We start from the raw sequence: 57,671 nt of genomic DNA, 5'->3' as shown, positions 1-57,671 counted from the left end.
GGCTTTGAAACCTACAGAGCGCTTCCATAATTCGTAGATTTCAAAATAGTAGTGAAAGTGCTGCCAGAGGAAACTATAACTTTTTAGCGGATGCGTTAAACCGTATTTTGGTTTTTCTTCCTCTTGCTGAAAAGTGCCAAAAAGACGGTCCCAAAAGGTAAACATATCGCCATAGTTTTTATCTAAATATTTCTGGTCAGAAGCATGGTGAACCCCATGAACAGATGGTGTTACAAAAACATATTCCAGCCATTTTATGCGTGCGATAAGTTGTGTGTGGGTAAAAAAAGAATACGCTCCGTGAACAATGAGCATTGTAATTACCATCGATGGATGAAAACCAACCAAGGGAAGTATACACCAAAAACCGGTTCTTACTATGGCCTGAAAAGTAGTAATTCTGGCCGCAGCCGTAAAATTAAATTCTTCGCTGTGGTGATGCACAATATGTGCTGCCCAGAAAAAATTGACTTCATGACCTAATCTGTGGTACCAATACCAAACAAAATCGGTCGCGAGAATCAAGGCAAACCAAACAAAAACATTGCTTGGGATATCAAAAATTCTATAATTGTCATATATCAAATAATACAATTGATAAAAACTTGCCGCTATAAATAAATTGATCAGTCGCTCTGCAATACCAATGCTAATATTAGACACTGAACTTTCGTAGTTAAAAATTTCCGGTCTCTTTTTGCGCTGCGCTAATTTATATTCTAAAAACAAGAACAGAAAAAAAGCGGGCATTGCAAAAGCTAGAAAATTAATATGTTTCATTTTAAAAATTCCTTTTTTGATTTATAAAAAACTCAAAATACATTTACTATAAACTTAAAACAAAGATATTTTCACCGATTAATACCTTCTCTTTTGAAAATAATATTAATCAATGAAAACAGTCTTTATATTCTAAAACCTAATTTTTAATTCTGCTTAAACTTTGGCTCAGCCAACGCAACTTCTTTTACAGATTGTGTATCGGCTACTTTTTGCAAAGCAATAACATAGGCAGCAATACGTGGCGTTACGTTATGTTTGGCTGCGATTCTAAAAACGGTTTCGAAACCTTTTTCTAAAATATCTTCTAAACGTGTATTGATCTGGTGAATTCTCCAGGATTCTAAAAGCGAATTCTGAAGCCATTCGAAATAAGAAACGGTTACTCCTCCAGCATTGGCTAAAATATCAGGAACAACTAATACATTATTATTGTGCAATATTGCATCCGCATCAGACGAAACTGGTCCGTTTGCACCTTCTACGATAATTTTAGCGCGGATATCATTGGCATTTTTTTGCGTGATAACATCTTCTTTGGCAGCAGGAATCAACACATCTACATCCAGCAATAAAAGCTCTTCATGTTTGATGGAAACTGAATTTGGATATCCTTTAATGCTTTTATTATTCAGGTTATAATACAGGATTAACTCGGGAATATTCAATCCTTCAGGATTATAAAAAGCTTCAGAAACATCACTAACAGCCACTACTTTTAGTCCTTTTTCAAACAAAAATAAAGCCGAATGCAATCCTACATTACCAAATCCCTGAATGGCAACAGTAGATCTTGCAGGTCTTAGTTTTAATTTTTGCAGGGCTAATAATGTAATAATACTTACGCCTCTTCCGGTTGCTTCTACCCTGCCTAAAGATCCTCCTGAATGCAAATGTTTTCCCGTTACAACGGCGTGAATTGTTTTGCCGTGAACTAATGAAAACTCATCCATCAACCAGCCCATCTCGTCAGGACCTGTTCCCATGTCCGGAGCAGGAACATCTTTTTCAGGTCCAAAAATATCTGATAAAGCTTTGGTATACGCTCTTGTAATTTTTTCTAATTCTGTTTTAGAAAGCGTTCTTGGATCACAAATGATTCCACCTTTTGCTCCTCCAAAGGGAATTCCTGTTACAGCAGATTTCCAAGTCATCCAGGCCGCAAGTGCTTTTACTTCATCAAGGTTTACGGCATTATCATATCGAATTCCACCTTTTGATGGCCCTAAAGCCGTATTGTGAATCACGCGATATCCTTCAAAATTTTGTTCATTTCCATTATCTAATGTGATAGAAAAATTAACTACAATTTGTTTTTCAGGTCGTTGCAGTTTCTGCCTGATCGATTCGTCTAAATTTAGAATATCGGCAGCGATATTAAAGCGATCAATCATAGATTGAAAGGGATTCTGTTTTATTAATTCTGTACTCATGATATATATTTTTTTTAATTTGGGTTTATTGTGTTTAGAAACTGATCCATTAAAAAGACTTCTGATGGCTACAAAAGAGCTTTTATTATTTTTGATAATTGCTACAGCTCCAACATGGAATTTTCATCAGACAGCACTCCATCATACTACTTGTATTTCTATTTGATCTCATTTTATTCATTTTTTAATAGTTCTAAAAAAAGCCTTTCATGGTGCATGAAAGGCTAAAAAAAAAATAACTAACAAGTTTTTCTCTATTAACGCCATTTCATCGCATCGCTGGACATGCAGCACATCGTCAAGCTGCACATAAGCGGGATGATATATAGACTAAAGTTTTTCATTGTTACTGCAAATCTATAAAATATATTTACAAATTCTATAGAATTAGTAGAGTTTATTTTAATAATTATTAAAATCAGCCTAAAAGAAGCTGTAAACTAACAAATTAAGAATTGAAAATAAATTATTTAAATTGCGAAATAACGATAAAAACAATCGAAATCAAGGCCAAAAAGATGCCTATAAAATTAATTTTAGATAATTTTTCCTTGAAAAAAAGCAGACCAACAAGACTTCCTAAAACAATAACTCCCATGTTCATTCCGGCAAAAACTGTCGAAGGATTTTCGGCGAAAGCCTTATGAGCTTTTAAATAAAATAAAATATTTCCGAAATTAAAGATTCCTACCAAAGCGCCAAAAAGAATATTTTTAGGTTCTAATTTTACCTTTTTAATCCCTATTTCATAAATAGAAATTAATACGGCTACTGATAAAGCAATGCAAAAAACAACAAATAAAGAGGTTGGATAAGGCAAAGTGGTATAAAGCGCTACTTGTTTGAAAAGAATATCTATTACTCCAAATCCCAGTAAAACTGCAGCCGGGAAAAACCATTTATTTTCTGTGTTTACAGATTGTTTCCTTAGAATAAACAAAAGAGCCATAAAACCTATAATGATTCCAATGACTTTATAAGAATTAAATTCTTCCTTAAAAATAAGCCAGGCTGCCAATATGGGTATAAATAGAGACAAACGTTGCGCGGCATCCGTTTTTACAATCCCCATATGTTTTATAGAAGCCACCAGAGAAAGAAGCACAAAAGGCAATAAAACCCCAATAGCAATGTAAATATTCCAGGGCGCGCTGGTATCGACTTGGGCCAAATTTGGACTAAAAGTAAAGTAACACAGCGCTAAAGCAGTCGCATAATTGAAAGTCACAATTTGAGTTGGATTGCCCTTGTATTTTCGGGTTATTTTGAAAATTACGCCCACAATAACGCTACACAGAATACTTAAAACAAGAAATAACATAGAATTATATTTTGAGCACAAAAATAGTACTTATACTCCTTTGGTTTTATTTTTTATTTCTTTTATTCCAGCCTTTTTTATTTCTAACTGCGTAATTTTTCTTTTTTTATTTGTAATAAATTCAACTGTGGTATTGTTATTATCTGAGCGGAAAAATTTGTTTGCAGATTCCGGCAGCAATTCGATATTATAATCATTGTAATACAACTTATTATCTTTCTTTAGAATCTTAATATCTCCATAATCACCAATGTACTGATCGTAAAGGTTAGGATCTATTACAGTTTGGATATGTTTGTACGGATTTTCTACTTCTTTGCCAAAACATATTCCGGCAAGGCCATAAGCAATGTAATATGACTTTGATTGGTTGTTAGACAAAACAGTAATAAAAACTTTATCTTCTGTATATTTATTAAACGAAGTCATGGCTCCAAAAAAACCTCCATCATGCGCAATTAACTGGTGATTTTGATTGTAAAAAGGATTAATCACAACTCCAAAACCAAAATTCTGTTCATTATACGATGTGAACATTTTCTTTTTTGATTCTTCAGATAATAACGTTTGGCTATCAAAAAGTGCTTTATTCCATAAATATAAATCTTCAACAGTCGAATAAACACCATCATGCCCCAAGTTAAAATTCCAGTTGATGTACGGATTTTTTACTAATTTATTATCTTTAAAATAATATCTCTGTGTCATTTTATCGACTATTTCATCACTAGTCGAAACTCCTGAATTGTACATTTTTGCCTTATCCAATACATTTTGCTTTAAATATGCTGCATAAGACTGACCGGATACTTTCTCTACAATTTGCGCCAATAAATAATAACCAATATTACTGTAAGCTGTACTCGTTCCCGGTTCAAACAACAAAGGCTTTTTTGCCAGATACGTGTAGACCGAATCTTTATTAAGGTCTGTTTTAGACAAATACAACTCGTCATAATCCATATCCAGACCTGAATTGTGGCTTAACATCATTTTCAAAGTTATTTTATCTCCCTGAGGAAAACCAACAAAATATTTATTTAAAGGATCCTCTAACGAAAGTTTTTTGTACTCTGCTAATTGTAAAATAGCAACGGCGGTAAATTGCTTCGAAACCGAAGCTAAACTAAATTTTGAATCTATCGTATTTTTCACTTTCCATTCGTAATTGGCAAAACCATAGGCCTTTTTTAATAAAACCGAATCGTTTTTAGAAACCAGAACTGTACCGCTAAAATCATTAACAGCAAATTGTGCGTCCATGTATTGTTCTAGCTTACTACTAATTTCTTTTTGTGAATATCCACAAGTAAATACCAACAATACCATTAGAGTTAATCTTGATTTCATGCTATTTATTTTTACAATTAATGATTATTTTATTAAGTGTTTTATCTAGTAATGCTATCTCTTCCAGTGATAAACCATCAAGTGCTGTTTGCCTGTTTGACTTAATAACAGGTTGTATTAACTCCAGCGTTTTTAGTCCTTTATTGGTGATTTCGAGATTAAATTTTCTTCGATCTTCCGGATGAATCGTTCGGTTTAAATATTCATTTTTAACCATCAGTTCGATCATTCTAGTTATTGATGCGTTATCCTTAAAAACAAGATTGGCCAATTCGTTCTGAGAAATATTCTGATTTTCATTTAATATAATCAATACTAAACATTGATCTACTGTAATGTCTTTTACAACTTTGCTGATATTTTTCTGGGCCAGCTTTCGATATTCCTTTATTGCTTTTTCTATTGAATACAAAGCAGTTCCGGTTGGGTTTTCAAGTTTCATATCTTTTTTATTTGACGCGAATATAATTGATATATCAACATAAATCATATAATTGATATATTTTTTTAATCTCAAAGAATCAGAGCCGCATTTTTTTTTAAGTTTTATGCTCTTATTTTGGGATTAATTTAAGATACCCAAGTCATCAATAATATAAATTTTGCGTCCTTGCACCTTTGCCGAGATTATTTCATCCCCGTAAAAAAAACTTTGTGCTCTCTTGCGGTTAAACTCTCATTTTTCTATTTTCTATTTTCTAAAAAACTAATCACCTTTAAGCCAGCCAGTAATACTCATTCTGGTATTTTGAGTAACCAAAACTTCATGAACCAATTCATTACTTTTAAAAAAAACGGTTTTGCCCTGAGTAGGTGATATTTTTTGATTGCTATTTTCCTGATGAATCATCAGTTCTCCCCCATCGCTTTCCTGCCAATTGCTGTTAAGATAGCTAATCATCGAATATTTACGGCTTGGATTATTCTTAAACTGATCCAAATGTTTCAGGTAAAAATCTCCGGTTTCGTATAAAGAATAATGAAATTCATAACCGGTAATTCCGGCATAACAACTTTCGTTTAAGTAAATAATAAAAGCATCGATGCGAGCAAAGAATTCATTTTCGAAAACATTATTGTGCTTTTTATCCAGCCAATAAATAGAATCGCTACGAATAGCCCCGTCGTAAGACACTTTCTCTGAATTGCCAATTCCTGCGGCCAGCAATAAACTTTTCTGGTTTAAATCAAGTAAGTTTTGTTTTAAGTGATTGGCCAGCTCAGGACTTAAAAAATGTTCTGATATCCCTACTTTGTTTTCAATATAACTCGCAATCAGATCCTCGAAACCATTTTCCATTTTTGTTTTGGGAAAACTGCAAATACAGCTAACGCAGCAAGGTAGAATAATTAAAAATGGCAACGGGTTTATTTTCAATAAATAAAAGAAGAGAAATACTTTGGGCAAGCCAAAAAACACATGCACTAATCAGTCTGAGTTTTTAGTCAATCTTGTTATCTGAAACAAGACTCTAGCAATAGTGAACAGACGAAGTTGAAGGCACTAGAAACTCCGAAATAAAATTGCCAATCTTTATTGACTTACGTGTGATCTCTTCTGCATCAAGATGACAAACTGTACGAAAACTAAAACACAAAACCCGACAGATTTTAAAAACTGTCGGGTTTGATTTGTAATACGCAATTTTAAATTTACAACTTACTAATATAACTTCCGTACATATCTTTAAACTGATGCCCTTGTGCAAAGCGATCTTTGCTTAATTTTTTATATTCCACCAATCCCCATAAAATAAATTCTTTGAAAAAATATTGGTCTTTTTTATCTAATTGTGGCTGATATTTTTTCAATAAAGTTTCTAATGGAGTTACTTCATCCAAAATCGCCTGATATTCCTTATCTGAAGCATCGTCTAATAATTCGAAACCACTTTCAGCAAAAAACCATTCGATTAAATCAGAATACGGTGTTTTCTCTCCAGATTTTTCCAACTTCTCAATCTTAGGCAAAAGTGTCGGGAATAAAGTTCGAATAGCAGATCCAATTAAATTCTGTGCCACTGCGGCAGCTCCCTCCTGCTCTCCTTCATAAACCAATTCCACTTTTCCAGTAATAGCAGGAATAATCCCTATGAAATCAGACAAACGTAAAGTTGTTTTATCAACTCCGGCTTTTAAAGCACGGCGCTCAGCTGTACTCATTAAATTCTCAAAAGCAGTAATGCTCATTCTGGCACTTACACCACTTTTATTATCAATGTATTCGCTATCGCGCGCTTCAAAACTTATTTGCTCTAAGATATCTTTAGCCAGACTTGGCACATAAACCAATTTGTGTTGTGTTTCGTCCAGTTTTGCTTCTTGTTCTGTAATGGTTCTGGCAATAGCAACGCTTTCAGGATAATGCGTCAGGATTTGAGAACCAATTCTGTCTTTTAATGGTGTTACAATACTTCCGCGATTGGTATAATCTTCCGGATTTGCGGTAAAGATAAATTGCATATCCAGTGGCATTCTGAGTTTAAATCCTCTAATTTGGATATCGCCTTCCTGCAAAATATTAAATAATGCTACCTGAATTCTGGCTTGCAAATCGGGTAATTCGTTGATTACAAAAATACAACGATTCGCTCTTGGAATCATCCCAAAGTGAATTACACGATCATCTGCATAGGATAATTTAAGATTAGCTGCTTTTATAGGGTCAACATCTCCAATTAAATCAGCTACGGTAACATCAGGAGTTGCTAATTTTTCAAAGAAACGTTCGTTTCTGTGCAACCACAAAATTGGAGTTTCATCGCCTTTTTCATCGATTAAATCTTTTGCAAAACGAGAGATTGGATTAAGCGGATCGTCATTGATTTCTGAACCTTCTACAAAGGGAATGTATTGGTCTAATAATTCGACCATTTTACGCGCCAAACGCGTTTTTGCCTGACCACGAAGTCCTAACAAATTGATATTATGACGAGATAAAATCGCGCGCTCTAATTCTGGAATAACCGTATTTTCAAAACCATGAACGCCTTCGAAAACAGGTTTCCCCGATTTTATTTTCTCACGAAGATTATTTCGCAATTCGTCTTTGATACTTATACTTTTATATCCTGAGGCTTTTAATTGTCCGAGTGTGTTTATATTTTTTATTTCCATTTTTATTGAAATATATGTTTTTGTTGTTATTTTTTTTTAATGACAAATATTGTGTCATTACTTTGCAAAGACGCAGAGCTATTGGTCTCTACAGTATGCGTTGCATAAAAAATCCGCTTTGATGCCACTCACGAAGAAACCTACAAACCCAGACTAAGACCGAAAACTATCTAACTCTCTTCTTCCTATTGGTCTCATAATCTTCAAAAATCATTTCGCCCAAACCTTTAAGTCCGGTATAAAATGCTTTTCCCTGATTGGCTTCGGTAAAATGATTGACAAAACGCTGTAAATACGGATCGTTTGCAATCATAAATGTTGTAATGGGAATATGTAATTTTCTAGCTTGCTGCGCCTGGGTGTAACATTTCTCTACAATATATTCGTCGAGTCCGTTACTGTTCATATAATATGAACCGTCACGCTCGCGCACGCAGCTTGGTTTCCCGTCGGTAATCATGAAAATTTGCTTGTTGGTATTTCGTTTTCTGCGCAAAATATCCATTGCCAATTGCAAACCTGCAACTGTGTTTGTATGATATGGCCCCACTTGTAAATACGGTAAATCCTTGATTGGAATTACCCAGGCATCGTTTCCAAAAACCAAAATATCCAGCGTATCTTTTGGATAACGAGTTGTGATTAGCTCAGCCAGAGCCATCGCAACTTTTTTGGCCGGCGTAATTCTGTCTTCGCCATACAAAATCATACTGTGGCTGATGTCAATCATTAACACCGTACTCATTTGGGCTTTATATTGGGTTTCTTCGACCACCAGATCATTTTCGGTCAGCATGAAACTCTCTACGCCATTGTTGATTTGAGCATTTCGCAAACTTTCGGTCAGTGAAATACGTTCTAAACCATCTCCAAAATTAAATTCGCGGAATTCTCCGGTATGTTCATCGCCATTTCCGGCATGTTTGGTTTTGTGATTTCCTGCTCCGGAACGTTTTAAATTTCCGAAAATTTGATCTAAAGCTTGTTGACGAATGGCACGTTCTGTTTTAGCAGTGATTGCAAAACCTCCTGTTCCGTCTTCTTTAACCTCGTCTTTTATGTAACCTTTCTTTTTTAAATCTTCGATAAAATCATCGATTGTGTAGTTTTCGTCGGTCAGTTTATATTCTTTGTCCAACTCCCGAAGCCAGTCTATAGCTTCATCAAAATCGCCCGAAGTATGGGTGATTAGCTCTTTGAAAATGCCAAAAAGTTTTTCAAACGGAGACTGAAATGGGGCTTCGTACGTCTTAAAATAAAAACCTTTTTTAAATTCGTTTTTCATAATTCTAAAATTAAGCTATTTTAGAATTATGAAAAAAGAAACGTTTATTAATTTTTAGTTAAAGTATTTCAATAAAATTAGCCGAAATTGGCAAGAAGTCTACTAATTATTCAAACTTTCCATCAAGGTAATACCATGCATTATTTTCGAATCTGAAGGTCGAAAACTCATAATGAACCTGCGGCTCATTGTTTGAATCGAGAAAATTGGCTTTAAATTCTACTGTGTTTTCAGTAAAACTTAAAATCTCCAGTTTTTGCCATTTATTGCTTGTTGCCCAATTTAGAATTTCTGATTTTGAATAATATTTTCGTTCAGAAATATAGGTAGTCTGTAAAAGATAATCGGCGTTATGAGTGGCATACGCCGAAAATCTTGATCGCATCAAAGCCAAAGCCGTTGGCGCTTTTTGATTGTCTTCAAGATACAATCCGCAGCAATCTTTAAACAATAAACCGGTATCGCAATAACATTTTTTATTCTCCATCAACTTGCTCTTCGCCGTTAATCTTAACGTGTAATTGATTCAATAAAACCTGATATCTGCTTATTTCTCTTAAATCTTCGTCTTCTTCGGCATGATCCAGCATTTCGTCTAAAGTTTCGTTTACTTCAAGCAATTTGTTATTGGCTTCTCTGTTATTTTTTGCCGCAATTAAATCTATAATTTCCTGTACGTTTACTTTTAAATCTTCAAATTTACTCATATATAATGTTTTGTTATTTTTACTTTCAGATTTCAAGTTTCAGGTCACCTTAAGCAAAAGTTCAACCTGAAACTTGAAATCTGAAACTTTTTTATTCTTGTTTTTTATCTTCGTTGAACTTCTTAATAATTTCTTTTAATTTTTCTTTACGTGCAATTTCAGCCTGTTTTACTTTGTTTTGGGCTTTGTGCAATTTGTCGTTATGCTTTTTGATATTCCTTTCGTTGTTGCGTCCCATTATATTTCTCTTTTAATTTCTTCTAAAGTTTTATCGGTGTAAATCAGTTCGTTGATGATTTGCTTTCTTAGATCATCGATATCATCATAATCAAAATGTTTCGCCCATGATGTTAGTTGCTGCAAATTCCGGATTTGTTTGATTCGTTTAGTGGTCTCAAAACTGGTTCTTAAAACTGGTTTGCCATCATATTTGGGATTCTTCTTGTGCTGATAGGTTACGGTATTTTTATCAAAATCGGCCTCGATATAATACAGCTTCTCTTGGGCATTATCAGAATAAAACTCCTTCCAATTGGCAAAACCTATTTTTGTTTTCGATTCGGTTTCCGGTTCACGTGCCACCAAACGCCATTTACTGTTGGCTAATCTTCCCCAATGATTCGAAACTCGATACATTCCCTTTTCGGTGTAATAATAGGCACTTCCGGCTTTGCTTTCAAACTGTTTCTTTAAACCTTCAATTTCATTTAAAAGTACTTCATGAAAAACACAAAATGTATTTTTGAACGAATTAGGATGTGGCTTGAAGTTTTTTTGCATGTGCAAATATACTCAGATTGTAAAGAACTCCCTAAAACAAACATAAATTGATTAACTTTGTACCTTTAATTTTAAAATAAAAAAAGTCATGTCTAAAGATTCACAAGAAAAAATGTTGCAAAAAGGAGTTTATACAGGCATCATGGAGAAAGATGAAAACAACAATTATTTTTGTGGTGAATATCTTTTAGATTATAAAATCGCTCATGCTAATCATACTTTAGGGGAATTGATTACTATAAAATCTGTTATCGAAAATCCAAGCGACATTAGTTATGATAAATACCCAAAGAAATCTAAAAACTTTCATAAGGCAAATCAGAAACCTGATGATAAGTAAAAATTTGTTTCAGCAAGTTTTGAAATGAGAATTTCACCGCAGAGAACACAAAGATTTCAATTATTATTACCCTAAGAAAGCACAAAGTTCACAAAGTTGGTTAAATACAACGCTTTGTGAACTTTGTATTTTTTTTATAAAATTCCTAAAAAAAAACTGTGCGTTTTCTGTGCTAAAAATAAACCTCTTTCAAATTTTTGAAGACCAAATATCTCACAAAAACTATTGAGCCCCAAATAGAAGTAGAAAACCTTGTGTACTGGGAGGGCATAACAAAAGGCTAGGTCACTTTACTTTTATTTTAATTGGAGTTCAGTGAACTTCTTTTAGAACGCATAGGGGGAAATAATTCTTTATTATTTTTATACAAACAAAAAACCTTCATCCAGCTATTCACAATCAATCTTTTAGATATTTTTCGAATATTTTTTCCTTGAAAACTAAAAAGTTAAAAAAAAGTGTACCTTTGCAAAAAATTTGTCTTTTTGAACAATTAATTTCAATTTCAAACTAATAGACAAGTAGTTACCTTATTTATGAAAAAAATAGTTGAATACCGCAAGTTACTAAACGTAGACAAAACTGCAGAGTTAAAAGATTTAAAAACAATCTATCGTAATGCGATGAAAGAAGCTCATCCTGATAAATTTCAAGGTGATGAAGCAGGTTTGAAAGAAGCAGAAGAAAAAAGTAAGGCTATCATTGAGGCTTATCACTTTTTGGTGAGTATTAATCCTGAGACGATTAAAGCAAATTTACCGGAATACACAGAGACTATCGCAACTTCATCAATTACTGATTATAAATTTGTTGATGGTCGTTTAATCATCGATTTTTCTAACGGAAGTGTTTACGAATACATTAGTGTTCCTAAAGCAACTTATGTAAAAATGGTAAATGCTGATTCTCCTGGAAGATTCGCAAAAAGACACATTCTGAACTCTTTTACCTGGAGAAAGAAAACAAATCAAGAATAGATTTATACTTAAATATTTACAAAAGCACTCCCTTATCAGAGTGCTTTTTTTATGCTTAAAAATTAAAAAATTATCTATTTAGATTCATAATAATAATATAATTAAGAGTTTTGAGTCAAATCAGACCAACAAACACGCTGATTATATGAGAATTACGCTAAAAAAAACTATAACAAAATTTTAGGTTACAAAATTCTTTAAGTTTTATATTTTTAGATACTTTTGTTGCACAAATCAATTAACTAATTAATTTTTTATAATGAAAAAAATACTTTTTTTACTAACCGCTTCTGTAGCTATTATTTCATGCAGTAAAGTTAAAGACGGAGAATACCTAATTACAGGAACTGCAACAGGTATTGAAAACGGAAAAACAATCATTCTTCAAGGTCAGGACCCAACTACTAAAATGGCAGTGGCTCTTGATACAGTAAAAGTTGAAAACGGAAAATTCGAAATAAAAGGAAAAGTAACTGAACCAGCTTTTCATACTTTAATTCTTCAAGGTGCTAATGGGCCAATCCCTTTTATATTAGAAACAGGAGAAATTACTATTGCAATTGATAAAGATAGTATTCATAAATCTAAAATTTCTGGAACTTATAACAATGACGAGTACGTGAAATTTAATGAGGATTTAACTAAAACTCAAAAAAGTTTAATTGATTTTCAGAAAAAGAATACTCAAAAAATGCAACAAGCTCAACAAGCTCAGGATACAGCAACTATCAACGGTTTGATGAAACAATACATGACTTTACAAACTGAAGTTCAGGCTAACTCTAAAAAGAAATATTTAGCTTACGCTGAAAGCCACCCTAAAGCTTACATCTCTGCTTTGATTATTCAAAGTATGGTGTCTGACCCAAGTGCTGATATTAAAAAGACAGAAAGCTTATTTAATGCTTTGGATGAGTCTTTGAAAAACAGTACTACTGGAAAAGAAATTAAAACAAAACTAGGTCAAGCGCAATTACCTGCAGTTGGTGCATCAGCAGCTCCTGTTGGTAGCCCTAACTGAAGAGCAGATTTTTCAGCTCCTAATCCGGAAGGAAAAGTTGTTTCGCTTAAAGAAAGTTTAGGCAAAGTAACAATTGTAGATTTCTGGGCTTCGTGGTGTGGACCATGTAGAAAAGAAAACCCTAATGTTGTAGCGATTTATAAAGAGCTACACTCAAAAGGATTAAATATTATTGGTGTATCATTAGATAAGGAAAAAAGCAAGTGGACAGAAGCTATCGCAAAAGATGGTTTAACCTGGACTCATGTTTCTAACCTTAAGTTTTGGGAAGAGCCAATTGCTAAACAATACGGAGTAGAATCTATTCCTGCAACTTTTATTCTTGATGCATCAGGAAAAGTAGTTGCTCAAGACTTAAGAGGTCCTGAATTGAGAGCAAAAATATTAGAGCTTTTAGCTAAATAATACCGATTTCAGAATAAAACAAAAAATCTCCTAAAAAACTTAGGAGATTTTTTTTTGTTTTGATCTATCCCAAAATTGAAAATAACCCAGAATTAAATGTAACTCTAGTTTTGCAGACAAAAATACGTTATGCTCAAAACTAAAGAATACTGACTATAAAAATTTGGTATTATTTAAAAAATCTGTTAGCGGGCTTAAAAAGCCTTATCAAGAGCTGCTGATATTTAAAGTTGCTACGTTATTTTCTGAAAAAGCAATTGTGAGCCAGAGTAAAGAAAATATGTTCTTTAATTTTTATTCTTGATTTATCAGGAAAATTAGCTGTTCAAGACATAAGTCTCCCAGAATTAAAAGTAAAAACACACAATTACAACTTAAGAATAATCTTATATTCAAGAATAAGTTAAAAAAAAATGCTAATTAGATATTTTTTATTTTATTCAATTCCAACGAATTAAAAAATAACTTTAAAATAACTTAAAATTAAGTTCATTTTTTGTTTGTAAACATGAAAAACGTTCCTATATTTGCAACCGCTTAGAACAACAAAGCGCACTAACGCTGAGATCGGGGAGATACTCAAGCGGCCAACGAGGGCAGACTGTAAATCTGCTGTGAAAACTTCGCAGGTTCGAATCCTGCTCTCCCCACTAAAAGTCCTAATGAAAATTAGGACTTTTTTTATGCTCAAATTTCAAGCTTGAAATGGATCAAAGGGGGATCAACACGAAAACCTGAGGAGCAGTAAAAATTACGCATAAATATTAGTTAGCCTAAAAAGGAAGTATTCTATATTTCTAACACCTCTGAATTTGGTTCTGTCGCATCTATCAAAATCAAATATAAGAATTTAGGTGATTTAAAAGGATCAACACGAATTCTCTGTCTTTTTCTAGTCAAAAGAAAGTCCCGTATTACCTAATTTATCCACTGCCCTGTATAAATAACACCAAATACCTTTTACTTTTATATAAGTTTCATCCAATCTCCAGCTTGCCCCCACTTTGACCTTTCTCTTCTTCATCTCTGATTCAATGAAAGGCGTAAATTTATAAACCCAACGTTGGATCGTGGCATGATCCACAAGCACTCCTCTAATTTTCATTATTTCCTCAACGTCACGATAGCTAAGGGTAAATCTTAATTTAAAATACACTGCCTGCAGGATTACATATTTTGGATAACAATGACCTTTAGCATTCATTTTTTATGAGTTTTGAAAAACCAAAGATAAAACTTAGTCATAGATGCGACAGAACCGTTAAGATTGCCTATAGAAATGAATCATTATAAATTTTGACATGAAATGGGACTGGAGTTAATACCTTTTTTGCACGTAAAAGCTAAGGCGGTTTTTGTATTCAAGTTTTTTTAACCGAATCTTTTCCTATTTTCAAAATTTTGGTGTAAATTTACACCAAAAATAATTTTTATTATTATGACACGACAAAGTATATCATTAACTGCTCCTAATGAAGAATGGTTAAAAAATCAGGTTAATACAGAAGAGTTTAGCAGTAAAAGCGAAGCCATTAACTTTTTAATAAAAAAAGCACGTTCGCAAGAAGAGTTTTATGACTTTGTAAGAGCTAAATTAGATAAGGGAGAAAAAAGCGGCTTTGTAAAAAAACAAACTAAAGAAGAAATGTTAGCGGAGTTTAAAAAGGATTTGGGAGATGTATAGCTATTATTTAAGTAGCGAAGCCAAAGAAGATTTAAAAAGAATTTATTATTACGGTGTCGGTAAGTTCGGAATGGATCAGGCCGATCACTATTTCAATATGTTTTACGATTGTTTTGACAAAATAGAGCAAAATCCATTTTTATTTCCATCTGCCGACCACATCAAAAAAGGATATCGTTATTGTGTTTGCGGTGTCGATACTATTTACTACCGAATAAATGGAGATGAGCGAATAGAGATTATTACCATTATTGGGAGGCAAGACTTTTAGATCTGGTGTTGTTACCTTTTTACAACAAAAAGCTAAGGAATTTTCAAAATACTTTCCATCTGAGAAGCATCTAAATTTAAATTTATCAATAATAAAAAATATTGATATCTTTAAAATCAAATTATCCAGAATAATATCACTGAATATCAATTAGTTAATTATCAAAAAAAAGCAACAATTAAAGTTCGGGTGCAGAATCGGTGCATTTAGGTTTAAGGCATCATAAAAACGTAGCATAGATGCGGGTTTGAGCGGTAAAGTTCGAATCCTGCTCTCCCCACTAAAAAAGTCCTAATGAAAATTAGGGCTTTTTTTATACTCAAATTTCAAACTTGAAATTTCAGATTCAAAAAACACTATACTCTATTTCATCAAAGATGATTCACGAATAATAAGCTTCGTTTTTAGAATAATTTTTTGCGTTCTCTCTTTTACATCTTTCACATCTTTCTTCTGTAAAAGCGGCAAGAGTAATTCCATTATTTTAGTTCCCATCTCCATTGTGGGTTGGGCAACACAACTAATTGATATGGGGTAAATTTTAAACATATCATTGTCATCGAAGGCCACAATTCCCAGATCATTGAGCAAAGTAGAATTTTGTTCTTTAAAGAACTGTAATCCGCTTTTAGTGAGATAATTTGTAGCAAAAAAAAGAGCATCTAAATCAACATGATTATTCACAAACTCTTTGATGTAATCATTTACTTTGAAAATTTGATTGTAGGGAATTTGCAAAATATTTGATTTCAGACCATGTTCTGAAATTGCTTTCTCATAACCAGACAAACGATCGTTCATTTGTGTTTGGCTAGAAGCTGTAGTAACAAATCCAATATTCTTAAATTTATTATTTATTAAGTGTAATGTCGCATCATAAGAAGCTCTTGCATTGTCCACAACAACACTATTACAATCCAGATCTTCAAAAAACCGATCTAATAAAACAACAGGAATATTATCTTTTACTAAAGAATCAATAGTATCCCTTATTCCAGGTGATGGAACAATAATAAAACCATCAACCTGGCGAAAATTAAACAATTCGATCAATTCTTTTGATTTTTTATCGTCATTTTCATTGCTGCAAAAAATAACTTTGTATCCTTTTTCATAAGCCAGATCCTCAAAAATTCTTGCTACTTTAGAAAAAAAACTATTTGAGATATCCTCAACCATAAAAACCAAAATTTTTGATTTTCCAGTTCTAAGACTTTGTGCAATTTGATTAGGTTTATAATTAATCAATTTTGCATAGTCTAATACCTTTTGCGTTAAGGCTTCCGAGATGTGTTTTTCTTTTGCTTTTCCGTTTAAAACAAAAGAAACTGTTGTCACAGAAATCTTGAGTTGATCTGCAATATTCCGAATAGAAATAGGTTTCTTTTTCATATTAAAATTATTTTTTTATAGCGAAAGTCTAAGAATTTGTTTGAATATTTTATGGCATTTGTATTTGAAAGAATAGCATCTGATTGCTCCTTACAATCATGCCTTTTCGAGAATTCACTATTACTGCTCAATAAAAGACAAGGTTTGCAAATCATTGGCAATTGCCATCAAAGCATTACAAATATACCTGGCAACCAAAGCTCCTCCATCACTATTAATTAAATCAATATCATCTTCTGGCGTATGATATTGCGGATGTCCGCCAGTATGAAATCCTACAGCAGAGATTGAAGCTTTATAAAATGACAGATGATCTGACCCTCCAACATCTCCACTATGAATTACCGGATTCAGTCCGCTGTTTTCTCCCAGTTTTCTCATCAGTTCCACTCCATCTGGAAAAGTACCCGCACCTCCCATATAGATTTGCTTTTCAGAATTTAATCTTCCCACCATATCCATATTCAGCATGACTTTTACAGCTTCTTTATTAACCGGTAAATGATCGACAAAATATTTAGAGCCTAACAATCCTTCTTCTTCACCACTAAAGGAAATAAAAAGGATACTTCTTTTGGGTTTTACAGACAATTTGGATATTTCTTCTGCGATACAAAGCAAGGCCGAAACTCCCGAGGCATTATCATCTGCTCCGTTATGAATGGCAAGGACCTCCTTTTTTTTACTTCCCGATCCTTTTCCTCCCCAACCCCAATGGTCGTAATGAGCCCCAATGACTATAAATTCGTTTTTTAAATTGGGGTCTGACCCCTCGATATATCCTACTACATTTTGGGTCGTAACACTATCTGATGCTATTTTATTGATCCCTTGCTTTACAAAGAGTCTAAAAGGCTGATAGTACTTTTTATTGAATGCTTTCAGAGCGTATTTTTTAAAATACTTTCTAATGTAAGCTGCTGCTGCATTATTTCCTTTTGTACCGGGAAAACGTCCTTGCATTTTATCAGATGAAAGATATTTGTCGTGCTTGTAAAATGTTTTGGTATTAATACCTACTTGAGCTTTAATTGTAGCGGTAAAAATTAGTGAAATAATACAGAATATGACAAGTTTTGAATTTTGAAAAAGTTTCATTTTAATTAACCTATGATTATTTTTTTATTATGTAAGCTCAAAAACTTTATGCATCAGCATCCATTTTTCTCCTGGTTGTGCTCCAGGCAAGGCTTTTTGAAATTTCCACATTAGTGTTTCCCATTGCTGAACTTTTGCATTTAAAGCGTCTGATTTTGACTTTTGTTCAAAAGAAAAATCAGAATTTGCCTCTATGATCATAAAGAGGCGATCTGCGATATTGTAGATTTCCAAAGTTATAATTCCTGAATCTTTAATGCTTTCTTTGATTTCAGGCCAAATATTCTGGTGAAGTTTTATATATTCATTGATTAAATCAGGATCATTTTTCAGATCTAAAGTAAGGCAGTGTCTTTGCATAATTTTCTTTTGTGTCATTGAATTTTCTTATATATTATAAATCATCTCAAACTTAGTTTCTCATTTCAAATGCGACATGTTTAATAAATTTTCTGTTATAAGTATACACCAAATGAATTTTCTGATCTGAGGTTTGAATAATCGCCGGATAACTGAATTCGCCCTCTTTTTGATTTTCCAAATCAAATAACTTTTTCCAGTTTAGACCATCTCTGGAATATTCTACGTCTAAAACATTTCTACCGTTGAACCAGTCTTTTCCCATCTTTAAAGGATTATTAACCAATAAAAATAATTTATTTGATAATCTTACCCCATCAATTCCTGAATTAGAATTAATAACATTGATGCTATGGGTTCTCTGCCAGGTCTTGCCGTTATCTTCTGACCAGGTCGAAATTAACTTATTGTGTTTGCTTCTGGACAATATCTGAATCTCATTAGTAGAATGGATCAAAAAAGTGGGCTGAATAATATCAAATTCTTTTTTATTATCAATTGCTATTTTCTCCCAGGTATTTGTCCCTTCGGTATATTTTTCTATATGCACTCTCCATTTATTATCATCAATACTCTCGGTACTACTTCCACATAAAATAATTCCCGGACTGGTTTCGATTGGTTTGTTTCTAATAGGTCCCAAGATTCCATCGGGAAGATATTTTGGAGTACTCCACGTATTGCCGTTATCTTTTGAGACTATCATAGCACCAAACCATTCTCTTGGATTTTTACCTACTTTATAAAATAAATACAAATTCTGGCTTTTGCTTTTAAACAATACCGGATTCCAACATGGCAATGTATCTTTTTCCCTTATTAAAGGCAGCACAAGATTCTCAGGAACTGACCATTTTTTTTGCTTATAGACCGAAAAATAAATCCCTACATCTCTAGCTCCTTCATGTCTTCCTCCAAACCAAGCTGCCATAAGTTTCCCCGGTTCAAGTTCAACCAGTGTTGCAGCATGACTATTGGCAGTAAGAGGCTGATCTGTAATAAAATTTTGAGTAATGTGAATTGCTTTGGAATTCTGCTTTAGGGAAGCGCAGGAAAAACAGGCAAGCACTAATAAAAGTAATGAATAATTAAATTTTGAATTCATTGTAAATTATAAAAATTAATTTGCTGGTTCTAACGATTTTAAACACATAAAACATAGATCTTTTTTAACTAAAAAAATAGGCATTTCCCTTATTTAAAATACGCATAGAAAACCATACGACAGAAATGTATTTTTTGGCTTCTTTTTTATCTATAATTTTATCTGTATGTGTTTAAAAAAACTTTAATACACCACATTGAACATTAAAAACCAATAAACAGAATCTCAAGATGTTATTCTTTCCTTAAACCTGCCTTATGTCCAATAATGGGAGGCCGAGGCTATCAAAAGCGACTGGGCAGATGTTAGCTCATTTATGGTTTTCATAAAGGGAATCAAAGCTCCGTTGATCCAGGTTACAAATCCAAAGACAAAAAATAGACTCGCTATGATTAAAATTGGAATTATTGTATTTTTCTTTTCAGAAGAAGAGGAAATTGTACTGCTAACCATGCTGTTTATATTTGATGATCGGGTAATTATCACGAAGTTTTTTTAAAATTCTTTACACAAAAACCTCTCTTGCCTTCTCTAATTAAAAGGTTGTTTTTTGTTTCATTATTGCTATTTTAATAAGGGTAATTATTGTATAAAACAAAAGGAGAGCTACCTCTCCTTTTGTCAATTTCTAAGTAAGGAAACTCTTTATCTTTACTTATTTATTTTGTATCCCACCAAAGTTTGGTTCCTCCACTATCAGGTCCTTTTAGTTTTACGATTCCATCTGTAACGGCATCTTTATTAGAAGAATATTCGTTTGTTACATAAATAATTCTTTTCATTAAACTTTTACCTACTCCGGCATCATTATTATCTGTATTAAGAACTGGATAGATCACCTTTGCATCACTACGACGTAAATCTGCCCAAGATTCCCAGGATTCAGGAAAGATAGCTAAGTATTTTTGAACTGCAATTTGCGTACGCTGACTAGCAGCTGCCCCTGACCACGCAACAGGTAATTTTACAGGAATATCTTGTAAATCTAAAGTTGGATATACAGTTAAGATGTTGGGTAAAGTTGGTAAAGTATTTCCAGCAATGTAAGCGTTTATTGCATTAGCATCCGTAATTCCCCATTGCAGTAACGAAGCCCTAATACCTGCCTCGTATAAATCTTTCGCAGTTCCGCCCATGTTCCATCCGTTTAAAGCACCTTCTGCTCTGCTGAAATAGTTTTCAGAAGCCATAAATACTTCGATATTTTTAGATTCACTAAGGTTTCCTGCAGCACCATTGCCCATAACATCATTGTTAAAAGCAGAGAATTTAGTAGTTCCAAACTGATCTTCTAACCCTCCAACAGGCTGACCACGGTACACTCCTGTATCAATTTTGGCAAACCATTTGGCTAACCTTGGATCGTTATATCCTACTAAAATACTTTCCATTGAAGCGGTCATAGTGTAACCCCAGCTGTTTACAATCATATTTAAGTTATTTGGAGTAATGTTACTTGCTTTAAAGAAAGCTCCTTGCTCATTAGTCTGCATAACACCCGCAGCAACGGCAGCCTCTGCTTGTGTTTTTGCTTTAGCAGGTTCGATATCAGAAATTCTTAATGCTAAACGCAATCTCAAACTGTTTCCAAATACCCTCCAATTGGCAACATTACCTGCGTATAAACGATCATTTGGCTGAAACGCAGCCACTGTTGTTACCGCAGAACTTCCTAAAGTAGCACTTGCTTCATCCAATAATTTAAAAAAGTCTGTGTAGATAAATTCTACACTGTCGTAAGGTACTTTTTCTTTACCATTACCTGCTTCACTATACGGAATTGGTCCGTAAGCATCTACCATTTGATTGTACATGAAAACTTTCCATATTTTAAGAATTGCCAAAGCCTCAGCATTTCCTTGAGATGCCTTAATAGCATTGTTTAAAGCCGGAACAGCAACGGTGTAAAATCTTGTCCATCCACGTCCTTCGTATCCATTTACAAACGCATTTCTCTCAGTACCGTATCCACAATTCAAATATTGGATAAAAGTTGATGACAAAATACCTGTTGCAATACCCCAGGTTCCCTGGTCGTCAACTCCTGGTGATGAGTAAGATCCGTTATGGATACCTGCGTAAAGTGCTGATGCAAATGATGGTCCGGCCAGTGTCGCATCTAACTGATCTTCAGTAAGCGAATTAGGATCTTTGTTTATTTCATCAAAATCGCTTGTACAGCTTGACAAAATAGAAACTGCCATTAATGCAACTCCTAATGTTTTTATTTTAAAACTATATTTCATGATGTTTCTTTTTTTAATTAAAATCCGAATTTAACATTAACTCCATAATCTCTCGTTGAAGGAATGTTGAAAGATTCTATACCTTGCAGGTTTCCTGTACCGGCACCTGCCTCAGGATCAAAATATTTCGCTTTATTGACAAAGAAAAATAAATTTCTTCCTACCAAAGAGAAATCAATACTTGTAAAACCTGAGTTATTAAGTACGCGTTTTGGTAAAGAATAACCAAAAACAAGTTCTCTTAATCTGATGTTTGTTGCATCATAAACAAAAGGCTCGGCGATAGGTGTTCTTTGTCCGATCGCTGTCCAATATTGTTCTGCAGTAATACTTTTTGTATTTTGCTCAAAACCAGCTGGAGTATCAACAAAAGCATCAAGCACAATTCCTCCGTTTCTGCCTGCAAGAGTAATATCGCTTACTCCTAAACCAGCTTGTCTTGCCTGAGTGTATGAAATAACTTCTCCTCCAATTCTAAAATCAACCAAGAAACTTAAAGAGAAATCTTTGTATTTAAAGTTGTTTTTTAAACCTGCTGTCCAGTCTGGGTTAAAGTTACCTGCACGAACATCAAATCCATTTGTTGCTAAAGGCAAACCCGCAGAATTAACAAGGATTTTCATTTCTCCTGTATTCAAATCAAGCCCCCTTTGAAAACCTTTAATGTATAAATCACCGTATTCTCCTCCTACCACAACTTTACTTCTAACCAAACGCCCTTCTCCAAGCACTAGTTCGTCTCTGCCCTCCATGATTGATTTTACTTTTGATTTATATTCAGCATAATTAGCTGTAATATCCCAAGAGAAGTTTTCTGTTTGAATAGGAGTTGCTGTAAGGGTAAGCTCAATACCTTTATTTTGGATATCACCACCATTTACAATTGCTCTTGAATATGAAGAAGACTCTGGAGTATTGATATAGAAAATTTGGTTATCTGTTAAGGTATTAAAGTATGTGAAATCTAACCCTAAACGATTATTAAAGAATCTAAGGTCTAAACCTAATTCTGTAGAAGAAGAGATTTCTGGTTTTAAGTTTGGATTAGATTTAGTACTTTGTCCGTATAACATACCGCCATTTCCACCAATATAGGAGAATCTTTGCTGTGTTTGATAAGGATCTGTATCATTTCCAACCTGCGCATAAGAAGCTCTTACTTTTGCAAAACTAATAGTCTCCGGTAAAGTCACCATATCGGAAATTACAGCAGACAAACCTACAGATGGATAAAAATAATCTTCAGGTAATGTAGAAGACCAGTCATTTCTTGCCGTTAAGTCTAAGAACAAATAGTTTCTAAAACCAAGTTGACCAAATCCGTAAAGTGAATTGATTCTTTTCTCTGAAGCTGTAGATGTAGATTGAACAGTCTGTACGTTGGCTAATGCAAAAAAGTTTCTTTTGCTTAAAACCCCTCCTGAATTCAATGCAGAACTGCTTTGTTGCAATCCACTGGCTCCACCATTAAGGCTCAGAGAAAAATCTCCAAACTTCTCATTGTAAGAAAGCAAGGCGTCTGTATTAAGCTCACTTACTGTTTCATAAGATTCACTATAGGACCCCAAGTTGTTATTAAATGCTACAGTTGCATATCTGTTTCTAACATTCTTGTTTGTCATTTGATCCAAACCAGCTCTAACTTGTAAACTTAAGGTTTTTGTAAATTCATATTTAAGAGACGCTAAACCAATAAATCTGTTTCTCTTATCCTTACGTGCGTCATCTCTTAAAGCAGACCAAAATGGGTTTCCTCCAGGAGATCCGGTTTCGTCAATAAAATAATTCAATTGTCTTTGTCCGGCAGCATCAAAATATTCAAAGTTTTTGTAATCGTTATAAGCGATACTACGAGGCAATAAATAAGCTGACGTACCAATAGATTCTTCTCCTGTTCTCAATAAGTTATCAATATCCTGAATAATGTAATTTGTTTTTACATCCAAGGATAATTTATCTGAGATTTTACTGGTCAACCTTAAATTAAGATTGTGTCTGTCTAATTTGTTTCCCCCAACAATACCTTCAGCTTTTGTATTTGTATAAGAGAAATAACCTTGTGCTTTTTCATTTCCTGCAGTTACAGTCATTGTGTTTGCTAAGTTGTAACCTGTTTTATAAAAATCAATAACGTTATTTGGCTGCGCAGAATAACTTTGTGTAGCTGGTCCTGCATAGTTTGGGTTACGAACTAACTGCCAGTTTGAAACCTGACTTCCGTCTAATTTACCTCCCCAGCTTGCGCTTGAAGTAGGATTGTATACACCATTTGTTCCCTGACCGTACTCATTTTGTAAATTCATCAGGTTATAAGCAGATGAAGCCATAAAATTAGATGATAATGAAACGGATGTCTTACCTGCCTTACCTGATTTTGTCGTAATTACGATAACACCATTACTGGCTCTTGATCCGTAAAGCGCCGCAGCAGAAGGTCCTTTAAGCACCGTCATCGAGGCAATATCTTCCGGGTTGATGTTCGAGATACCATCTGGCTGTGTTGTTCCTCCTGTATCAATATCAGGATTTGTAGTTGTTGTACCATTACTAATTGGTACACCATCTACAACATAAAGAGGCTGATTGTTTCCATTAAGAGATCTGTTACCCCTTAAAGTAATTCTCGATGAACTTCCCACACCATTTGATGTTGTAGAGTAGTTAAGACCGGCAACTTTACCTGAAAGTGAGTTGGCAACGTTTAGCGATCTTGCTTCTGAAAGCTCATCTACTGAAATATTCTGAGCAGAATACGTAATAGCTTTCTTTTCTCTTTTAATACCAAGAGCAGTAACTACTACCTCTCCTAATTGTTGTGTTGCTGCACCTAATGCAACATTCAGAGTGGTTTGCGTTCCTACGACAACTTCTTTAGGAGCATTGCCAACGTAAGTGAAAACCAAAACTGCAGATTGGTTGGGAACTGAAATACTGTACTTTCCATCAAAATCTGATGATGCACTTGTTTTTGTTCCTTTAACAACAACATTTGCCCCCGGGATTGGAATTCCGCTTGACGCATCGGTTATTGTTCCTTTTACTGTTGTTTGTGCCTGCAGATCCTGAAATCCGAATAAGCATATTACAAACAGTAATTTTAGTACGTTCTTAATCATGTTTAGTTGTTTTTGAGTTAATAACATGTTAAACTTATGAATAGATTTTGTTAACAAAATATAATTTCGACAAATGACAATTTTGAAAAGGTGTTGGGGAGACTTTGCTGTTTTAAAAGAAAAAAACGCCTTTAATTGTAATCTTAATCTTCTTTATTCACAAAAGTCAATTTCGAATTAATCTAAGCGTTTTATCCTTTTATCAAAACTATTCTTTCCTTATTATCTTAAACCTTAAACATATTGATCATTTTACATAAATTAATTAGAAACTTTAAAATCTAACTTTAGTACATCAACTGAATTTCCTCCTACCATAACCTGAAAATCTCCAGGCTCTACAACCCTTCTCATTTCTCGATTCCAGAGCGATAAATCATCCGCTGTAAGTGTAAATTCAACATTTTTTGTTTCCCCTTTTTTGATATTTAATCTCTTAAAACCTTTTAATGTTTTTTCCGGAGTTGTGACACTGCTGTACATATCACGTATGTATAATTGTACAACCTCATCTCCGTCAAAATTTCCTGTATTTTTAACATCAACTGTCACTTTCAATTCACCGTCTGTTTTAATTGAGGCCGCGCTGATTTTAAGATTTGAATATTCAAAATTCGTATAACTTAATCCGTAACCAAATCTGTATAAAGGATGTTCGCTCTCTGCAACGTATCTGTGAATCGCAGATGGCTTTTGGTTGTAATATATAGGTAACTGTCCAACAGATTTAGGAACCGTAACTGGCAATCTTCCACCAGGATTATAATTTCCAAATAAAACATCGCCTACCGCCTTTCCTCCCGCTTCACCGGGAAACCATGCCTCTAGAAGTGCAGGAATATTCTCGCTGATCCAGTTTGTCGACAGCGGACGACCGTTTAGCAATACACAAACTACCGGAGTTCCTGTTTTCTGGATGGCTTCGATCAATTCCTGCTGCATTCCGTGTAAGTCTAAAGAAGCTACATCTCTGTTTTCTTCTACCAATTCGTTTGATTCTCCCAAAACCACGATCGCAACATCTGCTTTTTTAGCAATATCCACAGCAGGTTGAAAGTTTACTTTTTCCAGATTCCAACGCAAGTGGGCTCTGGCCCCCCAACCCCCTTCCCACATTTCAATGCGGACTTTGTATTTTTTTCCGGCTTCGATATTCTTTGGAGTCGTAACCATACTTGTAGCTCCTTTTGTCCAGTTGTCAATAACTAGCTGATCGTCAATCCACATTCTGATTCCGTCATCAGAACTTAAGCCCAACCAGCCATCAAATGATTTTTCTGACTGAATATACCCCGTCCAGCGAATGGAGAAATCATCATCTGTAACTCCATCACCGGGAGACCAGGGCCAATCGAATTCTAACTGACTGTCAATACGTGTCAATGCTGGAGTTCCCTCTACACTTCTGTTATTGAAATATTCTCCTTTTAATCCGTTTTGAGATCCATCAGGGGTAAATAAAAATTTCGAGGGAATAATTTGTCCCTTTACAATTAGCGGAACACCTTCTTCATAAAGTACATTGGTCTTGGCCCCCACTACTTGTTTAATACCTTCAAGAACAGTAGTTCCTACTTTATTTTTTACCGCATATCCTCCAAGTCTCGAAGCATCAGCATTTGGACCAATAACAGCAAGCGTTTTTATATCCTTATTTAAAGGCAAAATATTGTTTTCATTTTTTAATAAAACGATCGATTTGTGTCCTGCTTCTAAAGCAACGGCCTGATTTTGCTTTGAATGGAAACGTTCTTTAATGAGATTTTTATCCGTGTATGGATTTTCGAATAATCCCAATAAAAATTTCAGCCTTAAAACTCCTCCGGCGGCACGATCAATTTGCTCCATTGTTAGTTTCTTTTCGTTTACCAGTTCAATGATGCTGGATTGCCAAAATTCATTTGTAAAATCATAAAATTGCATGTCAACACCAGCCGAAACTGCTTCTCTGATGCATTCTTTTGGAGAACTTGCTACATAATGAGTTACTTGCAAATACTTAATAGCACCTAAATCAGACACTACAATTCCTTTAAAACCCCATTCTTTTCTCAAAACATCGGTCAATAACCAATGATTTGCCGCACAAGGAATGCCATCTAATTCAGAATATGCACACATGGTGCCTAACGCTCCTGCTTTTCTGAATGCTTTTTCGAATGATGGCAAAAAATCCTGGCGTGCTGCACGTTCTCCAATTAATACCGGTGAAGAATTTGCTCCGCCTTCGGGAATTCCGTGAACTGCAAAGTGCTTTGGCTCTGCGATAATAGAACGATCTGATTTTAAATCATCACCCTGCATTCCTTTAATCATTGCCGTTCCCATCTCGCCAACTAAATACACATCTTCACCAAAAGTCTCGGCAATTCGTCCCCAACGTGGTTCACGACCAATGTCAAGATTTGGCCCCAAACCAAAATGCACTCCATGGGCACGTGCTTCGCTACCAATTACGCCCCCAACTCTTCCCATCAAATTGGTGTCCCATGTTGCCCCTAAACCAATATTCATTGGCAAAGCAGTACTTCCCTCATCGAGATAACCATGAAGCATCTCGCACATAATAAGGGCAGGAATTCCCCATTTGTTCTTTTTAATGACCTCTCTCTGTAAATCATTGATCATTTTAGCCGAACGTGGATAAATATCGTGAATGGCCCCAATACCCAGATTTCCAATTTTCAAATCTGATTTTGACTTGGAAAAATCTTCTTTCTCTTTGAAAAATTCTCCCTTGTACATGTCCATCTGGCGTACTTTTTCCTCCAGGCTCATTCGGCTTAACAAATCTGAAAGCCTTTCTTCCACTGGTAATTTAGGATCCTGATACGGATATTTTTTTTGCGCGTAACCCTGGTTATAAAAACCAACAGCCATTAGGAAAATAATGGCTGTTTTTTTCATTCTTAATTCTAACATAGTAGTGTTGTTTTTTTAGTTTTGAATCACTTTGATCATTGTTCCATTCACAAAATCATCGTGTGAGATAAAAAAGCTATTAATTGGTTTTCCGTTTAACTCAATGGAATTGATTTTTCCATCATTATTGATTTGTCTTTCAATTACAATGCTTTCTTTTTTATAATATGCCGGATCCAATTTGATCGTTATTCTATGAAACATTGGAGCGGTAATGGTATAAATTGGATCTCCGGGCGATATTGGATAAATTCCCATCATTGAATAAACCAGCCAGGCTGACATGGTTCCGGTATCGTCGTTTCCCGGTAAGCCATTTGGTTTGTTCTGGAAATATTCTCCAACGAGTTTTTTAACCATTTGCTGACTCTTCCATTCTTCGCCTTTTACATAATTGAATAAATAGGGATAAGCAATATCTGGCTCGTTTGCCATATCAAATTGTTTGAGATCAAAGACTTTTTGCAATTGATCCGAGAACGCTTTATCACCACCCATTAATTTTTTAAGTCCCACAATATCATGCGCCATCATAAAAGCATATTGCCACGCATTTCCCTCGATAAAACCAACATTTTCCTGAAAATTAGCGCCTGCTTCGGGATCAAAAGGTTCATACCATTTTCCGTTAGCCAGTCTTGGACGAAGTAATTTTAAATCTTTGTCATATAATTTTCGGTAGGATAATGAACGTTTTGTAAAACGTTTATAATCATCTTTTTCACCTAAAGCTTTTGCTAAGAGTGAAATTGCATAATCTGAAGAGTTGTATTCCTGCGTCGTAGAGACAGGACCACGATAATTAGTTGATACATATCCTTTTTCGATATATTCTTTAAGACCGGGACGCAACGGATTATTCTCAATTTGATCTGCACCTTTTAGCATCGCATGGTATGCTTTGTAAATATCAAAATCCTGAATTCCCTTTAAGCAGGCGTCCACTATTACAATACTTGCCGGATCTCCCACCATGGTAAAAGTCTCTGTTGAATTCAACTCCCATTTGGGCAGCCAGCCATTTTCATCATACATTTCCAACATACTTTTTATCATATCAGATTGTTGCTTAGGATATAACAAAGAGGTTAAGGGATGCATGTTGCGATATGTATCCCATAAAGAAAACACCGTATAACGGGTACCTTCAGTTTTAGCAATCCTGGTTCTTTTTATTACAGGATATTCTCCGTTGAGATCATTTAAAGTATTTGGGTGAATTAAAGTGTGATACAAAGCGGTGTAAAATATCGTTTTATCATCCTTTGAACCGCCTTCGACCAAAATTTTAGAAAGCTCTTCGTTCCATTGGTTATACGTTTCTTTGTAGACGGTCTCAAAAGATTTATTTCCGGTTTCTTTTTCTAAATTCTCGCGGGCATTTGCAATACTTACGTACGAAATTCCAATTTTGACCTCAACGGTTTGTTCTTTGTCAAACTGATACGAAAGATAAGTTCCTATACTATCCCCCACAACAGTTTTAATGGTATTGTCCATCATTCTGGTTTTGCCGTTATAAGTCATCCATTGCGCTTCGACACCTTCATATTTTGTGGGCTTTTTCCAAACTCCAAATTTATTGGCAGGTTTCGAAAACTTGGCTACAAAATAAACCGGATAAGCATCTTCGGGACTATTATAACAAAAAGAGCCTACCGAACGCATTCCTTCAATTTCAGATGAAGAAACTACTCTTACCATTGCGCCTTCTTCATTGGTTAAGCCTAAGCCAAGATTCAGTAAAATATTAGATGGCCCTTTAGGGAAAGTAAATTTGCTGACGCCCACTCTTGTGGAAGCTGTAAATTCGGCTTTGATATTATACTTATCGAGTTTTACGCTGTAATAAGCCGCTTTTGCAACTTCATCGCAATAAGTCGATCCGTATTTTAGATGATTGGTTTCTACCTTTCCTGTTGTTGGCATTAATAATAAAACGCCCAAATCCGGGCAACCCACCCCACTAATATTGACCTGACTGAATCCGCTTAGAAAAGTATTCTCCTTTACATAAGGATTCGACAACCACTGACTGTCTTTTTCTAATTTATTCTGAGATCCCGCTACATTAAACGGACTAATACTAGCCATACCTCTTGGTGCAATTGGTCCGGGAAAAGTCGCCCCGTAATTTGAAGTGCCAATAAAGGGATTCACAAAATCTACGGGTTCTTGCGCAAAACTAGTTATGCTAAAAAACAGCATGTAAAAAAAACATGCTGTTTGTATGGTTATCCTTTTATTTAAAAACATAATAATTTCTATCTGTTAATAGCTTCAATTTTTAAAGTCCACGCTTCTTTGGCCGGTAAATTGTTTTGTAAACTTTCCGGAATTACAACTTTAAATCCTTCTGCTTCTTTGGTCCATTTCAATGAAGTTTTAGAACCTAACATGGTAATTTTTGTTCCTTTTTTAGGATTGATAGATTTCACGAGCACTTCAGCAGGAATTTTAGTTTCTCCTTCTTTAGCCAAGTAAAACAGAAATACATTTCCGGCTTTATTTTGGGTCATACAAATATTATCCTCCTTAAAAGGTTCAATTGGTTTTGTATTGTAAATAGCTGTACTGTTTACTTTCATCCAGTCTCCGTAGGCTCTCAATAAATCATAAGCACCTTGTTGCCAATCGCCTTCAGGACTTGGCGCTACATTCAATAATAAATTTCCACCCTTAGCCACAATATCAATAAGCATATGGATTCCTTCTCTGCCTGTCATGTATTTAGCATCAGGAGTATACGACCATCCACCGCCCGAAGTAATGCAAGATTCCCAAGGGTAAGGCAATGTTTTTGAAGGAACGCGCCCTTCAGGAGTTAGATAATTCTGATTTTTTCCGTGAACAGCTCTGTCCACTACGATTAATCCGGGTTGTTTTTGGCGCGCTTTTACAACCAATTCGTCCATTTTAGGATCCTGATCAACTACTCTGTGTTTGATAAAACCATTTTTTGATTCGTTTTCAGCAAACTTCTCTTCATAGTTTTCTTTTAAGTTTTGTTGGTCTCTTTTTCTAACCCATCCCCCATCAAGCCAGAGAATATCTATTTTTCCATAATCTGTTAATAATTCTAAAATTTGATTGTGGGTGAAGTCAACGTACTTCTGCCATTTCTCCGGATAAAGAGCCGGATCATAATTTACGTTTCTGTCGAAAGGAGGAAAATATGGATCCCAGTAATTCTCGTTATGCCAGTCGGGTTTAGAGAAATAGGCTCCGGTTGAAATGTTTTCTGCTCTAAAAGCATTAAAAACTTCTTTGGCAATATTCGCTTTTGGATTCGTACTAAAAGCACATTCTTTGTCTGTAACCTTATAATCTGAATATTTGGTATCGTACATATTAAATCCGTCATGGTGTTTTGTGGTAAAAACCATGTATTTCATTCCGGCATATTTAGCCGCTTTTGCCCATTTTGCAGGATCAAACTTTACAGGATTGAACTTCTTTTTCAATCCTTCGTATTCTTTTACATATTGGTTATAATTACCAGGATTACTTCCTTTTTTACGTTCACACCATCCATAATCTTCCGGACATATCGACCAGGATTCTACAATTCCCCACTGGCTGTACGTTCCCCAGTGCATGAGCAGTCCAAACTTTTTTCCTTGCCATTCATCCAGGTTTTTTAATACCAATGGATCTGTTTCCGGTACATAACGCTCATCCTCATAAATGGCCTGCGAAAACATTTGAACCGAAAATAAAATTGCGATTATCAATATTCCTCTTTTCATCCTTAATCTGTTTTTATGGTTTTGTTTTTTGTTTTTGATTATATTTTTTTTTTAGCACACACAAGCATCCTTTTCATGGCTTTTAAAAAGCATTTCATTTGCATTAATGCACAAACGATGTATTAGAAACTAGTTTCTTTTTTGTACTCTTTTTATTGAGGTCAAAATATAAATCTATGCCTTATGTATTTACTTAATTGTGCCCCATTGATTTTTAATTCACTAAAATCTCATCTACAAATAACCACGAAGACTCTCCCTTAGGACTTTTCTTCAAATTAGATGCAATTACTTTTACAAATCTGGCATCGCGTTTTTCAAAATTGATTTTAAAATCTTTTAGCTCTGAATTTACATTGGGAGCATACGCACGTAATACTTTGCCAACCTCATTATATTGTATACCGTCCTTTGATACTAAAACTTTTACTTGTGTTGGAAAATTAATTCCCGCACCCTGACTCTCCAAAGTGCCAATAATGACTTCATGAATACTTTGCTGTTTTTGAAAATCAAGCACAATTTCCATATCATTTACTAACCAGGCCTGCCATTGTCCGTCGTGAAAATTTTTACTTCCCCTAATGGTATTTACCATTCCAAAAGGACCATCACCTTTATAATTTTCATTAAAAGGGGTTAAATACACCACTTTACTTCCTACTGCTTTATGAAACAAGATGGTATCTGTGAATGTTTTTCCTATCGGTTTATCATTTTGAAATAAGGAAGCTTTTAAGATAGTTGTCGAGGAAAACTCAATTGGCGTTGTATATTTTATAGCATTGTGATCTATATTTTTATCACCCAAAACGTAACGGATATCAGGATTTGGGAATTCGTTTTTCAAGGTTACATTAATTTGTCTTTGGGCCATATTAGCCCTTGAAGAAGCCGTTACCAAATAAGCGCTTTTCGCATAGTTGATGCCCAAATAATCATAACGTTCTAATAAATAGGGCAATCTTGTGGTAAAATCATTCCAATTGCATTTTTCTTTCGGACTCCATAATACCTCAGCCAAAGCAGCAAGTCTTGGAAAAATCATATATTCTGATGCTTTTGGGCTGGCTAAATGTTCGGCCCATAAATTCGCCTGTCCCCCTAAAACATGTTTGGCCTGTTCGGGTGTCATTGTAGGTACAACAGGATCAAATTTGTACACTTCACTTAGTGGATTATAAGCATCAAAAGCCAGAGGCTCTTCGTTTTGCGGACCTTGATAAAAATTAAAATAACAAGGAGATTCCGGTGTCATAATCACATCATGTCCCTGGGCAGCAGCATCCGTTCCTCCTTTTGTTCCTCTCCAGCTCATAACTGTAGCCTCAGGAGCCAGACCGCCTTCGAGAATTTCATCCCAGCCTATTATTTTTTTTCCTTTAGAATTAATGTATTTCTCTATTCTCTTTACAAAGTAACTTTGTAATTCGTGGGTATTTTTCAAACCATTATCTTTCATCCTTTTTTGACAGTGCGGACATTTTTCCCAATTGGTTTTGGTTGCCTCATCACCACCAATATGAATGTATTTTGAAGGAAAAACAGCAATCACCTCATCGATTACATTTTTCAAAAACTCAAAGGTAGTTTCTTTTCCGGCACAATAAATATCGGTAATGGGCCATAATCCGCCTGAGGGAACTCCTATTTGCTGATCAAAACAAGCCAGTTCAGGATAAGAGGCAATGGCAGAACTCACATGGGCAGGCATTTCGATTTCGGGAATAATTTCGATGTTTTTGCTTGCGGCGTATTTTACTATTTCTTTTAATTCTTCCTGTGTCAAAAATCCGCCGTAAGTGCCTTTTTGATCCGGATTTGTGGTTAGTCTGGCATTCCAGGCGACATTTTCCTGATCGACTCTCCAGGCGCCCACCTGGGTTAGTTTTGGGTATTTTTTAATCTCCATTCTCCAGCCCTGATCATCTACCAAATGCAAATGCAGGACATTCATTTTAAGCATTGCCAAGCGATCTATAGTTGCCAACACATAATTCTTGTCAAAAAAGTGACGCGATAAATCCAGCATTAAACCTCTCCATTGAAAACGGGGCTGGTCTGTAATTACCAAATTGGGAATCTGCCAGTTTACAGTTGTAATCACAAAATTACTTTCGATAGCGCTCGGTAATAATTGTCTGAGGCTTTCTAATCCGTAAATAAATCCCGCATTACCTTTTGCAGTAATTGTAATACTTGAAGGCTGTACTTCTAATTTATAAGCTTCTTTAGCAAGACTTTGATCTACCTTGAACTGAATAAAATTACTTTGTGGCAATGTGGCTGAAACTTCAGGACGCCATCCTGCTGACTTTTCAAATTTATCTGCTAAAGTTTTAGAGAGTTCTTTTTGAAAATCAGTAACAGCAAAAAATTTAGTGTTTTTAGAAAACTCAAATATTCCCGGCTGAATCAACAATTGTGATGGTTGGGGAATAATCTCAATGTCCTTCTCTGTATATATTTTTTGACTATATCCAGGACTTAAAACAGTTAGAGAAAATACGATAAGGAATGGTTTTAAAATCCTCATAATGAATTATTTTATTGATGGTGTTATTTTAAATTGATACCGATAGGTTTTATCTCTCAACAGGTATTTTTCCATTGGCCAGGCTTGCCAGCTGTCAATCCCACCTACTCCCATTTGTTTGTAATCAATTTTCAGGCTTGTTAAATCTCTTTCTTTTAGTTCGGCGGCATGTCTTTGGTCTTTTTGCAAACCATCGTCTAAATCTTCAGTTAAATAATGTAAAGCAGTCATGGCCAATAACTCATTTGATCTTACTGTTATTTTCAATTTATCATTGGATAGCTCTAACCAGCGTACATCGGTTTTATTTCCGGTTTCCTGCGGGCGGATGTATGGATAATATTGCTCTGAAACCCTTTGATTGTAAAGCCCAACCTGAGCGCTATAATTTCTGTCGATATAGTTCTCGTGAGGTCCTCTTCCGTAATAACTCAGGGTACTGAAATCTTTAGGCAGAATTATTTCCATACCAAATCTTGGCAATACCGGAGTTTCTTTGGTTTTATCCATATGCAATTGCTCTTCTACACTCAATTCACCCTTACTGTTTATCTCATAATTGAGTTCTAAAGTCGAGGAAACCGAAGCTAAATTGTATGTTGCTTTTACCAGAATCTTATTGTCTTTTGTGGCAGAATATCTCCAGCTTACAAGCGTTGGATTTTCCGTAGCTTCTTTCCATGCTTTTAAGGTTACCTGAAGATTTGCTCCAAAATCGTTATCGTTTGGTGCTCTCCAAAAGTTAGGACGCAATTGATATCCTTGTTTTAAAATGGGTTGATTACTGAAGGAATACCCATTGATGAATCCTGTTTTTTTATCGAAAGCGATCTCCGCTTTATCACCTTTAAAAACAGTCGCATTTTCCCTTTTCTCTACCGCAATTTTTGAAGCTCCTTGAATTTCAATGTCATTTTTCCAGATTCCTTTAAAGGCCAATTGCTCTGTTGCAATCTCAAAACCTTTTGGTAAAAGCGGTTCATCTTGTTTTAACTGATAACTTACATTTATAAAAGCTTCCTGGTATTTTTTCTCTGCTAACTTAATGGGCAGCATATAGGTTTTTGACTCATTTGGATCTATTGCCAAATAATCGATAACCCCCGTATCTTGTTTAATTCCGTCTAAAACTAATGTCCAGTGTAAAGTCACATTGCTTAAATTTTTAAATGAGAATTCGTTATAGACTTTAATTGTTCCAGTGGCCTGATTATCCCATGAGGTCAGGATATTCTGCATTACATTTCGCATTTCAAGAGCATGTGGATTTGGTTTTCTTTCTACTGTAAAAACACCATTGTTAACGAAATTATTATCACTCTTTACATCTTTTGGTCCAAAATCTCCGCCGTACGCCAGAATTTTTGTTCCATCAGGTTGTGTTTTATAAACCGATTGATCGATCATGTCCCAAATAAATCCCCCTTGAAAATTTGGATATTTACGAATTACATCCCAATAATCTTTAAAGTTCCCCATCGAATTGCCCATAGCATGCGCATATTCGCACTGAATATAAGGCCTAGACGGATTTGGATTTGCCAGAATGTATTCTTCCATTTTGTTTGGAGAACTGTACATTGGGTCGATAATATCAGAATCCCATTCAAACTTGAGATCTTTTCCATCCCAAGCGCCAGCTGTCGCTCTTTCATACTGAATGGGTCTTGATTTATCGCGATTTTTAATCCATAAATATCCTCTGTAAAAGTTGTAACCATTTCCTGCTTCGTTACCCATGCTCCAGATAATTACCGAAGTATGATTTTTATCTCTCTCAATCATACGCTGCATACGCTCAATGTGAGATAATTCCCAATCGGGCTTATTTCCGAGTGTTTTGGTTATGTCATATCCCATACCGTGTGATTCTATATTGGCTTCATCGACCACATAAATTCCATATTTATCACATAATTCGTAGAAATATTCATCATTAGGATAATGTGACATTCTTACCGCATTGATATTAAATTCTTTCATGACTTTAATATCCTGTTCCATGCGTTCTTTAGAAATGGTTTGTCCGGCAACCGGATCAACTTCATGACGGTTTACTCCTTTTATGTAAATTGCTTTTCCGTTTACTAAAAGTTGTCCACCTTTGATTTCTACTTTTCTAAAACCAACATTTTGACGAATAACTTCTAGAATCGTTCCTTTTTTATCCTTTAAAATAAAATCGATTTGATAGAGATTCGGAATTTCTGCGCTCCATTTCTTGGGATTCTTTACAGTGAAATCAAAAGTTTGCTTTTGGCTTAAAGCCGAAATAATTTTTGAAGTAATAATTTTATCTGCATCTTTTAACTGAAGCTCTAAAGTATAATTGTCTTTTTTATTTAAACCTGAAAACTCCGTTGAGATCTTCAAAGTTCCGTTTAGATAAGAAGGATCCAGATCCGGAATAATTTCATAATCTTTAAGATGCGTTTTGTTCCTGGCCACTAGATAAGAATCTCTGGTGATTCCGCTCATTCTCCACATGTCCTGACATTCTAAATACGAACCGTCGCTCCATTTCATTACTTTTAAAACGATGCTGTTTTTACCTGTTTTTACATATTTATTTAAGTTGAACTCAGAGGGCAGTTTTCCATCCTCACCATACCCCACATAAACACCGTTTACCCAAACTGTAAGATTTGACTTTGCAGTACCAATATGGAGAAAAATATCTTTTCCTTCCCATGATTTGTCAATGGTAATGTCCCTTCTGTAAACTCCTGTGGGGTTGTACTTTGTGGGAACAAACGGAGGATTCGGCGCCATTAAGTAATCAAAATCATAAGTCGTATTAACATAAACAGGATATCCGTAACCGTTTACATCCCAGCTTGCCGGGATTCTAAAAGTATCCCAGGAGGTGTCATTAAAATTGCTTTTTTCAAAATCTTTAGGAAGTGCACTTGGACTCTCTACATATTTAAATTTCCAGGCTCCATTAATGTCCAGATAGTTTTTAGATTGTCTCCATTGATTTTTATTGGCCAATGCTTCAGTCTCAAAAACATAATACGAGGCGTGCATGGGTTCTCTATTCTCTTCATTGATTTTTTCGTTTTGCCAATACTCAACTTTTTCCTGCGCCTGGCCGGAAAATATCGAAGTGATAAGTAATGATACTATGGATATTGTTTTTTTCATTCTTTGTTTTTTTATTCTCTGTGCGCTGTTTTTGTTTTAACACATAGAAACATCGACTTTGTAAATTTTAAAAAAAAGCCTTTGACTTGTTTAAATTCAAATAGCTATGTGTTAAAAATTTTGCGTGATCCAAATCTCTCCGAGTTTGTCAAGCAACAAGCACACAAGCCATAGCAAACTTGTCAAGCAATCTTCTTTAGTGGCTCAACAAGCTGCGTACCCTTGTGTGAGTTTCTCGTGGAGATCCCTCGTTGCTTCCATTAACATTTTTAATTTTTAACAATCCCTTAGCGATCTCACAGCACAGCTTAGTGAACTTTGGGTAACCTTTGCGCTTTGTGGTAAATCTGATTTTATATTACTTTTTTTAGAATAAAAATTATACCTCGGGATGACAATAATTGGGTTATTTATCCCAGGACATTTTAAATTTCGCATCTTCCATTCTGTGTCCTTTTTGATCATCCGAAACAGCATAATTAAATCCTGATCTTAAACTGTAACCCGCATATTGTCCGTTTTTATTCAAAGCAATAAAACCTACCTGCAGATATTCCATGTCTTTGTGGTTTTTATGCTTGTTGTAAATACGTTCTGTGATTTCTTTGCACGCATCAAAAGGTGATTTTCCCTGGCGCATTAACTCGACCACCATCGCACTTCCTGCGGTTCTAATAACGGCTTCTCCTAATCCTGTTGCAGCTGCAGCACCCACCTCATTATCCAGAAAAAGACCCGCGCCGATAATTGGGGAGTCACCGACGCGACCGTGCATTTTCCAGGCGGCTCCACTTGTGGTACAGCCTCCTGCAAGATTGCCGTCTTGATCTAACATTAGCATGCTTATGGTATCGTGATTTTCTATATTTATTACGGGTTTGTATTTTGAATCTTCCAGCCATTTTTTCCAGTCTTTTTCAGATTCCAAAGTCAATAGATTTTCTTCTTTAAAACCTTCTGATAAAGCAAATTGCAAAGCGCCTTGTCCTGCCAGCATAACATGAGGTGTTTTTTGAAGTACTAATTTCGCAACCGAAATAGGATGCATAATATTTTGCAGAAAACAAACTGAACCACAATTGCTATTATGATCCATAATGCAGGCGTCTAAGGTTACTTTTCCCTCGCGATCCGGATACCCGCCATAACCAACACTGCGAACATTCGGATCTGCTTCGGGAATTTTCATACCAGCCTCGATTGCATCAAGAGCCGGTTTTCCAGCTTTTAATTGTTTCCAACTTTCCTGGTTTGCAGGTAAACCATGATTCCAGGTCGAGATGATAATGGGCTTTTTTTGTTTCTTATCACCCTTTGTTTTATTCTCTTTTTCATCTTCTTTATTGGCCGCAAATCCGTTATACCCTAAAGCAGTCGTAATTGCAATTGTACCTAAAGCTGATTTCTTTATAAAATCCCTTCTATTTGACATGATTTTAATATTTTAGTTGAGCATTTCGGATCATAAGTTATGCATTTACCGCGAATTCCTTAATGAACATTCATAACTAATTTTAGTTTATTATTTTAAACCAGCCTTAGTTGCTGCAATAGTTTTTAAATTACTCTCAGACAAAGCATTTCCGTCAAAAAAAGAAACTCCTGTTGCTCCGTTTTCTTTGGCCAGTAAAATCGCTTCTTTCAATTCCTTGTCCGATTTCAATCCGGGAATATAAATTCCGGTGTTTATTTTGGTTTGTTTTCCCTCTAAATCAGTAACCCCTTGTTTGGTTGCATAACCCACCCAATCCAGTTCTTCATCATAAAAACTGTGATAAATCATAGGATATACTTCATCAATATTCCATTTATCCCAACGCTGACGTACCATATGATCTGCCATTTCAGGATAAGGAAATACCGCTGCAGTTAAATTCTTATTGTGTTTGTGCGCAATTTTATACGCATCATCAACAACTGCTTTTATGGCATTTAACCTAAAGTTTTTCCACTCCATATCGATAGAAGTGTTGTGACTTGTTTTTGGATTTTTATGATGTATTTTTTCGAATGCTTTTATGCATTCCTCACAATAACAAAAGTCAAATTGAGGCAATTCTGTATCCTGAACTAAATTGTATTTTGGCAATAAACTAATTGGTAAGAAGATGTCCGGAAAACGAATGTAATCCAAGTGAACACTTTCTATTCCTTCTACTTTTGCCAGTTCTTCGACCAAGTTTAAAACATGTTGCCTGGATGCTTTTCTAGTTGGACACAACCATTGGTAATAATCCACATACGGGCGATTGTCAAAACAGGATTTTCCTTCTTTACTTACCTGATACCAGTCCGGATGCTGCAAGGCAATCGAGTCATCAGGTCTGTTCATTGCCATAATCCAAGCATGAACTTTTAGACCTTCTTTGGCAGCTAAAGGCACTAATCTTTTAAGAAGTTTTGGATCTGTTTTGGTATTGATTAATACTTCATCGATTCCGCCATCTTTATATTTTTTAAATTCTTTTGAATAATCTGCATCTGATTTTTTAGGATCTGCCGTTGTCCAGACTCCAAATTTAAAAGTGGTTTGTTCTTGTTTTTTCGCACATGAAAAAATGCTTAATGCCAATAAAAGAAATAATAGTTTTGGTAGTTTCATAGTGGTTTATTTTTGGATTATTTTGCCGTCTTGCCTTACAACTAAGGTTTGATTTGAAAAAGGGCTTTTTACTGAAATATTGTAACCTGTTGTGTGATTTTCTAATACCGGTTTTAAAATTTTACCCTCAACGGTGATCGTTTCTTTGGTAAGATTTACCAAAGATTTCGCCCATGTTTTATGCTGATTGTAATATTGTTTTTGAGCTCTGTATAAATTGTAAAGCTCCCATCTTACTTTTTCATCCTGCGGAATTGTAAAACTGTCTTTTCCTTCTTTCGAAGAAAAATAAACATAGCCCCACTTCTCCGGTTCATGCATGTTAATCACCCCCATTGGCGACCAAACCCAGTTGTACTCCGGCAAGAACTTTCCATCTGGATCTTTTTTGCGTTGGTAACTGCCATTTCTTACCGTATGCTGCCAGTTTACCCGAGAGAAATTGACTCTCCAAAACTGATCCGCCGGAACATTTTTTTCATTGTATGATTTTCTATAAGATGCCCAGGGAATTGCCATTTCTAATACCCAACCTTGATCAGTATCATTTGGATTGTTAAGCGTTCCTTTGATTTTTACCGCCGATTTCAGCCCCGCAATATTCCAGTCATTCAAAACTACGTTATCATTTTCTCTGTAAGGTTTTGACAAAAACAGATCCCAGGCTGTATTTAAGGCATTAATTTCTAATTCATAATAGTTAAAAGTATCGCTATCGGGATCAATAAAAACTTCAAAATCGTTGTTGTAAAAGATAATGGTATCACGTTGTTTCAAATTTGCCCAAACATGTGGTTCATCAATTTTTGCCAATATGTAAAAATTGGTTTCATCCCAGAGCATTTTTACTTTTGTTTCGTATTTTGGTTTTACATTATTTTCTATATCTTCAAAAAGATCAGTCCAATCTGCTTTACTCCATGAAGTATCAGAATCATCTCCATCTATTACAATTGGAGTAGTTGTTTTTGATGCTACATAGGTTTTAGGTAGAATTGTTTTTTTCGATTGTGAATTACTCACTATCGAAAGAAACCCTAAAACGACTGTCAACCATTGAATTTTTAAACGCATGCTTTTTATTATAAACTGTTATCTTTTGTAAATTGTAATACCTCGCTTAATTTACCAAATGCCATAGCCACAACAGTATCTGCTGCACCATAATATACGGCTAATTTATCTTGTTCAATGTTGTGCAAGGCAGCGCACGGGAAAACCACGTTTCCTACATCTCCTACTTGCTCGTAAATTTCTGCAGGTCCTAACAAATAAGGCTGTGTTCTGTATTTTACCTGATCTGGCGCAGCTGTGTCTAATATTGCTGCTCCCATAGCATAACGGAAACCGTTGCAGGTATTAATAACTCCATGGTATAACATCAACCAGCCTTCCTTTGTAAGAATCGGGATGGGTCCTGCTCCTACTTTTGTACATTGCCAGGCACTTTGCTCAAACGGAGATGGTTTCATGACCAATCTATGTTCTCCCCAATATTTCATATCCGGGCTGTAACTGATCCAGATATCTCCAAAAGGTGTATGTCCGTTATCACTAGGACGGCTTAACATCGCGTATTTTCCGTTTATTTTTTGCGGAAACAAAACCCCATTTCTGTTGAAAGGCAAAAAGGCATTTTCGCATTGAAAAAATTCCTTAAAATCAAATGTATAACCAATTCCGATGGTTGGTCCGTTATATCCATTACACCAGGTAATCCAATAACGATCTTCAATAAAAACAACACGAGGATCATACTTATAAGCCGATTCTATCATTTCAGTATTACCGGATTGCATCACAATTGGTTCATGATTAATATCCCAGTCGATTCCGTTTTTACTGAAACCTGCAAAAATATTCATCTGCACGGCTTTATTATCACATCTAAAGACACCTGCGTATCCGTCCTTAAAAGCAACAACGGCGCTATTAAATATACTGTTTGATGATGGTATTGCGTATCTGTCGATAATGGGATTTTCAGAATATCTCCACATTACTTCAGTGCTGTTTTCGGGTCTGTCTTGCCAAGGAATTGTACTCATGTTCTCTTTCTTTATTATTATAGATTGTTTTTTGTTTTTTCTTTGAGAATATTTTAAACACATTAGAAATCTATGTTTCTCTGTGTTGATTTTTTTTGTCCTGAGAGCTTTCTTAAAGTTTAAACTTTGACAAAACTCTTGTTAATGAATTAATCTTCTATTTTTCTAACTTTATCTAACCATGTAAACTTCAAAATTGTTGTTGTTGCCAAAAAGACAATTAAAGCCGTAATTGCTTTTGGATAATCTCTGATGATAAAGAAAATTGGAAGCAAAATCATACTCGACTGCCATACAATTCCGATAAGGCAATTGAGCATATCTTTCCAGAAATCATTATTTTTTTCGAAAGTCTGATCTTCTATTTTTAATGTTTTATAAACAGGATTCCACCATCCCCAGGGTCTTACATTGGTATAGAAAGATCTTAAAACTTCGATATCTGTTGGTTTACTTAAGAAAGTTCCTAAAAGACATCCAAAGATGGAGAAACCAAATATTATTGGAAACAGGTAAATGGCCTGTACTTGCGCTAAATCGTATAAAAATGATCCTTGGGATAAACTTCCTTTGGCCTGACCTAAAGCAAATTGTAAAGAAGCTACAATTAATCCGGCGAACATTCCCCAGAAATAACCCCAGCCGTTAAAACGCCACCAAATCCATTTTAGGAAATTCGCTGCCACATAACCTCCGTATAATGCACTTGTGATCCATAGAGTTAGAGAGTTAATAGAATCGGCAAAGAATCCCATAAAAACCCCTAAACCAACCACAAGAAAAGAAGAAATCTGACTCACTTTTATATAATGTTGATTTGTTGCAACCGGTTTGAAGTATTTTTTATAAATATCATTTACAATATAAGCCGGTCCTGCATTAACAAAGGCAGAGAATCCAGACATAAAAGCGGCTAGTAAACCTGCAAGAAGAATTCCTTTTATCCCAACGGGAATATATAAATTAACCACTTTTGGCATTAATAATTCTAAATCGGCTCCGGTCAAACCTGTATTTGCATTAAGCTCGGGTGCCAGATTAACCAAAGCAATTACCACAATTCCTGTAATCAATAAATATCTAGGTATAAATAAAATCAGGTTGGTAAAACCACTCATATAGGCCGCTTCTTTTACAGATTTTGTAGAAAGAATTCTTTGCAAATCGTAACTTGGTGTTGGACCGGCAATACTGGCGAAAAAACCTTTGAATAATGTCATGCCTATAAAAGCACCAAACATTTTGTATCCTTCTGAATCGATCAAATTATTGAAGGTTTGAAATTTATCGCTCCACTGGGTTTCAAACTGCCAGCCAAAGAAAACATTTTTCCATTCATCGGTAATAACCGAATTTATCTGTAGGTCTGTATAATTGATAAAAGCATAACCTGCAATTAGAACTCCGGCAATAATCATGATTAAATATTGCACGACTTCTGTGGCTACTACAGAAAACATTCCTCCTTTAACGGTATAAATTGTCGTTAATAAAATGATAATTAAAGCATAAGATCGCTCTGATGTTAATAGGATTAAATCGCCGTAATGAAGCGTTAAATCCCAAGGAAGAATAATGGTCACAAATTTTCCGATTCCTTCAAAAAAATAAGCGATGAAACCAATTGTCGAAATAATGGCAAAAACAGCCACAATAATATGCGATGCTTTTCCAGCTCTGTCACTGCCAAAACGGGTTAAAATCCATTCAGAACCTGTCATTACTTTTGATCTTCTGATCCAGACAGCCAGGAACATCATTACAAAAATCTGATTCCATATGGGCCAGAGCCACATAAACATAAAACTTTTTACGCCATATAAAAACAATACTCCAATCATCCAGGAAGTTCCTGAAACATCAAACATTCCTGATCCGTTGCTTAGACCTAAAAAATACCATTTGATTGTTTTTCCGCCAAGGAAATAATCATCTAATCCTTTTGATGCTTTTCTTGAAATCCAAATTCCTATTCCTACTGAGAGCAGAATATAAGCTACGATGATCGATACGTCAATGATATCCATTAATTTACTTTTTATTTATTAGTTAGTTGCTTTGGCTCATTATTTTTTTGCCTATTTTTTTATTCCCCAATTTTTATTTGGTTCAGCTCCCATTACAAAATGTAAAATTCCCCCTTTTACTATTTCTTTATGTGAGATAGCTGTTTGGTTAAATTCAACTCCGTTTAAAGTGGCTGACTGGATATAAAAGTTTTTATCCGAAACCTTTTCGGCTTCGATCACAAAGGTTTTTGCGTCTTGGAGATTGATGGTTACTTTTTCGAAAATCGGACTTCCAATTTCGTATTCTCCTGAAGCAGGATTCATAGGATATAATCCCATTGAACTGAAAACATACCAAGCCGACATTTGCCCGCAATCTTCGTTTCCGCTTAATCCATTGGGTGTTGTATTGTATTGCGTATCCAGAATATGACGTACCCAATATTGTGTTCTCCAGGGCTGTCCGGCATGATTGAACATATAAGCGATATGATGACTTGGCTCATTGCCATGCGCATACTGACCTATTAATCCGGAAATATCTGCCGAGATATTACTTCCGGTAATCTCTGAACTTTCGGTAAATAACTGCTCTAAACGTTTTGTAAAAACTTCATTGCTTTTGTGCAACGAAATAAAATCATCAACGTTTTGTGGTACAAACCAGCTGTGCTGCCAGGCATTTCCTTCGGTATAATCGGTATGTTCTCTGTGGTTGGAATGTTTTGGATCGAAGGGTTCATTCCAGGATTTTCCATCTTGAGATTTTCCTCTCATAAAGCCTGTCTTTGGATCAAATAAGTAACGATACGCTTTTGAACGGTTTAGAAAAAATTCATAATCTTCATTTTTTTCCAAGGCTTTTGCCATTTGCGCCACGCACCAATCATCATAAGCATATTCTAAAGTTATAGTCACCGATTCGTCTAATAAATTATAAGGAATGTAACCGTATGTTTTGTAGTAATTCAAGCCACGTTGGTCCTGCATCATTGTAACTTTCATCGCTTGATATGCTTTTTCGGCATCAAAACCTCTTATGCCTTTTTGGTAGGCATCTACAATTACAGGAATGGAATGATATCCTGTCATGGTGTTGGTTTCGTTGGCATAAAGCGTCCAGACTGGTAATATTTTTTTAGTATCGTAATATTGCAGCATTGAGTTTACAATGTCTGAAACTTTCTCTGGCGCTAGTAAAGTCAATAAAGGATTTTCAGCTCTAAAAGTATCCCATAGTGATAAGGTCGAGTAAGCGGTATAATCTTTTGCTGTAACAATTTGATCATCCTCTTTTCTAAACTGACCATTTTTATCACTATAGGTTACAGGGGCAACTTGAGCGTGGAACAATGCGGTATAGAAAATTGTTTTTAATGAATCGGTTGGTGTCTTAACTTCGATTTTGCTTAAAGCCGAATTCCAGATTTTTGCTGCTTCTGATTTTGTTTTATTGAAATCGTCTTTTTCGTCCAGATTGTCTTTGGCATTAGCCACACTTACAGATGACAAAGCGACTTTTACATCTAGTTCTTCACTATTATTAGTATCAAAAAATAATTGTGCTGCGGTGTTTTCTCCTTCTGCGCTATTTGCTGTAATCACTTGCTTATTAGCCAATAATACCGATTCTGAAATAGGTTTTGAAAATTTAGCAACAAAAAACACTTTCTGATTTTTTGCCCATCCGGTACTAAAACGATAACCGCTTATCGTATACTGATCTTCGATTGTAAGTCCGGTTCTCAGCGCTTTGTCCCAATTAATAGCAAAACCAAGATCGATTATAACAGATTGTTTATCGTTTTTGGCAAAAGTATACCTATGGAATGCTGTACGTAGTGAAGAAGTTAATTCTACATTGATTTTAGGATCCTCAAGAAAAACCTGGTAAGAGCCCGGTGCTGCTTTTTCGTTAACATGACTGTATTTTGATTTATAAGGTAATTGATCTCGTGAGGTAGTTTGGGCCGTTAAATCGAGTTTTTTATTGGTGGGCATAAATAAGATGTCGGCCAAATCACCAATTCCGGTTCCGCTTAAATGCAAATGACTGAATCCAGATACAATAGAATCTGAATAATGATATCCTGAACACCAATCCCAGTTCGAAATACCATTATCAGGACTTACCTGCAACATCCCGAAAGGAACGGTTGCTCCGGGATAAGTATGTCCGTGCCCTCCGGTGCCGATAAAAGGATCTACATATTTAACAAAAATATTTGCCTTACTATTATTTTTGTATGTCTTTATTTTACAACTTGCAATTAGAATTGCAAATAAAACCAGCAGGATAAAATTCTTCATATAAAACAACCTTAATTTAACTTTAAATTTAAACAAATCAGACTTTTATTAAAACTAATTTAGACGGACGACGTATAAACTAAGATAAACATCAAAAAAAGTCACAAAACGCGCCATTATCATGAATTTCAATTCCAGCAAACTATATCGCATACCGTTGCATTATCACGTCATTTTTTGGCTTACTTACTTTTTATTTAATACATTTCGTTGGGGTAGCTATTTTAATGATTACCTCTATTCCCTTAAAACAAACTTATTGGGGTTTCCCATTCACATGACCTTATGTTATCTCAATATTTTAATTTTTATGCCTTTTCTGGTGTATCGAAAAAAATATCTTTTATATGTACTTGCCGTGTTATCGTCTCTATTTTTGATGGTGATTTTAAAATTTAACCTTACTTATTTATTAATCACGCATAATGTTTGGCCGGAAGGCCCTGAAACTATAGATAAATTAACGCTCAATTATACTATTGATATGATGATGGGGGAACTCTATGTAATCACTTTTGTAACGGCAATCAAGATTACTTTAGACTTTTTGAAAGAACAAAAAAGGGTAACGGATCTTGAAAAATCGCAATTAGAAACAGAATTGCTTTTTCTTAAGTCACAAATTTCTCCTCATTTTTTCTTTAATACCCTTAACAACATTTATTCATTATCAGTCGAAAAATCAAATAAAACCCCGAAAATTGTTCTTAAATTATCTGAACTAATGCGCTATATGTTGTACGACACAAAAAGCAAAAGGCAGACTTTAGAGAATGAGATTCTTTGTATTCAAAACTATCTGGATCTGGAACGCATTAGAAACGATGACAGATTGGTTGTAAATATGTCTATCTCCGGCGACATTCACGAGAAAGAGATTTCTCCTATAATATTATTGACCTTTATTGAGAATGCCTTTAAACATGGCGTAAACAAAAATACAGGACCTGTTACAATAGATATCAACTTTAAGATCAAAGGTGACTATCTTCATTTCACCATTTCAAACCCTATGGCAGAAATTACGCACCACAAGGACAATTTTAACAAGTCGAGTGGTATAGGGATCGAAAACGTTAAGAAAAGGTTAGAGTTAGGTTATAATAAAAGTGACTATAAGCTTTCATTTAAGAATAAAAAGAATATTTTTGTTGTAAAGTTGGTCATTAAAGTTACCTGAACACCTCTTTTCTTCGTATATACATTTACCTGCTAAATTATTTCGCTCAAATAACTAAGATTATAGAAATGAAGATACAATGTTTGATTATAGATGATGAGCCATTGGCTATTAATGTTATTAAAAATTATTTGGAGCCAGTTGAAAACTTTGAGGTAATAGATACTTTTAGTAATCCAATAGAAGGTTTAAACTTTTTGAAGAATAATAAAGTTGATGTGATTTTTCTTGACATCAATATGCCAGTTCTTGATGGCATAAATTTTATAAAAAGTCTTGAAAATCCACCAATCCTTATTATTACAAGTGCTTACAGCCAATTTGCCATTGAGACTTATGAGTTAGATGTATTAGACTATCTGGTAAAGCCTATCGAATTCCCAAGGCTTATGAAAACGCTCAATAAGATTAGCAAAAGACTTGAAACTAAAAACAGTGCTCCTCAGGAGAACAGTGCTGAGAGTCCTTTTATTTTTGTCAAAATTGATAAAAAAAGAATGAAGAAGATTTTATTTAATGAAATTTTGGTTATCGAAAGTCTTAAAGATTATTTAAAAATAAACACCCTAACAGGTAAATACATCATACACAGCACGCTATCTGACTTTACAGATTTACTGCCCGAAAGAAATTTTTTAAGAATACACCGCTCTTACACTATAGCTATTGATAAAATTGATGCTGTTGAAGGAAATAGTATCGAAATTGAAGGTTTAAGATATGTTATTGGAAGATCTTATATTGACCATGTAAAACAAAGGATTCTAAATTCTTCTATTTAGTTGTCACTCTGAGCAAAGTCGAGGACTTTATTATTACAAAACCTTTATAAAAGTTTTAAAACTTTTATAAAGGTTTTTTGATTTATTTGTGGAGCTACTTTGCGCCCTTGGACTTCGCCAGGGTGACAAAAAATGAGAAAACTTTGCACTCTTTGCGAAATCTTAGCGCTCCTTGCAGTTAAAAATCTTTGCAGTTAAACGAAAATATAACAAAAAAAATGCAGCCTTACCAGGGCTGCATTTTCAAATTGGCAACTAACCAAATAAACCACATGAAATAGTTTATTATACATTTTAGAGACTAATCATCTAAAAATAATATCGCTTAAAAGCTTCAATAGCCGAATAGTCTGCTAAACCTAAAGCGTGATATTTTTCTGCTGTTAATCTGTTTCTGTCTTCTACTCTTACCCAAAACTCACGACTGTCATCTCCCTGAAACATTACTCCATCTTTTTGAGACTGGTGATAGAAGATGGCATGACGTTTTTTAAGAACCTGATCAGGGCTCATTGGAACTGCCATTTCGATTTGGTACGATTCCCACTCATGCCAGGCTCCTCTATACAACCAAACCCAACAGTTTTTCATATAACTATGGTGTTTTACTCTTTTTAAGGCCTCAAACAAGCTATCCAGACAAACTTTATGTGTTCCGTGCGGATCTGCTAAATCTCCTGCGGCGTATATTTGATGTGGTTTTATCCTTTCGATAATATCACACATAATTTCTATATCAGCCTCTCCAAGGTTATTTTTCTTAACTGTTCCGGTTTCATAAAATGGTAAATCTAAAAAGTTAACATTCGAGTCCGGCAGTCCCAAATATCGGGTTGCGGCAAGAGATTCACTTCTTCTAATGAATCCTTTTAGTTTTCTAACCTCTAATGAATCAATATCATTTGTTTTTTTATTTTTTAAAAATTTAATGATATTTTCCGCTGCATCAGAATCTTTATTCAATGCCATTGAAATTTCAGCAAATTTTAAAGCTTCTTCGTTTGAAACTGCAATATTTCCTGAGGTTTGATACGCAATATGCACATCATGTCCCTGCTCTACCAATCGGTCAAAAGTTCCTCCCATTGAGATCACATCATCATCAGGATGTGGACTAAAAATGATGATTCTCTTTCTCTCCGGAGTAGCGCGTTCGGGTCTGTAGGTATCATCTGCATTTGGTTTTCCGCCCGGCCAGCCTGTTATTGTTTGCTGCATTTTATTAAACATTTTTATGTTTAAATCATAAGCCGTTCCTTCCTCTGTCAAGAGACTAGACATCCCGTTATCGTTATAGTCTTTATCTGTAAGTTTAAGGAAAGGTTTTTTGGTCAATTCACTTAATCCTGCAATTGCTTTGAGTTTTAATTCTTCTGTCCAGATTACAGACTTAACCAGCCAGGGGGTTTTCACTCTTGTTAATTCTGATGACGCTTCTGTATCTAAGACAAATGTCGTGTTGTTGTGCTGCTGTAGATATGTTGCCGGAACTTGTGAGGAAATTTCGCCTTCAATTGTGCTCTTGATAATTTCAGCTTTGCTGATTCCCCATCCCAAAAGTACAATCCTCCTGGCATTTCTTACTGTACCGATTCCCATTGTAATTGCTTTTCTAGGCACATTATCAATTCCCAGAAAAGAAGATGCTGCATCGATACGGGTTAAATGATCCAGCGTAATGCTTCTTGTTGCTGAATTTACATGAGATCCCGGTTCATTAAAACCGATATGTCCAGTTCTTCCAATTCCTAAAAGTTGAAAATCCAATCCGCCATAGGCCTTAATCTTCATTTCGTAATCGATACAATATTGCTGTAAATCTTCTATGCTTATTCTTCCGTCAGGAATATTTATATTTTGTGGATGAATATTGACATGATTAAAAAGATGTTCATGCATAAAATGATAGTAACTCTGAATATTGTTCTTATCCATTGGATAATATTCATCTAGATTGAAGGTTACCACATTGGCAAAACTTAAACCTTCTTCTTTATGCAATCGAACCAGTTCTTCATAAACTTTTACAGGTGAGGATCCTGTTGCCAAACCTAAAACACAAGGTTCGTTTAACTCTTCTTTTCTCTGAATTATATTGGCTATTTCCTGAGCTACTAATATCGAAGCTTCCTGAGACGAATCGAAAATTACATTATGAATCTTCTCAAAACGGGTTTCTTCGAACTTTCCAGCTTCCTTAAAATTTATACTTTCTTTAATCATTTGTCTATTGTTGTGATTATTTGATATAAAATTAAATATTAGACAATGTAAATAATCAAAAATTCGACTAATAACCTGTAAGCTTCGTTAGAAAACATAATTATAAACTTCAAGAAAAAAGATCACAAATTAAAAACTGTTTATAGTGTTTCAATAATATTTATTTCTGCAATCGAAACTGTAGTTCCTTTTCCAATGGCCGACCTGGCAACAAAACGAATATACCTTGCTTTATCTTTTTTGAAGGTCTTCACCTGCTCGATTGGATTGCTTTTTATATTCGAAAATTCACCTTGCGATTGCAGTATCCATTCTACATTATCCAGACTGCTGTAGAACTCATAATTGGATATTAAATTGAGATTATTTCCCACTTGCTGTGGTATATAAGTAAATCCATTTATATCCAAAATGCTTCCCATGTCGATTGTTATTTCCTGCGGAAGTTTATTCAAATTATCACCAAAACTCCAGTCTGTATTTGGATTTCCATCGATAATTCGGTTTACTGAGTTCAAATCGCCGCTGGAAGCAGTAAGTATTTTCCAGTTTTCTTTAGACGCTCCGTATTTTGCAGTTGTCACAGCACTGCTAATATTCTCGACTGCATCAATAGCAAACGCTTTAATCTCAAACGCTTTCTTGTATTGAAACACTCCTTTATATAAGATACTTTTTTGGGTTGGATTGCTTCCGTCAATGGTATAATAAATAGCATTTTCTCCTTGAGATTTTATTGTAACATTTCCGTTTTTATCTCTTAGAATTTTTGGCATTCGCACAAAAGTTGGAGCATTATAGGCCTCAATATTTGAAATAAGAATGCTCGCTTTCGAATCGGCAATATTTATTTTTAATGCCGATGCTGTAACTCTGTCAATTCTTAAAATTCTTTTGTAACCAATAGTGGTTTCGTGGGCAAGGGAAATCCACTTTTCATCAACTTTAGCCTCTACATTAAATGCTTTAACGCGTTGTCCTAACTTTATATATTCCTGAAGCAAAATGCGATTAATGGGAGTTGGTTTATTAAATTCAAAAACTATTGAAGCTGATTTTATATTATCATCTGTGGCCCAATACGTGTTTTTATTTCGGTCAGAAACTTTTTTTGCTGCAAATTCTGCGTTGTTACCTCTAACATTATCAGCGGAGATTTTTGTTGCGGTTAATACATCGGTTTTAAAATCTTCTTTGATTGTCGATACAAGTTCTTTTAATCTGGCTTGATCATTTTCATGTACCAATCCTCTTTTATCTACAGGTAAATTCAGCAATAAAGTAGCATTGCGCCCGATTGATTCATAATAAATATCGACCATTTCATCTAGAGGTCGTACTTTATCATCTTCGATGGCGTGATAAAACCAGCCTGGTCTTATGGAAACATCTGCTTCACCTGGAACCCATTTCTCACCATCTTCATGACCGGACATAAACTCTGAATAATGTACTTTTCCGGCCAGCTCATCTCTCTGGCGAAGAAGACTCCAATTTGTTTTTCCGGCGCGACCTTCTTCATTTCCAATCCATCTTGCCTCTGAAGGCCCTACTCCCCAAACCAGTGTACTAGGAGCTATTTTATATATTAATTTATAGGTCTCATCCCATTTATAATATTCTAATGTGTTAATTTTCCGGGTTTCGTTTGCCCCTCCATAGTATCCGTCACCTCCGTTAGCACCATCAAACCACATTTCAAAAACATCTCCATAATTGCTCAGTAATTCTTTTAGCTGATTTCTAAAATAGGTAACATATTCAGGTTTGCCATAATCTGCGCGATTTCTATCCCAGGGCGAAAGGTACAATCCTAGTTTTAAACCATATTCTTTACATGCTGCCGCTAATTCTTTTACAAGATCTCCTTTACCATTTTTCCATGGAGAATTCTTTACAGATCGTTGCGTATAAGCAGAGGGCCACAAACAAAATCCATCATGGTGTTTGGCCACTAAAATGATTCCCTTCATACCGGCTTCTTTAACCACTCTTGCCCATTGGCGAACATCAAGATTGGTAGGATTAAAGAGCTCCGGAGATTCATCACCATAACCCCATTCTTTATTAGTGAATGTATTTAAGGAAAAATGAACAAAAGCATAAAACTCCATCTCCTGCCAGTCAACTTGTTTCTGGGTTGGCAAAGGGCCAAATGGTTCTGGAGGTTTTACTTTTTTCTGACTGCTAACAGTTGCTATCATGCAAAAAACACATAATAATAGAAAAGCATTTTTCATTGTGCTGTGATTAATAACTTATTATTAAATAGGAACACAACAATATTAATCTAATTTATCATTTGAACTTATATAATTTCGACCAACAACAATTTTAAAAGAGTGTTGGTCAGTACAAAAAAATGCCGAATGAAGTTGGAAGAAATGAGACTTGCTTGTCTAAGCAAGTTACTCAAAAAATGAAAGAACTTCTCACTAATTATCATACTATTAAAATAAAACTATCGAAGACATCGTCGATTTTTCATTATAAACTTGAAATCATATATCCCTTTCAAAATGGAAACGGTCGTGTGGAGCGGTTAATTATTTTCAAAGAATGCCTTGCAAACAATATTGCTTCATTTATAATTGATGAACATCTTAAACTTTTTTACTACAAAGGACTTCAGCAGTGGAATAATGTAAAGGAATATTTGATGGATATCTGTCTTACCACACAGAATAATTATAAATCAATTCTCGATTATTTCAAGATAGAATACAACTAAGTTCAAGAGACAAAGAGTAACTTGCCCCCCCCCCACAACAACTTTATTAAAAAAAAAGAATTCTAGCACTCACTAAAAAAAACTTACAATCAACCACTTAAACAGTCTTTACACTCAAAAATAATGACGTTTTTAGTTTCGTGGCAACATCTAATTGGGCTTTATTTTATCAGAATACCTGATTTTAACATGAAGATCATAAATCCCTAAACTTCTTGTTTTATCAATAATTTCCCCCAGTCGTTTAGCAACCATAAGACATCTACTAGTTTTCTCCCAGTTTCAGTAAGTGAATATTCTACTCTGGGAGGAAGTTCGTTGAAAGATTCTTTAGTCAGAATGCCGTCTTGCTCCATTTCCTTTAGCTGCTGATTCAAAACACGTCTGTCTACTTTAGCAATACCGCGCAAAAATTCACTGGGACGTTTCTTTCCTTCGTTAATCTGCCAGACAATGGGAATCTTCCATTTTCCGCTGATTGTATTTACCGCAATTTCTAACGGACAAACTTTATTTTCGGCTGCTTTCTCCTGTATTTTCATAATAGTGACTTTTTTATCCCTATGCGACAATTTTGTGCGGTATTGCCCATGTTGAATCTATTTTAAACCTTTACAAAAATAATCAAATTAAAAAGACCTGACATTGTCAAATAACTACCATTATGTCTGAAATAAAACGAAAAGGATCCCGCTCGGTAAAAGATATTCCTGGTTCAATATTAGCTCAGTTAAACAAGGGAGAAATTGAAACAGCTAATTTAGTAGAATGGCTTGCCGTAGATCAAAAACTACTACTTGAAAATCTACTTCAAGAATTCAAACGTACTCTTTATTTAAAACCTATTCTCAAGAGCATTGACTCTTTGGCAAAACAGACAGTCAACACCATAAATGAAACCATCGGAAATTCTCTTATGGAATTGGCCAAACAAGAAAATGATGATGACATTTTAGAATTAATAAAATTACATCGATCAGATTTGGTTCGCTGTTGGGCTACTTATGCTATTGGCAGAAATGCCAAACTATCGATTGAAGAAATATTGATCCAAATTCAGCCTTTTGCTGCAGACAAACATTTCGGGGTTAGAGAAATATGCTGGCTGGCCGTTCGATCTGCCTTAATCAAAAACCTCGATCGGGGTTTGACAATCCTCTCAAATTGGGCCAAGAATCCAGATGAAAATATCAGGCGCTTTGCCAGTGAAGCCACCCGGCCAAGAGGTGTTTGGAGTGAACATATCGAAGAATTAAAAAAAAATCCAGAACTAGGTTTGCCTATTTTAGAACCTTTAAAATCTGACCCTTCAAAATATGTTCAAAACAGTGTCGCCAATTGGCTCAACGACGCCAGTAAGATCAAACCAGAATTTGTACTGGACATTTGTGCTGAATGGAAGGAAAAAAGCCCTTCTAAAGAAACGGCTTATATTATAAAAAAAGCGTTGAGAACTATTCAAAAATAAAGAGAAACAAAAAAGGGGAATAGCTTTACAACTATTCCCCTTTACAATTAACTAAACTAAACCTTTATTGGTCCCCACCGTTCATAAAAGTCATCAAAAGTGTGTACGCATTTTTTGTTACAATTTTTAATGATGCATTTATCGAAGAAGACTTAATCTGGCGGTAATCGTCACTTATAGTTCCCGGTTCTTAAGCAATATATAAGGAACTTTTATTATTTTATAATAATAAACAAACCTATAATTTAATTTATTGAACTAAAAGCTAAAAATGTTTGATGGTTTATCCATCATAAAAACATTTTGAATGCCCAATCTTACTAGAAAAATAAACTTACTATTTTTATTTTTTACTTTATTGTAATAAATTTACCAATTAACAACTAGTTCTTTTTGAGGTAATGATAAAATCCTATTTGTAATTGATCAAAAACAGGCGAAGTTCTAAAATGTAAAAATTAGTAAAAGAATTATAATAGAAAGTGAATAGACTTCTGGAAAAATTGACAACTAAATTAGTAAAAAAGCCTAAGTTACTTTTTTTAATTGACAGTATTGGAGCCTTTCTTACTGCTCTATTATTGTTTGTAATATTAAAAAATCTTACTTACTATTTTGGTATGCCTAAAACTAATATTACTTTGCTTTTCTCAATAGCAGCCTGTTTTTGCCTTTATTCAGCGATTTGCTTTTTATTTCTAAAAGGAAAATGGAAACTTTTTATAAAAATAATAAGCTTTGCTAATTTACTTTATTCTTTGTTGACCCTGGGATTTTTATTTGCAAATTATAACCAAATTACAAATCTAGATTTGACATACTTCTTATTGGAAATAGTAATAATTTCTGCCATTGTATATATAGAACTTAATGTCTGGTCCAGAATGTAATAAACTCTTAATTCTTTCAAGACAAAATAAATGTAAAAAAGTAAAAACATTTTTTTTTAATTTATCTTAAAAAATATGATACGATTTTCAAATTGCATAAAATGAATTTAGAATTTTACAAACCAAAAAATACGCTGCTCCAAAAGTATATCGAAGGATTTTATTTTATTGTGGAAGATTCTACGTCTGATCCTTTAATCTATCGCACATTCCCTAATAATTATGTTATTATTGCTATTGCGCAGAATATTGCTTTGACCCATAGAGACGGAATGATGATAATTACTCCTTCACAGGAAAATAATATTGTTTCTAACATCATCTACCGCTATAATACTCCAATCGAAATATCCTATCTGAAACTCATCAATGAGATTACCATATATTTTAAGCCGCTGGGTTTGAATTCTTTTATCGAAAACGTAGATTTTTTTTATTCTAAAGATCATACTAGGAAAATTGAGTTCGATCCCTATACTGATTTTAAACCGGAAATGGAGAAAATTTTCAATATCACCAACAGGCAAAAACAGATTGAAACTCTTGAACTTTACTGGTTATCTAAATTCAGAGAAAAAGATGTTTCATTGGCTGAGGAATTAATCCAAGATATAGAAGCGGATGCCAAAATAACTGAACTGGCAAACAAGTATCAAATTTCAAGACAGTATCTCAGTAAAATATTTCAAAAAAATGTTGGAAAATCTCCCTCTGAATATCGAAAAATACATCGATTCAGAAGATCAATTATGGAAAAAAACAAAGCAAAAAACTTAACCGAATTATCGTGTGATAACCTATTCTATGATCAATCGCATTTTATTAAAGATTTTCAGGACTTGACCCATAATAACCCGAAATTTTTCTTCAAAAATGTAGATACAGAAAAAGAAAATGTGTGGCTTTTTATTTAATGCTGTTTCCATTTTTACAATTTCAAAAGCGAACCATTTACTTTCTTTGCCATTAAAATATTTGAGATGTTTATAAACCAATTCTGAATTGAATACAATTATAATTCAATCAAATAAGTGGAATATTAATTAAAAAAAAAGAAATGCGTAAAAAAGCTTTAATAGTAATCCTGGGAATGCTAGTAGTTCATATCTATGGACAAAATATCAACAAAAATAAACTCGAAGCACTTTTAGCAAAGGCTGATAAGACAAACTCAGAAGCTGTTATCATCTATAAAGACAATGAATTGGTTGTTGAAAAATATTTCGGCATTGGAAAGCCAGACACGAAAATTGAAGGCATGTCCTGCACCAAAAGTATAGTAGGCCTGGCAGTGGCGTGTATGCTTAGCGATCAATTGATTGAAACTCTGGATACTCCAATAGCCAAATATTACCCTGAATGGATGCAAGGTCAAAAACAGTTTGTTACCATACGTCATTTGGTTAATATGACCTCAGGTATGCAAAACAATCCCAATGCGTCTGTAGAAATCTATCCTAGTGCAGATTTTGTACAATTGGCCCTTGCCGCCGAACTTTCAAAAAAACCGGGGGAAGTTTGGGAATACAATAATAAATCTTTAAATCTTATGGCCGGTGTAATCGAAAAAATAACCGGTAAACGTATGGATCAATATATAGGGGAGAGACTTTTTAAAAATCTGGAGATTACCGATTATAGCTGGACTTTGGACCAGAAAGGAAATCCTCACGTTATGTCTGGATGCCAAATTAAGCCGAAAGATATGATTAAATTGGGGCTCTTACTGGCAAACAAAGGAAAATACAATAATAATGTGATTATTTCTCAAGAGCATATCAATGAAGTTGTAAAACCATCAGCTCAGTATCAAGGCTACGCAATGTTATGGTGGCTGGATTATGAAAACACAATCTCAATTGTTGATGAGCAAATTATCACCGAATTAAAAAAAAATAATATATCAAAATACTTCATCAAAAAAGCTACTAAAATGAAAGGAGTTTACAATTCTAATGAGGAGTATTTGATAAAACTCAGATCGGTTTTCGGCGATAACCCTTATCAGGAGATTGCTAAGAATCTAACATCGGGATTACGTCTTCGTAAAAGACAATTTAGCGGCAAGGTAACCTATCGTGCCGACGGATATTTAGGTAATTACATTATTGTTGATCCAATAAATAATATTGTTGCCCTTAGAATGATAAGCCATCAAAGTCATAAGGAAGAAAAAGATAACTTTTCAGATTTTGGTAAACAGGTAATCGATTTAATCCAATAGACAACAGTAATAATAAAAAACTTTTCTAATTGCGTCTGAAGTGCAGACGCAATTAGAAATAT

42 protein-coding genes, 1 tRNA gene and 3 pseudogenes (1 of these 46 running past the window's edge) are annotated in these 57,671 nt (G+C 34.7%); 12 read left to right on the top strand and 34 right to left on the bottom strand.

What is annotated here, in order from left to right; all coding sequences use genetic code 11:
* The 12 genes from IRZ78_RS20465 to IRZ78_RS20410 all read right to left on the bottom strand — a co-directional run.
* Nucleotides 1–780, bottom strand: the 5' portion of a protein-coding gene (locus IRZ78_RS20465) for a sterol desaturase family protein (protein ID WP_194618290.1). Its footprint begins 444 nt before the window's first position; 780 of the gene's 1,224 nt are visible here — the first part of the coding sequence; the start codon lies at nucleotides 778–780; its stop codon lies off the left edge, out of view.
* A 146-nt stretch (nucleotides 781–926) separates the two neighbouring features.
* Entirely contained in the window at nucleotides 927–2,213 is a 1,287-nt protein-coding gene (locus IRZ78_RS20460) for a Glu/Leu/Phe/Val dehydrogenase (protein WP_228520547.1), read from the bottom strand.
* 466 nt (nucleotides 2,214–2,679) lie between these two features.
* A complete protein-coding gene (locus IRZ78_RS20455) occupies nucleotides 2,680–3,534 on the bottom strand; it encodes a DMT family transporter (RefSeq protein ID WP_194618289.1) in 855 nt (284 codons plus the stop codon).
* 30 nt (nucleotides 3,535–3,564) lie between these two features.
* Nucleotides 3,565–4,884 carry a serine hydrolase domain-containing protein gene (locus IRZ78_RS20450; RefSeq protein WP_194618288.1) on the bottom strand — a complete coding sequence of 440 codons (1,320 nt, stop codon included), beginning with the start codon at nucleotides 4,882–4,884 and terminating at the stop codon, nucleotides 3,565–3,567.
* Between the two features lies 1 nt (nucleotide 4,885).
* Nucleotides 4,886–5,326 (bottom strand): MarR family transcriptional regulator, encoded by a 441-nt coding sequence (locus IRZ78_RS20445; RefSeq protein WP_194618287.1) that lies wholly within the window; start codon nucleotides 5,324–5,326, stop codon nucleotides 4,886–4,888.
* A gap of 264 nt (nucleotides 5,327–5,590) precedes the next feature.
* A complete protein-coding gene (locus IRZ78_RS20440) occupies nucleotides 5,591–6,184 on the bottom strand; it encodes a 2OG-Fe(II) oxygenase family protein (RefSeq protein WP_194618286.1) in 594 nt (197 codons plus the stop codon).
* Between the two features lie 353 nt (nucleotides 6,185–6,537).
* Entirely contained in the window at nucleotides 6,538–8,001 is a 1,464-nt protein-coding gene (locus tag IRZ78_RS20435) for an AAA family ATPase (RefSeq protein ID WP_194618285.1), read from the bottom strand.
* Between the two features lie 166 nt (nucleotides 8,002–8,167).
* Nucleotides 8,168–9,286 (bottom strand): VWA domain-containing protein, encoded by a 1,119-nt coding sequence (locus tag IRZ78_RS20430; protein ID WP_194618284.1) that lies wholly within the window; start codon nucleotides 9,284–9,286, stop codon nucleotides 8,168–8,170.
* A 106-nt stretch (nucleotides 9,287–9,392) separates the two neighbouring features.
* Entirely contained in the window at nucleotides 9,393–9,773 is a 381-nt protein-coding gene (locus IRZ78_RS20425; protein ID WP_194618283.1) for a YchJ family metal-binding protein, read from the bottom strand.
* Nucleotides 9,763–9,993 carry a hypothetical protein gene (locus tag IRZ78_RS20420; RefSeq protein WP_194618282.1) on the bottom strand — a complete coding sequence of 77 codons (231 nt, stop codon included), beginning with the start codon at nucleotides 9,991–9,993 and terminating at the stop codon, nucleotides 9,763–9,765. Before IRZ78_RS20420 ends, IRZ78_RS20425 begins: the two co-directional genes overlap by 11 nt.
* Before the next feature lie 91 nt (nucleotides 9,994–10,084).
* Nucleotides 10,085–10,231: a hypothetical protein gene (locus IRZ78_RS20415; RefSeq protein WP_194618281.1), complete on the bottom strand. Its 147-nt coding sequence runs from the start codon at nucleotides 10,229–10,231 to the stop codon at nucleotides 10,085–10,087.
* On the bottom strand, nucleotides 10,231–10,773 hold the full coding sequence (locus IRZ78_RS20410) for a hypothetical protein (protein ID WP_194618280.1): 543 nt from the start codon (nucleotides 10,771–10,773) through the stop codon (nucleotides 10,231–10,233). The genes IRZ78_RS20415 and IRZ78_RS20410 overlap by 1 nt, the downstream gene beginning before the upstream one ends.
* An 88-nt stretch (nucleotides 10,774–10,861) precedes the next feature.
* Between IRZ78_RS20410 and IRZ78_RS20405 the strand changes: the two genes are divergently transcribed.
* The 4 genes from IRZ78_RS20405 to IRZ78_RS20385 all read left to right on the top strand — a co-directional run bounded on the left by IRZ78_RS20405 (nucleotide 10,862) and on the right by IRZ78_RS20385 (nucleotide 14,166).
* Entirely contained in the window at nucleotides 10,862–11,113 is a 252-nt protein-coding gene (locus IRZ78_RS20405; protein WP_194618279.1) for a hypothetical protein, read from the top strand.
* A gap of 536 nt (nucleotides 11,114–11,649) precedes the next feature.
* On the top strand, nucleotides 11,650–12,090 hold the full coding sequence (locus IRZ78_RS20400; RefSeq protein ID WP_194618278.1) for a KTSC domain-containing protein: 441 nt from the start codon (nucleotides 11,650–11,652) through the stop codon (nucleotides 12,088–12,090).
* Nucleotides 12,091–12,349: 259 nt separating this feature from the next.
* Nucleotides 12,350–13,111 (top strand): DUF4369 domain-containing protein, encoded by a 762-nt coding sequence (locus IRZ78_RS20395; RefSeq protein ID WP_194618277.1) that lies wholly within the window; start codon nucleotides 12,350–12,352, stop codon nucleotides 13,109–13,111.
* 974 nt (nucleotides 13,112–14,085) lie between these two features.
* Nucleotides 14,086–14,166, top strand: a tRNA-Tyr gene (locus IRZ78_RS20385).
* Between the two features lie 235 nt (nucleotides 14,167–14,401).
* Here IRZ78_RS20385 and IRZ78_RS20380 read toward each other — a convergent pair.
* Nucleotides 14,402–14,720: pseudogene (locus IRZ78_RS20380) on the bottom strand (IS6 family transposase); the annotation flags it as partial.
* A gap of 234 nt (nucleotides 14,721–14,954) precedes the next feature.
* Between IRZ78_RS20380 and IRZ78_RS20375 the strand changes: the two are divergent.
* Complete coding sequence (locus tag IRZ78_RS20375; RefSeq protein ID WP_194618276.1) at nucleotides 14,955–15,200, top strand: CopG family transcriptional regulator; 246 nt, start codon at nucleotides 14,955–14,957, stop codon at nucleotides 15,198–15,200.
* On the top strand, nucleotides 15,193–15,471 hold the full coding sequence (locus IRZ78_RS20370) for a type II toxin-antitoxin system RelE/ParE family toxin (protein ID WP_194618275.1): 279 nt from the start codon (nucleotides 15,193–15,195) through the stop codon (nucleotides 15,469–15,471). The genes IRZ78_RS20375 and IRZ78_RS20370 overlap by 8 nt, the downstream gene beginning before the upstream one ends.
* Before the next feature lie 363 nt (nucleotides 15,472–15,834).
* Here the strand turns inward: IRZ78_RS20370 and IRZ78_RS20365 are convergent, their stop codons facing one another.
* From IRZ78_RS20365 to IRZ78_RS20280, 18 genes and pseudogenes are all read right to left on the bottom strand, one after another.
* Nucleotides 15,835–16,863, bottom strand: a complete 1,029-nt coding sequence (locus IRZ78_RS20365) for a substrate-binding domain-containing protein (protein ID WP_194618274.1) — start codon at nucleotides 16,861–16,863, stop codon at nucleotides 15,835–15,837.
* A gap of 120 nt (nucleotides 16,864–16,983) precedes the next feature.
* Nucleotides 16,984–17,961, bottom strand: coding sequence for a M20/M25/M40 family metallo-hydrolase (locus IRZ78_RS20360; protein ID WP_194618273.1), 978 nt, complete (start codon nucleotides 17,959–17,961; stop codon nucleotides 16,984–16,986).
* Nucleotides 17,962–17,988: 27 nt separating this feature from the next.
* Nucleotides 17,989–18,321 carry an L-rhamnose mutarotase gene (locus IRZ78_RS20355; RefSeq protein ID WP_194618272.1) on the bottom strand — a complete coding sequence of 111 codons (333 nt, stop codon included), beginning with the start codon at nucleotides 18,319–18,321 and terminating at the stop codon, nucleotides 17,989–17,991.
* Nucleotides 18,322–18,373: 52 nt separating this feature from the next.
* The gene (locus tag IRZ78_RS20350; protein ID WP_194618271.1) at nucleotides 18,374–19,426 is read right to left on the bottom strand and encodes a sialidase family protein; all 1,053 of its coding nucleotides are present in this window, start codon (nucleotides 19,424–19,426) and stop codon (nucleotides 18,374–18,376) included.
* 270 nt (nucleotides 19,427–19,696) lie between these two features.
* Nucleotides 19,697–19,879, bottom strand: a pseudogene (locus IRZ78_RS20345) (glucose/galactose MFS transporter); the annotation flags it as partial.
* A gap of 206 nt (nucleotides 19,880–20,085) precedes the next feature.
* Nucleotides 20,086–21,672, bottom strand: a complete 1,587-nt coding sequence (locus tag IRZ78_RS20340) for a SusD/RagB family nutrient-binding outer membrane lipoprotein (RefSeq protein WP_194618270.1) — start codon at nucleotides 21,670–21,672, stop codon at nucleotides 20,086–20,088.
* Between the two features lie 17 nt (nucleotides 21,673–21,689).
* Nucleotides 21,690–24,788 carry a SusC/RagA family TonB-linked outer membrane protein gene (locus tag IRZ78_RS20335; protein WP_194618269.1) on the bottom strand — a complete coding sequence of 1,033 codons (3,099 nt, stop codon included), beginning with the start codon at nucleotides 24,786–24,788 and terminating at the stop codon, nucleotides 21,690–21,692.
* A gap of 261 nt (nucleotides 24,789–25,049) precedes the next feature.
* Nucleotides 25,050–27,710 (bottom strand): glycoside hydrolase family 3 protein, encoded by a 2,661-nt coding sequence (locus IRZ78_RS20330; RefSeq protein ID WP_194618268.1) that lies wholly within the window; start codon nucleotides 27,708–27,710, stop codon nucleotides 25,050–25,052.
* A 15-nt stretch (nucleotides 27,711–27,725) separates the two neighbouring features.
* The gene (locus IRZ78_RS20325; protein WP_228520546.1) at nucleotides 27,726–29,918 is read right to left on the bottom strand and encodes a GH92 family glycosyl hydrolase; all 2,193 of its coding nucleotides are present in this window, start codon (nucleotides 29,916–29,918) and stop codon (nucleotides 27,726–27,728) included.
* Nucleotides 29,919–29,974: 56 nt separating this feature from the next.
* Nucleotides 29,975–31,459 carry an alpha-L-fucosidase gene (locus IRZ78_RS20320; protein WP_194618266.1) on the bottom strand — a complete coding sequence of 495 codons (1,485 nt, stop codon included), beginning with the start codon at nucleotides 31,457–31,459 and terminating at the stop codon, nucleotides 29,975–29,977.
* A 214-nt stretch (nucleotides 31,460–31,673) separates the two neighbouring features.
* Nucleotides 31,674–33,995, bottom strand: a complete 2,322-nt coding sequence (locus tag IRZ78_RS20315) for a glycoside hydrolase family 20 protein (RefSeq protein ID WP_194618265.1) — start codon at nucleotides 33,993–33,995, stop codon at nucleotides 31,674–31,676.
* A 6-nt stretch (nucleotides 33,996–34,001) separates the two neighbouring features.
* Nucleotides 34,002–37,142, bottom strand: coding sequence for a glycoside hydrolase family 2 TIM barrel-domain containing protein (locus IRZ78_RS20310; protein ID WP_194618264.1), 3,141 nt, complete (start codon nucleotides 37,140–37,142; stop codon nucleotides 34,002–34,004).
* A gap of 406 nt (nucleotides 37,143–37,548) precedes the next feature.
* Nucleotides 37,549–38,574, bottom strand: coding sequence for a N(4)-(beta-N-acetylglucosaminyl)-L-asparaginase (locus IRZ78_RS20305; protein WP_194618263.1), 1,026 nt, complete (start codon nucleotides 38,572–38,574; stop codon nucleotides 37,549–37,551).
* 90 nt (nucleotides 38,575–38,664) lie between these two features.
* On the bottom strand, nucleotides 38,665–39,744 hold the full coding sequence (locus IRZ78_RS20300) for a putative glycoside hydrolase (RefSeq protein WP_194618262.1): 1,080 nt from the start codon (nucleotides 39,742–39,744) through the stop codon (nucleotides 38,665–38,667).
* A gap of 6 nt (nucleotides 39,745–39,750) precedes the next feature.
* Entirely contained in the window at nucleotides 39,751–40,818 is a 1,068-nt protein-coding gene (locus tag IRZ78_RS20295) for a carbohydrate-binding family 9-like protein (protein ID WP_194618261.1), read from the bottom strand.
* 8 nt (nucleotides 40,819–40,826) lie between these two features.
* Entirely contained in the window at nucleotides 40,827–41,792 is a 966-nt protein-coding gene (locus IRZ78_RS20290) for a glycoside hydrolase family 130 protein (RefSeq protein ID WP_194618260.1), read from the bottom strand.
* 149 nt (nucleotides 41,793–41,941) lie between these two features.
* Entirely contained in the window at nucleotides 41,942–43,819 is a 1,878-nt protein-coding gene (locus tag IRZ78_RS20285; RefSeq protein WP_194618259.1) for a sodium:solute symporter family protein, read from the bottom strand.
* Nucleotides 43,820–43,870: 51 nt separating this feature from the next.
* Complete coding sequence (locus IRZ78_RS20280; RefSeq protein ID WP_194618258.1) at nucleotides 43,871–46,111, bottom strand: GH92 family glycosyl hydrolase; 2,241 nt, start codon at nucleotides 46,109–46,111, stop codon at nucleotides 43,871–43,873.
* A 121-nt stretch (nucleotides 46,112–46,232) separates the two neighbouring features.
* Between IRZ78_RS20280 and IRZ78_RS20275 the strand changes: the two genes are divergently transcribed.
* Entirely contained in the window at nucleotides 46,233–47,291 is a 1,059-nt protein-coding gene (locus IRZ78_RS20275; protein WP_194618257.1) for a sensor histidine kinase, read from the top strand.
* A 68-nt stretch (nucleotides 47,292–47,359) separates the two neighbouring features.
* Nucleotides 47,360–48,073: a LytTR family DNA-binding domain-containing protein gene (locus IRZ78_RS20270; RefSeq protein WP_194618256.1), complete on the top strand. Its 714-nt coding sequence runs from the start codon at nucleotides 47,360–47,362 to the stop codon at nucleotides 48,071–48,073.
* A 309-nt stretch (nucleotides 48,074–48,382) separates the two neighbouring features.
* Here IRZ78_RS20270 and nagB read toward each other — a convergent pair whose 3' ends face one another.
* Complete coding sequence (gene nagB / locus IRZ78_RS20265; RefSeq protein ID WP_194618255.1) at nucleotides 48,383–50,296, bottom strand: glucosamine-6-phosphate deaminase; 1,914 nt, start codon at nucleotides 50,294–50,296, stop codon at nucleotides 48,383–48,385.
* 140 nt (nucleotides 50,297–50,436) lie between these two features.
* A complete protein-coding gene (locus IRZ78_RS20260) occupies nucleotides 50,437–52,500 on the bottom strand; it encodes an alpha-L-fucosidase (RefSeq protein WP_228520545.1) in 2,064 nt (687 codons plus the stop codon).
* Between the two features lie 155 nt (nucleotides 52,501–52,655).
* Here IRZ78_RS20260 and IRZ78_RS20255 point away from each other — a divergent pair.
* Nucleotides 52,656–53,027 (top strand): annotated as a pseudogene (locus IRZ78_RS20255) (Fic family protein); the annotation flags it as partial.
* Between the two features lie 206 nt (nucleotides 53,028–53,233).
* Here the strand turns inward: IRZ78_RS20255 and IRZ78_RS20250 are convergent.
* Entirely contained in the window at nucleotides 53,234–53,569 is a 336-nt protein-coding gene (locus IRZ78_RS20250) for a helix-turn-helix domain-containing protein (RefSeq protein ID WP_194618252.1), read from the bottom strand.
* Nucleotides 53,570–53,691: 122 nt separating this feature from the next.
* On the opposite strand from IRZ78_RS20250, the gene IRZ78_RS20245 reads away from it, so the two are divergent.
* The 3 genes from IRZ78_RS20245 to IRZ78_RS20235 all read left to right on the top strand — a co-directional run bounded on the left by IRZ78_RS20245 (nucleotide 53,692) and on the right by IRZ78_RS20235 (nucleotide 57,609).
* Nucleotides 53,692–54,495: a DNA alkylation repair protein gene (locus IRZ78_RS20245; RefSeq protein WP_194618251.1), complete on the top strand. Its 804-nt coding sequence runs from the start codon at nucleotides 53,692–53,694 to the stop codon at nucleotides 54,493–54,495.
* A gap of 991 nt (nucleotides 54,496–55,486) precedes the next feature.
* Nucleotides 55,487–56,299, top strand: a complete 813-nt coding sequence (locus IRZ78_RS20240) for an AraC family transcriptional regulator (RefSeq protein WP_194618250.1) — start codon at nucleotides 55,487–55,489, stop codon at nucleotides 56,297–56,299.
* Nucleotides 56,300–56,442: 143 nt separating this feature from the next.
* Entirely contained in the window at nucleotides 56,443–57,609 is a 1,167-nt protein-coding gene (locus IRZ78_RS20235; RefSeq protein WP_194618249.1) for a serine hydrolase domain-containing protein, read from the top strand.
* Nucleotides 57,610–57,671: the final 62 nt, after the last annotated feature.

The organism is Flavobacterium sp. CSZ, assembly GCF_015350725.1.
Lineage (GTDB): Bacteria > Bacteroidota > Bacteroidia > Flavobacteriales > Flavobacteriaceae > Flavobacterium.
Note: the sequence above shows the minus strand (reverse complement) of the source record. Positions and strands in the feature narration are given on the sequence as shown.

Excerpts from the sequence above, each read along its gene's own strand:
- IRZ78_RS20460 (WP_228520547.1), bottom strand. The coding sequence starts at position 2,213 with ATGAGTACAGAATTAATAAAACAGAATCCCTTTCAATCTATGATTGAT.
- IRZ78_RS20455 (WP_194618289.1), bottom strand. The coding sequence starts at position 3,534 with ATGTTATTTCTTGTTTTAAGTATTCTGTGTAGCGTTATTGTGGGCGTA.
- IRZ78_RS20450 (WP_194618288.1), bottom strand. The coding sequence starts at position 4,884 with ATGAAATCAAGATTAACTCTAATGGTATTGTTGGTATTTACTTGTGGA.
- IRZ78_RS20445 (WP_194618287.1), bottom strand. The coding sequence starts at position 5,326 with ATGAAACTTGAAAACCCAACCGGAACTGCTTTGTATTCAATAGAAAAA.
- IRZ78_RS20440 (WP_194618286.1), bottom strand. The coding sequence starts at position 6,184 with ATGGAAAATGGTTTCGAGGATCTGATTGCGAGTTATATTGAAAACAAA.
- IRZ78_RS20435 (WP_194618285.1), bottom strand. The coding sequence starts at position 8,001 with ATGGAAATAAAAAATATAAACACACTCGGACAATTAAAAGCCTCAGGA.
- IRZ78_RS20430 (WP_194618284.1), bottom strand. The coding sequence starts at position 9,286 with ATGAAAAACGAATTTAAAAAAGGTTTTTATTTTAAGACGTACGAAGCC.
- IRZ78_RS20425 (WP_194618283.1), bottom strand. The coding sequence starts at position 9,773 with ATGGAGAATAAAAAATGTTATTGCGATACCGGTTTATTGTTTAAAGAT.
- IRZ78_RS20420 (WP_194618282.1), bottom strand. The coding sequence starts at position 9,993 with ATGAGTAAATTTGAAGATTTAAAAGTAAACGTACAGGAAATTATAGAT.
- IRZ78_RS20415 (WP_194618281.1), bottom strand. The coding sequence starts at position 10,231 with ATGGGACGCAACAACGAAAGGAATATCAAAAAGCATAACGACAAATTG.
- IRZ78_RS20410 (WP_194618280.1), bottom strand. The coding sequence starts at position 10,773 with ATGCAAAAAAACTTCAAGCCACATCCTAATTCGTTCAAAAATACATTT.
- IRZ78_RS20405 (WP_194618279.1), top strand. The coding sequence starts at position 10,862 with ATGTCTAAAGATTCACAAGAAAAAATGTTGCAAAAAGGAGTTTATACA.
- IRZ78_RS20400 (WP_194618278.1), top strand. The coding sequence starts at position 11,650 with ATGAAAAAAATAGTTGAATACCGCAAGTTACTAAACGTAGACAAAACT.
- IRZ78_RS20395 (WP_194618277.1), top strand. The coding sequence starts at position 12,350 with ATGAAAAAAATACTTTTTTTACTAACCGCTTCTGTAGCTATTATTTCA.
- IRZ78_RS20375 (WP_194618276.1), top strand. The coding sequence starts at position 14,955 with ATGACACGACAAAGTATATCATTAACTGCTCCTAATGAAGAATGGTTA.
- IRZ78_RS20370 (WP_194618275.1), top strand. The coding sequence starts at position 15,193 with ATGTATAGCTATTATTTAAGTAGCGAAGCCAAAGAAGATTTAAAAAGA.
- IRZ78_RS20365 (WP_194618274.1), bottom strand. The coding sequence starts at position 16,863 with ATGAAAAAGAAACCTATTTCTATTCGGAATATTGCAGATCAACTCAAG.
- IRZ78_RS20360 (WP_194618273.1), bottom strand. The coding sequence starts at position 17,961 with ATGAAACTTTTTCAAAATTCAAAACTTGTCATATTCTGTATTATTTCA.
- IRZ78_RS20355 (WP_194618272.1), bottom strand. The coding sequence starts at position 18,321 with ATGCAAAGACACTGCCTTACTTTAGATCTGAAAAATGATCCTGATTTA.
- IRZ78_RS20350 (WP_194618271.1), bottom strand. The coding sequence starts at position 19,426 with ATGAATTCAAAATTTAATTATTCATTACTTTTATTAGTGCTTGCCTGT.
- IRZ78_RS20340 (WP_194618270.1), bottom strand. The coding sequence starts at position 21,672 with ATGAAATATAGTTTTAAAATAAAAACATTAGGAGTTGCATTAATGGCA.
- IRZ78_RS20335 (WP_194618269.1), bottom strand. The coding sequence starts at position 24,788 with ATGATTAAGAACGTACTAAAATTACTGTTTGTAATATGCTTATTCGGA.
- IRZ78_RS20330 (WP_194618268.1), bottom strand. The coding sequence starts at position 27,710 with ATGTTAGAATTAAGAATGAAAAAAACAGCCATTATTTTCCTAATGGCT.
- IRZ78_RS20325 (WP_228520546.1), bottom strand. The coding sequence starts at position 29,918 with ATGCTGTTTTTTAGCATAACTAGTTTTGCGCAAGAACCCGTAGATTTT.
- IRZ78_RS20320 (WP_194618266.1), bottom strand. The coding sequence starts at position 31,459 with ATGAAAAGAGGAATATTGATAATCGCAATTTTATTTTCGGTTCAAATG.
- IRZ78_RS20315 (WP_194618265.1), bottom strand. The coding sequence starts at position 33,995 with ATGAGGATTTTAAAACCATTCCTTATCGTATTTTCTCTAACTGTTTTA.
- IRZ78_RS20310 (WP_194618264.1), bottom strand. The coding sequence starts at position 37,142 with ATGAAAAAAACAATATCCATAGTATCATTACTTATCACTTCGATATTT.
- IRZ78_RS20305 (WP_194618263.1), bottom strand. The coding sequence starts at position 38,574 with ATGTCAAATAGAAGGGATTTTATAAAGAAATCAGCTTTAGGTACAATT.
- IRZ78_RS20300 (WP_194618262.1), bottom strand. The coding sequence starts at position 39,744 with ATGAAACTACCAAAACTATTATTTCTTTTATTGGCATTAAGCATTTTT.
- IRZ78_RS20295 (WP_194618261.1), bottom strand. The coding sequence starts at position 40,818 with ATGCGTTTAAAAATTCAATGGTTGACAGTCGTTTTAGGGTTTCTTTCG.
- IRZ78_RS20290 (WP_194618260.1), bottom strand. The coding sequence starts at position 41,792 with ATGAGTACAATTCCTTGGCAAGACAGACCCGAAAACAGCACTGAAGTA.
- IRZ78_RS20285 (WP_194618259.1), bottom strand. The coding sequence starts at position 43,819 with ATGGATATCATTGACGTATCGATCATCGTAGCTTATATTCTGCTCTCA.
- IRZ78_RS20280 (WP_194618258.1), bottom strand. The coding sequence starts at position 46,111 with ATGAAGAATTTTATCCTGCTGGTTTTATTTGCAATTCTAATTGCAAGT.
- IRZ78_RS20275 (WP_194618257.1), top strand. The coding sequence starts at position 46,233 with ATGAATTTCAATTCCAGCAAACTATATCGCATACCGTTGCATTATCAC.
- IRZ78_RS20270 (WP_194618256.1), top strand. The coding sequence starts at position 47,360 with ATGAAGATACAATGTTTGATTATAGATGATGAGCCATTGGCTATTAAT.
- nagB (WP_194618255.1), bottom strand. The coding sequence starts at position 50,296 with ATGATTAAAGAAAGTATAAATTTTAAGGAAGCTGGAAAGTTCGAAGAA.
- IRZ78_RS20260 (WP_228520545.1), bottom strand. The coding sequence starts at position 52,500 with ATGATAGCAACTGTTAGCAGTCAGAAAAAAGTAAAACCTCCAGAACCA.
- IRZ78_RS20250 (WP_194618252.1), bottom strand. The coding sequence starts at position 53,569 with ATGAAAATACAGGAGAAAGCAGCCGAAAATAAAGTTTGTCCGTTAGAA.
- IRZ78_RS20245 (WP_194618251.1), top strand. The coding sequence starts at position 53,692 with ATGTCTGAAATAAAACGAAAAGGATCCCGCTCGGTAAAAGATATTCCT.
- IRZ78_RS20240 (WP_194618250.1), top strand. The coding sequence starts at position 55,487 with ATGAATTTAGAATTTTACAAACCAAAAAATACGCTGCTCCAAAAGTAT.
- IRZ78_RS20235 (WP_194618249.1), top strand. The coding sequence starts at position 56,443 with ATGCGTAAAAAAGCTTTAATAGTAATCCTGGGAATGCTAGTAGTTCAT.